This is a genomic window from Pseudonocardia sp. GCM10023141 (assembly GCF_042653605.1).
In genome coordinates, this window is record NZ_JBHSIR010000071.1 from 1 (window position 1) to 55,321 (window position 55,321).

Consider the following 55,321-nt stretch of genomic DNA (forward strand, 5'->3'; position numbering starts at 1 on the left):
CGCATTGATCACCATCGAAATAGAGCCGGTCTTGACAGCACAGCCACCGGCCTAACTGAACGGCTTTGGCCCTACCCCGGTGGCGCGCCGCAGTCCTACGTGCTGCTGCGCTGCGGGGCGCCGAAGCCGCAGCTGCCGGCCGACCTCGCCGGCGCCCCGGTGATCACCACGCCGGTGCGGAGCATCTACTCGGAGTCGACCACGCAGCTGCCGATGATCGTGGAGAGCGGTGCGCTCGACGCGCTCACGGGAGTGGCCACACCCGACTTCGTGTCCACGCCCGAGGTCGTGGCGCGGATCAAGGCCGGTGCGGTCAAGGGCTTCGAGGCCGACGGGCAGCTCAACGCCGAGAGCGTGATCACCGCAGCGCCGGACGTGCTGCTGAGCCAGGGCACCGACAACCCGGCATTCCCCGCGATCCGCTCGGCAGGCATCCCGGTGATCGGATGGGCCGACTACCTCGACTCCAGCCCGCTCGGGCAGGCGGAGTGGATCAAGGTCATGGGTGCACTCACCGGTCACGAGGAGGACGCGGCGCGCGTCTACGGCGAGATCGAGCAGCGCTACGCCGACGTCGTGGCGAAGGTCCGGTCCGCGGGCCCGGTCCCAGTGGTGGTCGGCTCGCTCTACCAGGGCACCTGGTCGGTACCGGCCGGGGGCAGCACTGCGGGGGCGCTGTTCCGCGACGCCGGGGCCACCTGGTCGGAGGCGGCGAACCCCGCGGCCGGCACGGTCTCGAAGTCGTTCGAGAGCGTGTTCGCGGGCGACGGGGCCGCGGGGATCTGGCTGGCGAACGGGCCGTTCCCGACCCGCGCGTCGATCGTCGCCGCGGACGCCCGTTACGGCGAGCTGGCGGCGGTCCGGTCCGGCCAGGTCTGGACCCGCGACAAGCGCACCGGTGCGGGTGGTGGCAACGACGTCTTCGAGCGCGGGGTGACCCATCCCGACGAGGTCCTCGCCGACCTCGCGCAGGTGGTGCATCCGCAGCTGCTGCCGGGCCGCGAGCTCGTCTACTACCGGCAGGTGGCGGCCTGATGCCGCACCTCCGGGACGTCCAGCGGGGTGACACCGCTGACGTTCGACGTCAGTGATGTCACCCCGCTGGAAGATCAACGCGGCCCACCGGCGCCTGCTGATCCCGGTACTCGTCGTACTGGCGCTGGTCGGCCTGCTGCTGGCCGTCGCGCTCGGGCCCGTCGCGGTGCCGCTGGCCGACACCGTCAAGGTGCTCGTCGGCACCGAGCCCTCCGATCCGCGGTGGACCGTGGTGATCGGCTCGGTCCGGCTCTCCCGCGCGCTCACCGCGGTGCTCGCCGGGGCGGCGCTGGGCGTGTCCGGGCTGCTGATGCAGACGCTGTTCCGCAACCCGCTCGCCGATCCCTACGTACTCGGGATCAGCTCGGGCGCGAGCCTGGGTGTGGCGCTGTTCCTCGCGACGACCACGGCCGCGGCGTTCGGCGCGACGTTCGGCGCCGGGCTCGTCGGGCTCGGCCGGGTGGGGGCCGTGGCTGCCGCGGCGCTCGGCTCGGCCGCCGTGCTGGCGCTGGTCGCGGCGTTCGCGCGGCTGGTGCGCTCGCCCGTGACGCTGCTGATCGTCGGCGTCATGGTGGGGGCGGCGACCTCGGCCGTGGTCAGCCTCGTGCTGGTGTGGACCGATCCCCGGATCGCCCAGCAGTACGTGATGTGGGGACTGGGGAGCTTCGACGCCACCAACGGTGGTGACCTGCCGACGCTCACCGTCGTGGTGGTGCTCGGGTTGGCGCTGGCCGCGGCACTGGGCAAGTCGCTCAACGCCGTGCTGCTCGGCGACGACTACGCGCGCAGCATGGGTGTGGACGTCCGCAGGCTGCGCTGGCTGATCATGGGAGCCACCGCGCTGCTGGCCGGTGGTGTCACGGCGTTCTGCGGGCCGATCGCGTTCATCGGCATCGCCATCCCGCACCTGGCCCGGCTCGTCGCCGGCACCTCGGACCACCGGGTGCTGCTGCCGGTCACGGCACTGGTCGGGATCGTCACGGCGCTCCTCTGCACGATCGTGAGCCACCCGCCGGGTACGGAGACGGTGATCCCGCTCAACGTCGTGACGTCGCTGGTGGGTGCGCCGGTGGTGATCGCGGTGCTGCTGCGCGGCAGGCGGGTGACGATGGCGGTGCTCACGTGAGCGGGCTCGCGCTGGTGGACCTCGCCGTCGGCTATCGCCAGAGCAGGCGCTCGGAGCGCGCGGTGCTGGACGGTCTTGTCGCGCGGGCCCGGCGCGGCGAGCTCACCGCTCTCGTCGGGCCCAACGGCAGCGGCAAGTCGACGCTGCTGCGCACGCTGGCAGGCCTGCAACCGGCGCTGGCGGGCGCGGTGCGCCTGGACGGGGCCGATCTGCTGGCGATGCCGCCGCCCGAGCGGGCGTTGCGGCTGGCGGTGGTGCTCACCGAACGGGTCGATGCCGGGCTGCTCACGGCGCGGGAACTCGTCGCGATCGGGCGGCACCCGCACACCGGTCCCAGTGGGGCGTTGCGCCGCGCCGACCTCGACGCCGTCGATGCGGCGCTGCTGGCCGTCGACGCGGAGCACCTCGCCGCGCGGCGGGTCGCCGAGCTCTCCGACGGCGAGCGCCAGCGCGTGCTCACCGCGCGGGCGCTCGCCCAGCAGCCCTCGGTCCTGCTGCTCGACGAGCCCAGCGCGTTCCTCGACGTGTCGTCGCGGGTCGCGCTGCTCGGGCTGCTGCGCACGCTGGCCCGCGAGCAGGACCTGTGCGTGGTGGTGTCCACCCACGACCTGGAGCTGGTGCTGCGGCTCGCCGATCACGTCTGGCTCGTCGACCGGACGGGCGGGTTGCGCACCGGACCGCCGGAGCAGCTCGTCACCGACGGCGCCATCGCGGCGGTCTTCGACACCGACGGGCTCGCCTTCGACCCGGCCAGCGGCACGTTCGCGCTGCGGGCGGCGGGAGCCGTCACGGTGCTGGTGCGGGCACCGCAGCCGGTGGCCGAGCTCGTCGGGAGGGCGCTGGCACGTCACGGGTGGAGGCCGGTCGGCGCGGGTCCGGCCGATGCGGAGATCGAGCAGACCGGGGATGGGTTCCGGGTGCACCACCGCGGCGGCTCCACCACATTGGCGGGCTGGGCGGAGCTCGCGGACTGGGGGAGGTCGAACGGTGGCGGGGAACGGCCCGACCCGTTGCAGGAAAGCCACTTTCCCGCAACGACGTTGCGGGAAAGTGGCTTTCCTGAGCCGCGGCCGCAGTAGCCGTCCGGTCCGACCCCGCACGCCACCGCGCCAACCCGGTGGCCACCGCACCAACGTCACGGCACCGGCGCCACCACGCCGTCGAGAACGTGGTTGCGGTGATAGGCAGGGCCTGTTGATCACGACAGGTACGTTCTCGACGGGTCAGCTGTCGTCCCCGTCGCGGGTGGAGACGCCCAGCACACCCTCGATCTCCGCCAGGTCCGCCACGAGCTCGTCCCGGGCGCCCTTGCCCTCGGCCCGCAGCAGGACGGACACGGGTGCGCCGCGGTCCTCGTCCATCGGTCGCGTCTCCAGATCGGCAACGACCCAGCCGCTCGTGGTGCAGGTGTTGAGGATCCGCCGCAACAGGCCGCGGCCGTCCACGTAGGTCACCTCCAGCAGCGTCGAGCCGGGCCGGGCCCGGGGGAGTCGCGAGGTGAGCATCGGGAAGGCGTAGGCCACCACGAAGTAGGCGAGTGTCGTCGCCAGTGCCAGCAGCGGCAGCCCCGCTCCCGCCGCCATCCCGACGGCCGTCGTGAGCCAGACCGCCGCTGCGGTGGTCAGGCCCCGCACGGCGTCGCGGCGCACGAAGATCAGGCCACCGCCGATGAAACCGATGCCGGACACGATCTGCGCCGCCACCCGGGACGGGTCGAGCGTGACGTGCTCGCTGAGGACATCGGTGAACCCGTACTTCGACACCAGCATCATCAGCGCCGCGGCGAACCCGATGATCGTGTGGGTGCGCAGGCCCGCCGACTTCTGCCGCAGCTCGCGCTCCAGCCCGATCGCGGCCGAGAGGACGAACGCGATCGCCAGCTCACCGAACTGCACCCAGCCCTGGCCGGTGGGCTCTCCGAACGTCAACACGGGTGCAGCCTGCGATGATCGGAGCGGGTGGGCAACTCGGCGCGCGGATCACCGGTCCCGATCGATGCGGTAGACGTGGTGCTCGGGGTCGTCGACGGGGTTGTCGGGCTCCATGTCGCCGGTGCCGACGCGGCGCATCCCGGCCTTCTCCAGCGCCCGCCACGACGCGCGGTTGGCCGCCACGACCGCCACCATGATCGTGGGGACGGCCGGGTTGTCGCGGAAGATCTCCTCGATCATCGCGCCGATCATCTGCGGTCCGAGCCCCTGGCCCACCTGCGCCGGGTCGCCGATCAGGTAGTCGATGATCATCGTGTCGCCGGGGACCGGGGCGATGGCGGTGAACGCCGCCAGCTCGTCGGGGTAGTCGGCCAGCCGGCAGCGCTGCACGAGCCCGAGCGGGCGGCCGTCGAGGAACGCGAGCAGGTCCTCCGCGGGTTCCTCGCCGCGGGCGGCGGGGCCGAAGTCGCGTTCGACGGCCTCCGGCGCGGTCTCGTGGTGCCACCAGCGGGCGACGTGGGGCTGCTCGAGCCAGCCGGTGAGCAGCGGGAAGTCGGCAAGGGTGAGGTTGCGGAACGTGATCGTCATGGGGCCTCCACGGCAGCGCAACGGCGCCTCAGCGCAACGACTCCCACGCCAGCGCGGCGGCCCCCACCAGCGGCCCGTCCTGGGCGAACCGCGCCACCGCCAGCTCCGGCGGGAACGGGACGGCGCGCTTCAGCACCGCCTCCAGCACCGGCAGCACGGCGTCGGCGGCCTCCACCATCCCGCCCGCCACGACGATCCGTTCCGGGTCGACGAGTATCGCCGCGTTGGCGACGTGGACGGCGAGCTCACCCAGCGTCGCCTCGACGAACGCGCGCGCCGCGGAATCGGTGGCGGCCAGCGCGAACACCGACGCCGCATCGCCCGTCCCGCCGACGGCCCGGCCGCGCTCGCCGACGGCCCGGCCGCCGACCCGCTCCTCCAGCGGTGCCCGACCGTCGTGGGGCCCGGCGGGCTCGTCGGCCGCCGACAGGTTGTAGCCGATCTCCCCGGCCGCGCCGTGAGCCCCGGTGAGCACCGCGCCGTCCACCACCACGCCGACCGCGATGCCCGTGCCCAGGTTCAGGTACATCCCGGTCCGCACCCCGTGCAGGTGGCCCCAGCGCGCCTCGGCGAGCGTCGCGGCCTTGACGTCGGTGGCGCACACCGCGGGAACGCCGAGCGCCTGCTCGAACCGCTCCTGCAGCCGCAGCTCCGACCAGCCGGGGACGTTGGGGGCCAGCAGCACCCGGTCGGCCAGCACGATGCCGGGACTCGCGACGCCCGCGGCACGCAGTGCGTCGCGCCCGAACCCGTCGACGAGCCGGCACGCGACCTCGAGCGTCCGCTCGACGGCCTGCTCGGCGCCGCGGTCGGCGAGGATCGCGAGCCGCGCGCTCGCGAGCACGCGCCCGTCGGGATCGGCCAGCGCGACACCGGCCTTGGTACCGCCGAAGTCGACGGCGAGGACGTAGCTCTGGCTCACTTCAGCCCGTCCGCTGCTCCGCGGCGGGCGAGCGAGTCGATCGCGACGGCGATGGCGAGCACCGCGCCGGTGACCATGAACCGCACCGACGAGTCGACGTTGAGCAGCAGCATGCCGTTGGTGATCGACTGGATGACCAGGATGCCCAGCAGTGCCGCGTAGGCGCGGCCCCGGCCACCGAACAGGCTGGTGCCGCCGATGACGGCCGCGGCGATCGCGTTGAGCAGGATGTCGCTGCCGCCGGAGCTCTGGTTGACCGCGGCGAGCCGGGACGCGGCCAGTATCCCGCCGGTGGCCGCCAGCACGGAGCACCCGACGAACACCATGATGCGCACCTTGGTGACGCTGATGCCGGCCCGTCGCGAGGCCTCGGCGTTGCCACCGACGGCGTAGATCCGCCGTCCGATCACGGTGCGGCGCAGCACCAGGTCGAGCACCACCACGAGGCCGCTGAAGATCACCAGCGTGAGCGGGACACCGCGGTCGGAGTTGAGCACGACCACGGCGATCGCCAGCACCATCGCCAGCCCGCCGGAGCGCACAGCGACCCATGCGGGAGCGGTGACCGACAGCCCGGCGCGCTGGCGCAGCGTGCGCGTGACGAGCGTCGCGATCAGGTGCCCGGCGGCCAGGAGCGCAACGATCAGCCACCCCATCCAGGGCGCCATCCAGGTGTCGGACAGCTGGGCGATCCCGCGGTCGAAGGGCAGGTTGATCGTGCCCTCGGAGCCGAGCAGGAACAGCATCAGGCCCTGCCAGCCGATGAGCCCGGCGAGCGTGACGACGAACGACGGCATGCTCAGGTAGGTGCGCATCAGCCCGTGGATCAGGCCGACCACCCCGCCCGTCACCAGCGCACCGGCCACCGCGAGCCACGGGTTCCAGCCGGCGTGCGTGTAGAGCAGCGTCATCGCGACGGCCGAGAGCCCGCTGACCGAGCCCGCCGACAGGTCGATCTCGCCGAGCAGCAGCACGAGCACGATGCCCAGCGCGATGGTGCCGGTGGCCGCCATCTGCAGTGCGAGGTTGGTGAGGTTCTCGGCGGAGAGGAAATGCGGGTTCAGCGCCGAGAACACGATGGCGATGGCCACCAGCCCCACGGCCACCGGGATCGAGCCCAGGTCGCCGCGGCGCAGCCGGTCGCGGGCTGCGTCGACGAGCCCGCCGCCCGGCCCGCCGCCACCCGGCTTGCTCAGGCTCACCGCGGCGGTGTCGCCCGCGATCTGGGTCATGACCGTCCCCCCACGATGCGGGCGCCCGTGATGGCCCCGACGATGTCTTCCTGGCTGGCGTCCGCCGTGACGAAGTCGCCGGCATTGGTGCCCAGGCGCAGCACGACCACCCGGTCGCTCACCGCGCGCACGTCGGCGAGGTTGTGCGAGATCAGCAGCACGGCCAGGCCGCGCTCGCGCAGCCGCCCGACCAGCGCGAGCACCTGCGCGGTCTGCTCGACGCCGAGTGCGGCGGTCGGCTCGTCGAGGATCACCATCTTCGGGTCGCCCAGCAGCGCCCTCGCGATCGCGACGGACTGCCGTTGCCCCCCGGAGAGCGACGCCACCGGCGTCCGCACATCCTTGATCCGGACGTCGAGCGACGCGAGCAGGTCGCGCGCGCGGCGTTCCATCCGGATCTCGCCGAGGATGCCGTAGCTGCGCGACTCGCCGCCGAGGTGCAGGTTGGCGACGACGTCGAGGTTCTCGCAGAGCGCGAGGTCCTGGAACACGGTGGTGATGCCGAGGTCCTGCGCATCCTGCGGGCGGCCGATGTGCACCGGCTCACCGGCGAACTCGATCGAGCCGGTGTCGGCCGTGATCGCCCCGGAGATGACCTTCACGAGCGTGGACTTGCCGGCACCGTTGTCGCCGACGAGCGCCACCACCTCGCCCGCGTGGACGTCGATGTCGGCGCCCGCGAGGGCCTGTACGGCGCCGTAGCGCTTGGTCGCGCCCCGGACCGAGAGAACTGGGGAAGACGTCTCGGTCCGGGACGCACGATCGGAGGGGGCCGTGCTCACTGGAGGCCGGCCTCCTTGCACGCGGCGGCGACCTCGGGTGTGCAGATCTGGGCGACGGTGTAGAAGCCGTCCTTGACGATGGTGTCCTTGATCTTGTCCTTGGTGACGGACAGCGGGTCGAGCAGCGTCGCCGGGATGTCGGCGGACTTGTTGTTGACGGTGGTCGGGGCCGTCGGCTTCTCGCCCCGGCCCAGCGCGACGGCCACCTCTGCGGCCTTCTCGGCCTGCGCGCGGATGTTGAGGTAGATCGTCATCGTCTGCTCACCGGTGAGGATCCGCTGCACGCCGGCGAGCTCAGCGTCCTGCCCCGTTATCGGAGGCGGCGTGGTGTAACCGGCGCGCTTGAGCGCGGCAATCGCGCCGCCGGCCATTCCGTCGTTGGCCGAGTAAACACCGACGATCGAGTCCCGCCCGAGCGCGGTGATGGCCTGTTCCATCTGCTGTTGGGCCTTGTCGGGGCTCCAGTCGGGGGTGTCGAACTCGCGCCCGACCTGCACCTTGCCGTCCAGCGCATTGTGGGCACCCTTCTTGTAGTCGCCGGAGCTCGGGTCCGTGGGGGCACCGTTGATCATGACGATCTGGCCCTTGGCCGTGGTGCCGCGCTTGGTCAGCTCGGCCAGGAGCGCCTGGCCCTGCACCTCGCCGACCTTGACGTTGTCGAACGAGACGAAGTAGTCGTAGCCGATGCCGGAGATCAGCCGGTCGTAGGCGATGACCGGGATGTTCTTCTGCTTGGCCTTGTTGACCAGCGGTGCGACGGCGTCGGCGTCGACCGCGTCCAGGACGATCACCTTGGCGCCCTGCGTGATGGCCGACTCGACCTGTCCCTGCTGCTTGGCGGGGTCCTGGTCGGCGTTGTTGTAGAGCACCTTGCAGTCCGCGCACAGTGCTTTGACCTTGGCCTCGAACAGCGGGCGGTCGAACGCCTCGTAGCGCGTGGTCTTCGACTCGGGCAGGAACAGCGCGATCGTCGGCGCGGGCGCCGCCGCTGCTGCGCCACCGGTCGGGGCCGTCGAACCGCCCGTGGAGACGGCGGATCCGCAGCCCGCCGCGAACAGGAGGGCGGCCCCTGCCGCCATGATGAGCCGTCCTCGACGCATGAAGTCACCCTTTGATGGGAGTTCTGGTCGCCCGGTTGAGCGTTGATAAGAAAGGTAGTTTACTGATGCGGCCGGTGTCCAGGATCTGCCGCAGGGGGGACGGCAGGACTGGGCACCGGCGTTGGAAGGTAGGGACATGAGAAGCCAGGTGGGAAACCCCCAGCTGCTGCGCACGATGAACGAGCGGCTGCTGCTCGAGCACCTGCGAGATCACGGCGCGGCCTCGCGCGGGGATCTCGCCAAGGCGGTGGGCCTGTCGAAGCCGACGGTCTCCGCGGCGCTGGCCGGGCTCGAGCAGGCCGGGTTGGTGCACATGATCGGGTCGCTCTCCGGACGGCCCGGTCCGACCACGGCGATCTACGACATGAACGCCCGCGCGGGCCTCGTCGCCGGTGTCGACATCGGACGCGACTTCATCCGGCTCGCCATCGCCGACCTGCGCGGCGAGTTCGTCGGCCGCCGCGACGTGCGCAACACGGCCCGGTCGGCCGCCGACCTCGTCCGCCGCGTCCGCGCGGTGGCGCACGAGGTGGCCGCGGAGTCGGGCCTGGACTGGGCGGCGGTCAGCTACGCCGTCATCGGCAGCCCGGGCGTGCTCAACCCGACGACCGGACGCCTGGACTTCGCCCCGAACCTGCCGGGCTGGGGCCGGCCGGGGCTGGCCGAACAGCTGCGGGCGGCGCTCGAGGTGGACTCGGCGATCGAGAACGACATCAACCTCGCCGCGGTGGGGGAGCTGACCTTCGGGGCAGGCCGGGGTGTGCAGAACTTCGTCCTCGTCTCGATCGGCACCGGCGTCGGCATGGGCATCGTCATCAACGGCGCCCTCTACAGCGGTGGCCGCGGCACGGCAGGGGAGGTCTCGTTCCTGCCCGCAGCCGACGCGGGCGTCCCGTCGCCGGACAGCCGCGAGCACGGCATGACCGAGGCGGTGACGTCCGGCTCGGGGGTGGCGCACGCCGCGCAGCAGGCCGGGCTCGGCGCGACATCCGCCAAGGAGGTGTTCGCGGCGGCGGCAGCAGGCGACCCCGTCGCGCAGGGTGTGGTGCTGGCCGAGGGGCGGCGGATCGGCGACCTGATCACGGCCGTGACGGCCGTGCTCGACCCGGATCTCGTGGTGCTCAGCGGCGGGATCGGCCGCAACGTCGACGTGCTGGGGGAGCCGATCGCGGCGCGGATGGCGGAGCTGGCGCCGTTCCGTCCCCCGATCGTGGCCAGCGCGCTGGGGGACACCGGGGTGCTCCACGGTGCCGTGGCCCGGGCGCTGGACGTGGCCCGCGACCTGCTGTTTGAGCGGCACTCGCAGGGGGCCTGACGGTCCCGCGACTCTCGACCGGTGGCGATGACTCGCCCCGACGGCACCGGGTACCTCGCACCGCGCCAACCCGGTGGCGGCCAACTGGTTGGTGCGGTGACGCGGTTTTCGACCGCGCCAACCTCGTGGCCACCGCGCCGATGTCGTGACGTCGGCGCCGAGGTCAACTGGTTGGCGCCGTCGCCCGGCCCTCGACCGCGCCAACCCCGTAGCCACCGCGCCAACGTCGTGACGTCGGCGCGGAGGTCAACCGGTTGGCGCGGTCACCGGCGGGAACGCCGGGCCACGCTGCCCGAGCGCACCCGACGCCCGCGCTGCCCCCGTTGCAGGAAGGTGGCCTTCCTGCAATCCGGTAGTCGCCGACGCAGTCGCCTACGCCGATGCGGTGTCGCGGCGGCGTCACGAGCTCGGGCGGTGATGCCCCGGCCCGCTCCGGGGTTGCAGGAAAGCCACTTTCCCGCAACGACGTTGCAGCAAAGTGGCTTTCCTGCAATCCGAACGGGCAGGGCACAGCGGCGCCCCGCCGTCGTATGCTCCGGGGGCTGTCCGCTACGGAAGGCGACGATCATGCCTCGCAGGCCCCGCCACGTCCGGCTCACCCAGCCGCTGGTCCGCGACAACGGGCAGCTGCGCCCGGCCTCCTGGGAGGAGGCGCTGGATCGCGCCGCCGCCGGGTTCGCCCCGCACCACGGCGACGCGTTCGGCATGTTCAGCTGCTCCAAGGCCACCAACGAGATGAACTACACCGCGGAGAAGTTCGCGCGTGTGGTGATGGGCAGCAACAACGTCGACTCCTGCAACCGAACTTGACACGCTCCCTCGGTCGTCGGTCTGACGGCAGTCTTCGGTGCCGGTGGCGGCACGAGCTCGTACGTCGAAGCGGAGGACGCTGATCTGCTGGTGCTCTGGGGCTCCAACGCCCGGGAGACGCACCCGATCTTCTTCCACCACGTGCTGCAGGGGCTCAAGAAGGGCGCCCGCATGTACTCCGTCGACCCGCGCCGCACGTCCACGGCGCAGTGGGCCGACGGCTGGCTCGGGCTCGACGTCGGCACCGACATCGCGCTCGCCAACACGATCGGCCGCGAGATCATCCACGCGGGCCTGGTCAACGAGGCGTTCGTGAAGCGCGCCACCACCGGTTTCGACGCCTACCGCGCCACGGTCGAGCCCTACACGCTCGAGCGCGGCGAGGAGATCACCAAGGTCCCGGCCGCGCTGATCAAGGAGTTCGCGCACGCCTACGGTCGCGCCGACCGCGCCCAGCTGTGCTGGACGCTGGGCATCACCGAGCACCACAACGCCGCCGACTACGTCTTCGCCCTGATCAACCTGGCGCTGCTCACCGGGCACGTCGGTCGCTACGGCTCGGGCCTGTGCCCGTTGCGCGGGCAGAACAACGTGCAGGGCGGCGGCGACATGGGCGCCATCCCGGCCAAGCTGCCCGGCGGCTACGACCTGGCTGACGACGTCGCGCGCGCCCGCTACGAGCGGGTCTGGGGCGCCACGATCTCGCAGAAACCGGGCATGCACCTGTCGCAGATGTTCGAGGCGATGGAGACCAAGCAGCTCAAGGCGCTGTACTGCATCGGCGAGAACCCGGCCGAGTCCGAGGCCAACGCCACCCATGCACGGCACCTGCTCGAAGGCCTCGAGCACCTCGTGGTGCAGGACATCTTCCGCACCGCGACGGCCGAGATGGCCGACGTCGTGCTCCCGGCTGCGGCTGACTGGTGCGAGTACGAGGGCACCGTCACCAACAGCGAGCGGCGCGTGCAGCGGGTGCGCAAGGCCATCGACCCGCCGGGGCTGGCCCGCCCGGACACGCACATCATCTGCGCGATCGCCGACCGGCTCGGCCACGAGTGGGGCCAACCCACCGCCGAGCAGGTGTGGGACGAGCTGCGGTCGGTGTCGCTGAACTGGCACCACGGCATGTCGTACGCCCGGCTCGAGGAGCACGGCGGCCTGCAGTGGCCGTGCCCCACCGAAGATCATCCCGGCACGCCGCTGATGCATGCGCGACTGTGGGAGCCCGATCCCGCTGATCGGGGCACCCCGGCGCCGTTCACCCCGGTCGAGCACGTCCCGCCGGTCGACACTCTGACCCCGGAGTTCCCGATCCGGCTCACCACCGTGCGGGTGCTCGACGCCTACAACTCCGGTGTCCAGACCGGCGGTTACGCCTCGCCGCTGCGGCGCCGCGAGGCGCTGCGCATCGATGCCGCCGACGCCGCCGCGCTCGGCATCGCCGACGGCGAACGGGTGCGGGTGGTGTCGCGCCGCGGTGCGGTCGAGGCGCCTGCGGCGTTCGACCCCTCGCTGCGCCCCGGGCTCGCTTCCTTCACGCCGCACTTCAGCGAGGAGGTCGACGTCAACGTCCTCACCAACGATGCGTGGGATCCCAAGTCGGGCACCTCGGAGTTCAAGGCGACCGCCGTGCGGATCGAGAAGCTCGCGACGCAGCTGCCGGTCGCGGGAGAGTAAGGAGACACGTGGATCTGCGCCTGTCGGCGGCCGTCGCCACCCCTGCCGAGCAGGAGGTCGTCGACGCCATGGTCGGCGGCGCCGGCCACGCCCACTTCGCCGACGCCGGGCACGCCGCCCGCGACCGCCGCCACCTGCTGCTGCCGGTGCTGCACGCGGTCTCCGACGCGATCGGTTGGGTCAGCGAGGGCGCGCTCAACCACGTGGCCCGGCGGCTGTCGGTGCCTCCGGCCGACGTCTACGGCGTGGCGAGCTTCTACGCGATGTTCGCGCTCGAGGAGCGCGCGCCGCGACTGGTCCACGTGTGCGACGACATCGCCTGCGGCCCGTACGGCGGCGAGGAGATCATCAGCGAGCTCGTGGCGCAGGAGTGCGCGTTCGTGCGCAGTCCCTGCCTCGGCCTGTGTGAGCGGGCACCGGCCGTGCTGCACCAGCGTGCGGGCGAACCCGACGTCAGCCAGGCGCCTGCGAGCCCCGACGCGGTCGTCAGGGCGGCGAAGGACGGCCTGACCAGCGCGGACGCCGACGCCGCCTTCACCGACACCGCGGTGAGCGTGCCGCAGACCGCGCGAGTCGGGACCGAACGCACCGCGAGTCGGGACGGAACGTCCCCCGAGTCGGGACGAGACGGCCTGCGGCTGCTGCGCCGCATCGGCGTCGTCGACCCCGAGAGCCTCGACGACTACCGCGCGGGCGGCGGCTTCGAGGCGCTGCGCCGCGCCGTCGAGCTGGGACCGACGCGGGTGATCGCCGAGGTCACCGACTCCTCGCTCACCGGCCGCGGCGGCGCCGCCTTCCCCACCGGCGTCAAGTGGAACGGGGTGGCGCAGGCCCCGGAGCGTCCGCACTACCTCGTGTGCAACGCCGACGAGTCCGAGCCCGGCACGTTCAAGGACCGCGTCCTGATGGAGAGCGACCCGTTCGGGCTCGTCGAGGCGATGACGATCGCCGGCTACGCCACCGGTTGCGAGCGCGGTTACCTCTACATCCGCGGGGAGTACCCGCTGGCCACCCGGCGCCTGGAGAACGCGGTCGCCACGGCGCGCCGGCGCGGTTACCTCGGCGACGACGTCATGGGCGAGGGATTCGCCTTCGACATCGAGCTGCGCCGCGGCGCGGGCGCCTACATCTGCGGCGAGGAGACGGCGCTGCTCAACTCGATCGAGGGGTTGCGCGGGGAGCCGCGCAACAAGCCGCCGTTCCCGTCCGTCTCGGGCCTGTTCGGCAAGCCCACCGTGATCAACAACGTGGAGACGCTCTACAACGTGCTCCAGGTCCTCGACGTGGGCGGGCCCACGTTCGCGTCGGTCGGCGGCGGGCGCTCCACCGGCTCGAAGCTGTTCTGCGTGGCGGGCGCCGTTGCTAAACCGGGCGTCTACGAGGTGGCGTTCGGCACCACCCTGCGGGAGCTGTTGACGCTGGCAGGCGGCGTCCGCGGGGAGCTGCGCGCGATCCTGCTCGGCGGCGCGGCAGGCGGGTTCGTCCTGCCCGATCAGCTCGACGTCGTGCTGACGCTGGAGGGCACCCGGGAGATCGGTGCCTCGCTGGGCTCCGGGGTGGTGCTCGCGTTCGACACGTCCGCCGACCTGACGTCCACGTTGCGCCGGATCGCGGCGTTCTTCCGCGACGAGTCGTGCGGGCAGTGCGTGCCGTGCCGCGTCGGTACCGTCCGGCAGGAGGAGGCGCTCGCCCGGCTCGCCCGCGGCGCGCCGCTCGGTTCCCGCGAGACCGAGCTCGCGCTGATCGAGGACCTCGCCAGGGTCATGCAGGACGCGTCGATCTGCGGGCTCGGGCAGACCGCACCGTCGGCCGTGCGGTCGGCGCTGGCGCTGGGACTGCTCGATCCACCGGCTTCACGGAACGGGAAGGTGCACCGATGACCGTCATGCTGGGCCGGATCAGCCGCATGGTCACGCTCACGGTCGACGAAGCCGAGGTCCGGGTGCCCGAGGGCGCCACCATCCTCGAGGCCATCCCGGACCACGACACCCCGACGCTGTGCTGGGCGCCGAACATGAACCCCATCAACGCCTGCCGGGTGTGCGTGGTGGAGGTCGAGAACTCGCGGGTGCTCGTCCCGTCGTGCGCGCGCAAGGTCGAGGACGGCATGGTCGTGCGCACCGACTCGGAGAAGGTGCGCCACAGCCGCCGGATGGTGCTGGAGCTGCTCGCGTCCTCGGCCGACATGTCGCAGGCGAGCGGCGACGTGCAGCGCTGGATGGACGACTACGGCGTGGATCCCGCGCGCTACGGCCAGCCCGCCGAGCCGGCCGCAGCGGGGGAGCGCGACCGGCGCCATGCCGGCCACCACCAGGCGCCCGACGGCACTACGGCCGCCACCGTCGCGCAGCCCGTGAAGATCGACAACGACCTCTACGTGCGCGACTACTCGCGCTGCATCATGTGCTACAAGTGCGTCAAGGCCTGCGGCACAGACGCCCAGTTCACGTTCGCGATCACGGCGGCGGGCCGCGGTTTCGACGCCCGCATCGCCACCGAGTACGACAACGCGCTGCCCAACTCGGCCTGCGTGTACTGCGGCAACTGCATCGGCGTCTGCCCCACCGGGGCGCTGAAGTCGGTGAGCGAGCACGACCTGCGCGAGGCGGGGGAGTGGGACGCGGAGAACGAGACCGTGGCCACCACCATCTGCTCGTTCTGCGGGGTGGGCTGCAACCTGGAACTGCACGTGCAGCAGGGCAAGATCGTGAACGTCACCTCGCCCGCCGACCACAGCGTCACCCACGGGCACCTGTGCATCAAGGGACGCTTCGGCTTCCAGCACGTGCAGAACCTGCCGCCGGGGGAGTAGCGCCAGCCCGACCCCGTTGCAGGAAAGCCACTTTCCTGCAACGACGTTGCAGGAAAGTGGCTTTCCTGCAACCCGAGACCCTGTCGCACCGCAGCGCCCCACGCCAGGCCCGCACGGCCGGCCCGATTCCTAAGGGACTGTAAGGACAACGCGGACAACCTTGTCCCCACCACACCCCCTGCCGCACGGTGCTTGCAATCACGACGGCAACCCGGGTGTGGAGGCATGCACATGGCCGTGCAGGGAGTGAAGAACACGAGAGCCCAGGAACGTCGGGTCATCAGCAACATCACGAAAGGCTCCATCGGCAACCTGATCGAGTGGTACGACTGGTACGCCTACGCGGCCTTCACGATCTACTTCGCCGCCACGTTCTTCCCGTCGGGCAACCAGACCGCGCAGCTGCTCAACACCGCGGCCGTGTTCGCCGTCGGGTTCCTGATGCGGCCCATCGGGGGCTGGCTGCTGGGCCGTTTCGCCGACCGGTTCGGCAGGCGTCGCGCGCTGACCGTGTCGGTGACGCTCATGGCGTTCGGTTCGCTGATGATCGCCGTGACCCCCGGGTACGCGACGATCGGCGTCGCGGCCCCGATCATCCTGGTGCTCGCCCGGCTGCTGCAGGGGCTCTCGGTCGGCGGTGAGTACGCGACGTCGGCCACGTACCTGTCGGAGATGGCGTCGAGTGGCCGACGCGGCTTCTACTCGAGCTTCCAGTACGTGACGCTGACGGCCGGGCAGCTGCTGGCGCTGGGCCTGCAGATCATCCTGCAGTCGATCCTCACCAACGAGCAGCTCACCAGCTGGGGCTGGCGCATCGCGTTCGGCGTCGGCGCGTGCGGCGCGATCGTGGTGATGTGGCTGCGACGCTCGATGGACGAGTCCACGAGCTTCGAGCGGGCCGCCACCTCCGAGGGTGGCGCGTCGGCGGCCCCGCGCGGCAGCGTGCGTGGCCTGCTGCAGCACCCCAAGGCCGTGCTCACGGTGGTCGGGCTGACGCTCGGCGGCACGGTGGCGTTCTACACGTACACCACCTACCTGCAGAAGTTCATGATCAACACGAGCGGTATCGAGAAGACCGCCGTGGCCTGGATCAACTTCATCGCCCTGCTGGTGTTCGTCGTGCTGCAGCCCATCGCCGGAGCGATCTCGGACCGGGTCGGCCGCCGCCCGCTGCTGCTCGGGTTCGGCATCCTCGGCACGCTCTGCACCGTTCCGCTGCTGACGATACTGAGCACCACCAAGAACCCCATCGCGGCGTTCGGGCTGATGATGGTGGCACTGGTCATCGTGACGCTCTACACGTCGATCAACGCGGTGGTGAAGGCGGAGCTGTTCCCGACGCACATCCGCGCGCTCGGGGTCGGCCTGCCCTACGCGCTGACCGTGGCGATCTTCGGTGGCACCGCGGAGTACATCGCGCTGTGGCTCAAGGACGCCAAGATGGAGCCGGTCTTCTTCTGGTACGTCGCCGGCTGCATCCTGGTGTCGCTGGTCGTCTACTTCTTCATGGGGGAGACCTCCAAGGGCTCGCCGCTGGAGAAGGAAGCCGCGGAAGCCGCCGCGGAGGACGCGCGCCGCCGCGACCTCGAGTCCGCCTGACGCGTTCCGTCGAGAACGACGTTGCCGTGATCAACAGGGCCTGTCGATCATGACAACGTCGTTCTCGACGGTCCGGGGGTGAGGGTGACGCCGGCCGCCAGTGCGTCGACGGTCGGCCGGTCGCGTTCGGCGTCGGTGCTGGACAGGCCCAGCACGAACATCGCCGGACCGCGGGGGGCGAAGAACTCCCAGCTGGTGCGCGTCGGCCGGTCGGGCCCGGCGTAGCGGAACTGCATGCAGGCACCCTCGACGCCCGCGAACGGCAGACCGGCGATGGTGAAGTCGGTGTAGCCGTGCTTCTCCAGCGTGGTCTGCGTCCCCGCGGCGTAGGCCACGGCGCTGCGGCCGTGGGACCGCAGCTTGAACACGATGAGCTGCAGCCCGGCGCCACCGGTGGCCCGCAGCACCTCCTGCCCGTTGGCGGGCACCGGTGGGAGGGTCTCCCAGTCGGGTGGGAGCAGCAGGCTCGCGCCGTAGAGCCGCAGGTCCACCGCCTGCCAGCCGGCGGTGTCGATCGCGGTCGTCGTCATGGGCATCCCTTCGTGGCGTGTCGCAGGGACTGATACCGCGCGCACCGGCGAGTGCGCGCGGTATCACTGCGGTGTGGGATCCCGGGAGGAGCTGCTGGCCGACGCGATCGACGTCGTCGCGGCCGAGGCGTCCCGCTACCGCACCTGGCGGATGCAGCGTGCGGACCTGCATCAGGCCGGGGTGCTCGGACTGATCATCGCCGCCGATCGGTTCGACCCGGTCCACGGCGTGCCGTTCCGGGCGTTCGCCCGGCTCTGGGTGCGCAAGGAGATCCAGCGGGCGATCGCCGCGCAGGAGTACGCGACGGCCATCCCCGCCGAGCTCACCGGCCCGATCGTCGCGCTGCGCGGGATCCTCGACGGGCGGCCCGGGGACCTCGGGTTCGCCGCCGCCGCGCTGGGCATCTCGACGGCCACCGTCGCGGCCCTGAACCGGCAGCTGGCCGTCACCGCGGTGATCGTCGACGACACGGGCGACGACGAGCTCGACCTCACCCTCCCCAACCCCGCCTTCGAGGACCCCGAGGAGGCTGCGGTGGCATGGTCGCTGACGGCTGCGGCACGCCGGGCCCTCGCCGCGATGGACCCGCGCGCGGCCAGTGCACTGGTGCTGCACTACGGCCTCGACGGCGCGGGGGAGCGCTCACTGCGCGAGGTGGGCAGGCAGCTGGGCTGCTCCGGGCACACCGCCCGCGCGCTGGTGGACGAGGCGCAGCGGCGGCTCCGCGCGATCCTCGACTAGCGGCGGCGGTCGCTATCCGGCGCGGATCGCCCCCGACGGGCACACCTTGGCCGCCTCCCGCACGCCCGCTTCGTGATCGGGTGTGGGCGTGACCTCGAGCAGCACGACCAGGCCGTCGTCGGCGTCCTGGTCGAACACCGCGGGTTCGGTGAGGACGCACATCCCGGCACCGATGCAGCGCTCGCGGTCGACCTCGAGTTCCATGATCAGCTCACATCCCAGGTGACGGGGAGTTCGTGCACGCCGTAGATCAGCATATCGTCGCGGGTCCGGACGGCGCCGGGTGCGACGTCGAGGCGCAGCGTCGGGAACCGGGCGAAGAGCGCAGGCAGCGCCACCGTCATCTCGATGCGCGCCAGCTGCTGGCCGAGGCACTGGTGGATGCCGTGCCCGAACGCGACGTGCCCGGCGGTGCGGCGGTGCAGGTCCAGCACGTCGGGGTCGGCGAAGTGCAACGGGTCGCGGTTGGCGGCCGGGATCGAGACGGTGACGGTCTCGCCCGCCCCGATCAGCTCCCCGCCCAGCTCCAGGTCCTCCAGCGCCGTGCGCACCGTGCACGGGATGATGCTCAGGTACCGCAGCAGCTCCTCGACGGCGCCGGGCACGAGCGCCGGCTCGGCCGTCAGGGCGGCGAGCTGGTCGGGGTGCTCGAGCAGGGCGAAGACGCCCAGCGCGAGCATGTTGGCGGTGGTGTCGTTGCCCGCGCCGAGCAGCGTGAAGCCGATGTTGGTGAGTTCGATGTCGGTGAGGTTGCCGTCGGGGAGATCGCTGTCGAGCAGGCCGCTGAGCAGGTCATCGGTGGGCGCTGCGCGCTTGGCCGCCACCAGCTCTGCCATGTAGGCGGTGAGCCCCATGTAGGCGGCGATCTTGTCCTCGGTCGTGGACGTCATGCTCATCAGCGCGATCGACCGGTTCAGGAACTGGTCGCGCTCGGCGTAGGGCACGCCGAGCAGCTCGCAGATCACGAGTGACGGGATCGGCTGCGTGTAGGTCTGCACCAGGTCTGCCGGCGGGCCGGCCTTCTCCATGGCGTCGAGGTGTTCGGCGGCGATCTCGGTGATCCGGTTCTCGAGCTGCCGCATCCGCCGCACCGTGAACTGTCCGGTGAGCACGTGCCGGTAGCGGGTGTGCTCGGGCGGGTCGGTCTGGGTGAAGACGCCGGGAGGCGCCGGCCGGGCGGGGCCCTGCGCGGCCGAGCCGGGCAGCGGGAAGTGCTGCAGCTCCGCACGGGCGCTGAACCGCGGGTCGGCCAGCACCGCGCGCACGAGCTCGTGGCTGGTGACGAGCCGGCCGTGGTGGCCATCGGGGAACAGCATCGGGCTCACCGGGTGCTCGGCACGCAGTCGTCCGAGCTCGGGCGGCGGGTCGAACGGGCACCCCGGAGCTCCGCGGTTGCGCCACGAGCGCTACGCGATCGGCGCGGACATCTGGTACCGCGCCTGCGCCAGCCAGGTGCGCACGTGTGAGCTCTGGGCGGCGGCCGCGCGGGACGGGGTCGATGCCGTCGGAGCCGGCACCCCGGCAGGGGAGCGGCTCGACAACATGGGCCGGTTCTTCGGGTTCGTCGGACGCGACATGGCGCGGGCCGCCGAGCACTGGCGCCACGTGTTCGCGTCCGAGGTCGTGACCGGCCCGGGGTGAACGTCACCCCGGGAGAGCGGGCGTCACATGGCCTTCACGCGCACATAGTCGATCTGGAGCTGCTGCGGGAAGTCGCTCTCCTCGACGTGGCCGCCGCCGTCGCCGCCCATCGCGTTGTTCATGATGAGGAACATCGGCTTGGTCGGCACCGCGTCGGTCTGCGTGCAGGTGGTCTTGCCGTCGACCTGCCAGATCAGCGAGTTGGCGCGCCAGGTCAGGCCGTAGACGTGCCAGTTCTGGCTCGCGTCCGACACCGTTGGCTTGCAGGTCTTGAACCCGCTGTCGCCCGAGATGACGTTCTGCCAGTTCACGGTGCTGCCGTCGGTCTTGAACTCGGCGATGTCGATCTCGTCGGAGCCGGGGTGCGGCCAGTTGCAGCCGAAGGAGTTCTCCTCCGTGGTCATGTTGGCCTGCTGGCAGTCGGACCCGAGCAGCCACTGCGCGGGCCACGACCCGGTGCCGCCGGACTGCTTGGCCCTGATCTCGATGCTGCCGTAGTGGAACTTGAACGTCTTCCACTGCACCATGCCGGAGGTGTATTTGTAGCCCTTGCACGATGAGTCGACCAGCGACTTGATCGTGAGAGAGCCGCCGGTCTCGGCCACGTTGCTCGGCTTGTAGCACTGCGCCTCGTTGTTGCTGGCGTCGCCGCCGCGATTGAGCACGCCCCACGCATTCTGGTCCACGACGTTGTCGTCGAACTCGTCGTCGAACAGGTAGGTGCTGTTGGGTCCGACGGCCGGCACGTTTCCGGGATGCGCGCCGCTGGTGGGCGGCGCGGCGGTCTTCGGCGTGGCCGTGGCCGGTCCGGGTGCCGCGCTGGGAGCCGCGGCGGTGGTCGGGACCGCGGAAGGGGGTGGCGTCGGCACTGGTTTGGCACTGTCCACGAGCGTCACCCGGGAAGCCACTGTGGATGGTTGCACCACGGCGGCCTGGCTGACACCGGCCAGCAGAACGCCGGCGGCGACGATGGTGAACAGTGGGCGGACGGCTGCGGAACGGCGCACAGGGATACCCCTTTGCTGATTTCCGGAATCGGAAGGGGGTGTGTTCGACCAGCTATCGAAGATTGGTCGAAAGGGGAGCCCGAAGGTTTCGGGATGATTCATGGATCGTTGTCGGAAACGGAAATCGGTAACCAGATCAATGGACTGTTGCCGACGAGGTTAAGTCACCGTCGCAAGATCGGCAACGCACGATCGGGTGGCGCGGGCCCCGTTGGCCGGACTGGACACCATCGTGTTCGCACGCAGGGTGAACACGCGCGCCCCGTGTGAGGGGTGCTTGACACAAGAGAAGGCCGGGCCGGTCGTCGGATCGACGACCGGCCCGGCCGGGTGGAACGAGGGCTCAGGACGAGAGCATCGCCTGGCTGTCGACCGTGGTGGCGATCGTCTCGTCGCCGTAGATCTCGCTGTCGAGCAGGCGGGTCATCGCCGTTGCCTTGACCCGGGTCTCCTCGAACTCCGCGTCGGGGTCCGAGAGCGCGATGATCGCGCCGCCGACGCCGAAGCGCACCTCGCCGCCGCCCACGACCGCTGTGCGGATGACGATGCTGAGGTCGGCGGCACCGGTGAGCGACAGGTAGCCCAGCGCGCCGGAGTAGATGCCGCGCGGGCCGGCCTCGAGGTCGTCGATGATCTGCATGGTGCGGATCTTCGGCGCCCCGGTCATCGAACCGCCGGGGAACGCGGACCGGATGCAGTCGACGGCGGTGACGTCGTCGCGCAGCTGCGCCCGCACCGTGCTGACGAGCTGGTGCACCGTGGCGTAGGTCTCGACATCGAAGATCTTCGGCACCTCGACGGAGCCGGAGCGCGCGCAGATGCTCAGGTCGTTGCGCACCAGATCGACGATCATGAGGTTCTCGGCGCGGTCCTTCTCGCTGAGCGCCAGGTCGTCACGCAGCGCCTGGTCCTCCGCGGGGGTGGCACCGCGGGGCCGCGTGCCCTTGATCGGCTTCGACTCGACGGCGCCGTCCTTCGAGACCGACAGGAACCGCTCGGGGGAGGTGCTCAGCACCGACAGCTCGCCGAACTTCAGGTATGCGGCGAACGGGGCCGGGCTGGAGCGGCGCAGGTACCGGTAGGCCTGCCACGGGTCGAGGGTGCCCTTGCCGGTGACCATGTTGGTGAGGCAGACCTCGTAGGTCTCGCCGGCGAGGATGGCGCGCTGGCAGTCCTCGATCAGATCCAGGTAGCGCCCGCGGTCGTGGCGCAGGACGAGCTCGCCGACCCCGGCGCTGATGTCGGAACCACTGCGCTCGTCGACCGCCTCGGCGGGGAGGACGGCCAGCCGCTCCCAGGTCTCGCGCAGCCAGCGCCGCGCCCCGTCGTCGTCGCCCGGCTCGGCGAGTGCGAGCAGGTGGACGACGCCCTCGGCGTGGTCGACGACGAGCGCGCGGTCGGCGAAGACCATCGCGGCGTCCGGGTCGTTGGAGCGGTGTGCACGGGAGCCGCCGGTCTCGGCCTTGAGCTCGTAGCCGAGGTAGCCGACCCAGCCGAGTGCGAACGGGAACGGCAGCTCGGGGACGTCGACGGCGAGCGATCGCATGTCGGCGTCGAGCCAGTCGTAGAACGGGCTCCGGTGCACGGTGCGCCCGGTGGCGTCGTCGACCGTGACCTCGCCCGTCCACACGTCGGCCTTGGCGACGCGGGCCAGCGGGCCCGCGGAGTCGCCCATGATCGAGAAACGGCCGAGCGTGGGGTCCTGCCGGCTGCTGTCGAGCCAGAACGCGTTGTCGGACGCTCCGAACAGCTCGTGGAACGCAGTCTCGGGCGGCAGCACCAGCGACCGCTGCTCGGCGATGACCCGCAACGTCCGGGCCGCGGCCGTCACCCGCTCGCGAACCGGCAGCTCCGGGGCCGATGCGGTGGCGGAGCGGGGGTTGTCGCGGCGCCACTCCCTGGAGAGCTCCGTGAAGTTGCGCAGCAGCTCCATGCCCTGCTCGGTCTGGATCGACTCGGGGTGGAACTGCACGCCCCAGGCCGGTCGGGTGCGGTGCCGGACGCCCATCACGATGCCGCTGGCGGTCCACGCCGTGACCTCGAGGTCGGCGGGCACCTTCGTGACCGTCAACGAGTGGTAGCGGACGACCCGCAGCGGAGAGGGCAACCCGGCGAACAGGTCGCTGCCGTCGTGCTCGACGTCGGACTCGCGGCCGTGGTAGGGCTCCGGCGCGAGGTCGACCTCGCCGCCGTGCAGCAGCGAGAGGCCCTGGTGGCCCAGGCAGACACCGAGCAGCGGGATGGGCGAGTGCAGGACGGCCTCGCGGCTGAAGCCGAAGTCCGCCTCGCGACCGGGATGTCCCGGCCCGGGGGAGACGACCACGTTGTCGAAGGCGTGGAGATCCTCGACGGTCCACCCCGGCTCGTCGTTGTGCACGACGACCGGCTCGCATCCGTTGATCTCGGCGAAGTAGTGCGCGAGGTTGTAGGTGAACGAGTCGTAGTTGTCGATGATCAGGGTGCGCATGCCGTCCCCTCCACAGGAGCTCGGTGTACCGGTCGTGTAGTACCGCCGGGGCCTGGGCGGTGGTCGGAAGCCGGGTGCCGGCGGGGGGAGTCCGTCGGACGCTGCCGGTGGTCGTCGTGAGCAGGCGGGGGAGGGCAGTCGACGGCCGGACCCGCGGCCAGCTCGACATGCGTTCCTGCGGGGTGGTGACTGTTGCCGAGGTGCATCGGCGGCCACCGGGGTGCGGACGACGTCGACCGCTGTGGATCTCCCGGCAACGCTGCCGGGCAGGGGGCATCTGGGGAGAGGCGGCACACTATCGGCCGCGGCGACCCGGCCCTGCCGCGGGGGCGGCCCGACGGATCCCGGCCGGTAGGCACCCGCGAGGCCGGGACGGGTGGGGTGCCCGTGCCGTGTATAGATGTGGCGCACACATCCCTGCAGGGTCAACGCCGGTCGGAGGCACAGGTGTCGGATGAGGGCGTGTTCGTCTGGGACGGTGCACAGCTGCGACCGGCCCCGGCGGGCAGCGAGATGCTGGTGGCCGACTCCTGGCTGGTGACCGACGGTGCAGTGGGCGGGTTCGGCCACCACCGCGACCGGTTCACCGCCGCGTGCGCCGCCGCCGGGGTGCCCGCCGACCGCACCACCGCGTTCCTGGACGCCGTGCCCGCGTTGCTGCCCGTGGCGGGCCGCTGGTTCCCGCGCATCGAGTGCGGTCCCGGCGCCGGAGGAAGCGGACCGGGAGGCCCCGAGCTGCGCCTGCGGGTGCGGCAGGCGCCGCCCACCACGGCCACGCTGGTGCTCGCCCCGCATCCGGAGCCCGACCCGCGCCGAGCCCCCCGCACGAAGGGCCCGGACCTCGTCATGCTGGGCGAGGTGCGCAACCAGGCCATCGCGCTGGGTGCCGGGGAGGCGGTGCTCTGCGCCGCTGACGGCACGCTGCTCGAAGGTGCCTACAGCGCCGTGGTGTGGTGGCGAGGGGAGGAGCTCTGCCTGCCCGACCCCGAGCTGCCGGTGCTCGACAGCGTGACCCGGCGCCGGGTCGTCGAGGAGGCCGGTCGGCGCGGCGTGGCCGTGCGGTACGAGCGCGTGACCCCCGCGGCTCTGGACGGGCTCGAGACCTGGTCGCTCAGCGCGCTGCACGGCATCCGCGCCGTCTCCGGATGGCGCGGCTGCGACGTGCGCGCCGGCGCGGCCCGGCGAGCGCCGGAGTGGCGCGCGCAGCTGGGCGCTGACGTCACCATGCTGGCGCCGACCACGGTCTCCGCTCGCGGGGGCGTCGGTCGCTGACGAACCGGATGCTCGCGTGGCGTCACGCACCGTCGTCGATGGCGGCGACCACGAGCGCGGCGACTTCCGCGGCGTGGGGCTCGCGCATGAGCGAGCTGTGCTCGGCCTGGATCTCCACGATCCGGTTCGGTCCGGTCAGCAGCGGCGCCCAGGCGTGCGCACCGTCGGGGTTGTTGTCGCCCAGCACCAGCAGCACCGGTGTGGTGAGCGGGCGCAGCCGGTAGCGGCGGGCGACGAGCCCGGTGTGGTCGAAGAAGGCATCGAACTGGCGCTGGCCGGCGAACGGGACGACGCCCGCCAGCCGGGCCCGGACGCGGTCGCCGACCTGGTGCAGCTCGGGCAGGCCGTCGGGCAGCACCGACTCGAGCCGGGCGCTGATCCGGTCGGCGCCCTTGCGTAGCAATGCCGACAGCGGGGTGTCCGGCCGGGCCATCGGCGCCCGGCCGGCGGGCTGGGGTGCCGAGGACGCCTGCGGCGCGAGCCGGACGTCGGAGTGGCGCGGCTGGTAGGTGTCGAGCAGCGTGACGTGCTTGACCGTCTCGCCCGCCTGCTCGAGCTGCTGCGCGATCTCGATGGCCACCAGGCCACCGAAGGAGTGGCCGACCATCACGTACGGACCCTGCGGCTGGATCACGCGCATGAGCTGCAGCGCGCGTACCGCGGCGGCCTCGACGGTGCGGTCCGGCCGGCCGCGCTGCTCCAGGCCGTGTGCCTGGAACGCGTAGACCGGGCGGTCGCCGAGGTGCCGCGCGATGGGCAGGAAGGTCAGCGCGAGCGAGCCGCCCCCGACGAAGCAGAAGACCGGGGTGCCGCTCCCGCCGGTGCGCAGCGGCACGACGTCGGGGTGGCTGGGCAGTGACGCGGACCCGACCAGCACGCGCTGGGTGAAGCTGCGCAGGGTCGGCGCCTCGATGAGGTCGGACGAGAGCAGCGTGACGCCGAGCCGCTGGGCGACGAGCGTCAACATCTCCTCCGCGGTGAGCGAATCGCCGCCGAGCTCCATGAAGTCGTCGTCGAGCCCGACGGAGTCCAGGCCGAGCACCTCGCCCCAGAGATCCGACAGCACGATCTCCCACTGGGTGCCGGGCGGCTCGGTGAGCCGGCGCGTGTCGGCGGGCGGCAGTGACTGCCGGTCGACCTTGCCCCGCTCGTTGCGCGGCAGCGCGGTGAGCTGCACGATCGCCGAGGGCACCATGTACTCCGGCAGGCGCTCGCGCAGCCTGCGGCGGATCATTGCGGGCGAGTCGCTGCGGAAGCGGGTGTCGGCGGCGACGTAGGCCACCAGGTGGCTCGGCGCGGGCGGCTGCACGACGGCGATGACCGCGGCCTCGCTGACGGACTCGGAGTCCAGCAGCGCGGCCTCGACCTCGCTGGGGTCCACGAGGTATCCGCGGATCTTGACAGCGGCGTCGGTGCGTCCGGCGAAGGTCAGCACGCCGTCCTCGACGCGGCCCATGTCGCCGGGCCTGCAGAGCCGCAGACCGTCGTCGTCGCGGCCGAACTTGGTGGCCTCGGCCTCGGGGTTGCGCCAGTAGCCGCTCGCCATGAAGTGCGACGCGACGACGAGCTCGCCGACGTCACCGGGGCTGACGGGCGTGCCGTCCTCCCGCAGCACCCGCAGCTCCTTGTTGGGGGCCAGCCGCCCGGCCGCGACGGCACCGTCCTGGGTGGGGGCACCGTGGGGGATCTCGTGGAAGGACAGGTTGCCGACCTCCGACGAGCCCGTCCAGTTGAAGAACGAGGCGCCGGGCCGCAGGTGCGGGCGCAGCCCCTCGTAGTCGCGACCGTGAACGGCCTCGCCGACGGTGGCCACGAGCCGCACGGTGGGCAGGACCTGGTCGGCGGCCAGCGCGCCGGTCAACGAGCGCAGCAGGTGGGGGGTGCAGTGCAGCGTGGTGAGCCGCTCTCCGGTGATCCAGGGCTCCAGGCCGCGGACGCCGTGGTCGCGGGGGTCGTAGCACCAGATGCCGGCCCCGTTGAGCAGGCCCATCATCATCATCGTGAACCCGGCCGCGAACGACAGCGGCAGCACCTGCGTCAGGCGGTCCGTCGGGCCGATGCCGAAGCACTCCGCGCCGGCGTAGGAGTCGTTGAGCGTGTAGCCGTGGGTGGTGATGACACCCTTGGGCACGCCCGTGGAGCCGGACGTGAAGACGATGGTCAGTGGGTCCTCGAGCCGGGCGGCCGGTACCTCGGCGAGCCGGGCCGCGTCGGCGGCGTCGGGCGCGCCGGAGCGCAGCTCCTCGAGCCGCAGGACGGTGCCGATGCCCAGCCGGGCCGCCAGCTCGGCGTGGTTGGCGTCGGTGACGCACGTGGTGGCGCCTGCCAGCTCGACGATCTGGCGCAGGCGCTCGGCGGGCAGGTGCGCGTCGAGCGCGACGAGGATGCGCCCGGCCTTCATCACCGACCACAGCCCCGTGACGCCGTCGGCGTCGTGGTCGAGCACGGTGATCACCGGGGTGCCGTCGTCGGCCGCAGCGGCGAGCAGCCGGGCGGCGACGGTGTCGGACGTGGCGTCCACCTGGGCAAACGTGTAGCTCTTGCCCTGTGAGCTCAGCGCCGGGCTGCTGCCGAGCGACTCTGCAACCAGCCGCCAGCGCTCGATGACGGAGTGCACGTCACCGGGAACGGTGAGCTGCGGCAACCCCAAGGTGGTCGTGGCGATCGTCATGCTCTGGGTCCCCCAGATTCTGGATCAGCAATACCGCGATTGTTACGTTCCTGCTACGTGCGGCCGGAGCGGGACTCGTAAACACGCGGTTGTTCGGCGGGTTGGCAACAATGCGCCTCCGTCGGGGGAGCGGGCCGCGGTGCTGCCGTTGTCAAGGTAAAGCTTCGTGCCAAAGCGTGGTGCTCGTGCGAAAGCATATCCATCGCCATTGGCAGCCCCTGCGTTGGGTTGGTAGCTGCCTCCGGCGGGGGAGGTGGGACAGGCGTGCACGTTCTCGGGCGATGCAGAACCGTGCAGAACCGTAAGGGTCGTATGCGCCTATCGAAGATCGGACTCGCCTCGTTACACCGAGTCCGCGAACCCGTGCGCGCAGTGATCATTACGCCCGATTAAGTGGCAATAAGCGGATTGTCGAACACTGGTTGTCACGGTTTCGCGACATAGTGTCACCGATCGTGACGGGCGCTGGCGGTGGCCCGCGGGGACGGTGCTCACGATCTTCACTCCTGCCCCACCCGACCCGAACGGGACGAATCTCGCCGCTCGCGGTGCGGTGACCCTGCATCCTCAGCGTGCCCTCAGCGGATCGCCTTTAGGGTGGTCCTCCGGACCCGGTCGCGCGCCTGGGGGGCGACCGATCGGTGAATCTCGCCGCACCATGTGGCGACGCTCGAAACATGTTTGGGGGCTCTGTGCGCGCATGCATCTGTCGCGAGCGCCGGCGTTCTCCACGGCTTTCCGCGGCCGCCCGCCCGGTGCCGGCCGGTATCCGGGCGGCACCCGCGGCGATCTCCTTGCGTGGAGAACTACCAGGCCGCCGGGACGGGGTCGGTTCCATGATGGACCGTTATGGGCGCGGTCTCGCGAGCGATGTTTCCGGCGCCGCATCGAGTGGCCAGGAAAGGGAAATCAACGACCTCGGCGGTGCTTTCCGGGTGGTGCTCGGCGGAAACATCGCCCGTCGCGGTGATCATTGCACCTGTCGCTCGATGTCCGACCCTGCCTGGTACTGCCCTCGGCCGCCGCGGCGCGCTGCATCCGGTGCAGTGCCTTCGCGCCGCGCCGCAAACGACGCCGGCTCCCGTTCCCGTACCGGCCGTGGTGGCCGTGATCGTCATTGCGGTGCTGCGGGCATCGTTGCGACTCCGGCTCCGAACAGGTGCCACCCATTCCCGCTGTCGAAACCGGAGCATCCCTGATGTCAGGTCCCGAGGACCGCTCGATCCGCACCGCGGAGGCGGCCCGCGAAACGCGCGACGATCAATTGCCGATGCTGCGCAGCGATGTGCTGGGGCGCTGGACACTGGGTGTGATCGGATTCGTCGTCGCAGCCTCGGTGGTGCGCGCTGTCGTCCCGATGAACTACCTCGGTGGAATTTGGCGCCCGGCCGACACGGCCACGATTGCCCACAATTTCTTCATCAACGGGATGCAGCTGTTCTACCCGCAGATCAACTGGGGCGGCGCGGGGCCGGGGTACGTCGAGGCCGAGCTGCAGCTGCTGCCGTGGGTGTCGGCGGCGCTGTTCCACGTCTTCGGGGAGCATGCATGGGTCGGCCGGCTGGTGTCGCTCGGCTTCATGCTCGTGGGCACCGCGGCCTTCTGGGGCCTGGCCAGGCGGCTGCTGCCGGGCCGGGCCGCCCACTGGGCGCTGATCGCGTTCGTCGTCTCGCCCGCGTTCATGACCTGGGGCAACGCGTTCATGCCGGACGCCACGGTGCTCGCGTTCTACCTGCTGACGCTGCTGGCCTTCCAGCGCTGGATCGCGGAGGACCGCCCGATCTGGCTGGTGGCGACGGCCGCGGGCGCGGCGATGGCGGCGCTGGCCAAGCCCACGTCGCTGCACATCGGGCTGATCCTGCTGATCTGGCTGCTGGTGTCCGCCCGCAGCAGGCTGCGCAGGCCGTCGCTCTACGTCGCCGCGGTCGCCGCGCTGATCCCACCGGCGCTGTGGCTGTGGCAGGCGCACGAGCTCTACGTCCACTACGGCAACACGTTCGGCGTGATCTCCGGCGGCGACAGCAAGTTCGGCAGCCTCACCTACTGGCTGTCGGCCCAGTTCTACATCGGCAACCTCAGCATCGAGGCCACCTACATCTTCGGCGTGGTCGGCGTGCCGCTGGCAGCGCTCGGAGCGTGGCGGGCCTGGCGGTTGCGGGCCCCCGTGTACCTCGTGGCGGCCGTGCCCTCGCTGGTGTTCTTCTACTTCGCGGTGGCCCGCTACAGCGAAGGCCTGGGTGTCCAGTACCACATCTTCTCCCTGCCGGTCGCCGCCGTGCTGACCGGCCTCGGGCTCGATGCGGTGGCGCAGTGGCTGCGCCCGCGTCTCCCCGTGGCCGGGCGGGCCGCGCTGGGGGCGGCCGTCGTCGCCGCGCTGTTCGTCCAGAGCGCCGTCATCGTCGTGCAGTCGTTCGACGACCAGAGCGGTGTCTACGGGGTGTGTGCCGCCGACCTCGACCAGGTGTCCGCGCCGAGCGACCTCGTGGTGGTCAGCACGACGAGCCTGACCGTCGACCGGGGCACGGCCAACAACTTCCAGGAACCGACGATCTTCTACCTCGCCGACCGGCGAGGGTGGAGCCTCGCCGCCGACCAGCACCAGCCCTCGTTCCTGGCCGACTACGCCCGGCAGGGGGCCAAGTACTTCGTGGTCTACGACCCGACGCTGGTGCCTGCCGGTGGCGAGCTCGCGCAGTGGCTCGCCGGCAACGCCAAGCACCTGCGGACGGCGGCGACCGACGGGTGCGACGTCTGGTCGCTGAGCGGGCGGCACTGACCGGACCCGCGCCCCGGTCCGCCCGCTTTGCAGCATGGTGGCCATCCAAGCGTCAGATCGCAGGATGGCCACCATGCTGCGATCCGGCGGACGGGCGGAGCGTGACCGCGCCAACGCAGTGGCCACCGCGCCGATGTCGAGACGTTGGCGTGGTGGCTGGGTGGTCGGCGCCGTCGCGCGGGTGGTGACGTGGGCGCAGCGCCCCGGGCCCGGCGGTGCGCCGGGCGGGTGTGTCAGCGGGCAGCGAGTGTCAGCGGCGCAGCAGGCGCTGGGAGAGCCCGCGCGGCTGGTGATCACGCCGTTCGCTGTAGGCCTCGACGCAGTGCGGGCACGGCTTGCCGTCGGGCTCGACCATCGGGGCCGGCGTGACCATGTGTCCGCAGACGGCGCGGTAATAGCCGCCGCCGCGTGAGGAACTGCCGGCGAGTTCGGCGTCGAACACGGCGTGGGCCCGGCCGTCGTTGAGACAGGTGACGGAGACGGTGGTGCCGTCGGGCTCGGGCACGCATGCGGGCGCGCCGATATCGCGATGGGCGACCCTCGAATCCGCAGGTTCTGGTACCAGCATCCCGCCCCGACCTGTGCCCATCACCACGCTCCCCCCGGCTGCTCACCATCTTGCCGATCTCGGCTTGCATACGCAACCTCGTCTGCAACATCATCTGCAAGAACGTTCGCAAGCACATCCGCAATCGCGAGGTGAGGTTGCATCTCACGCGCGTCAGATCGGTCGGAGACCCGACATGAGCAGAACCGACGGGCGGCGACCCGCCGACCTGAGCGTCAAAGCCGAGGCTCTCGGGCCCGTGGCGTGGCGCAAGAGCACCGCGAGCAACCCGAACGGGGACTGCGTGGAGCTGGCCGGGCTGAGCGAGGGGGAGGTGGCGATGCGCAACTCCCGCGACCCGCGCGGGCCGGCGCTCATCTACACCCGTGCCGAGATCTCCGCGTTCATCCGCGGCGCCAAGGACGGGGAGTTCGACGACCTGATCGCCTGAGGCAGCGCGAGCCGGTTCCGCTGTCGGCCGGCAGGGCTATGCTCGTCGTGGCCAGTACACGTCCGTCGTGGGGGATGAACTGTGACACCAGTGCCGCCGAACTCGGGGCGAGGGCAGGCCAATGCGGGGCCCACGGTCACGCGGATCGTGCTGGGCACCCAGCTGCGGCGGCTGCGGGAAGCGGCCGGCATCACCCCGCAGGCCGCCGGCACGGCCATCCGCGCGTCACACGCGAAGATCAGCCGGCTGGAGCTGGGCCGCGTCGGTTTCAAGGAACGCGACATCGAGGACCTGCTGACGCTCTACGGCGTCACCGACGAGCAGGAGCGCGCAGGCTACCTCGGCCTCATCGAGCGGGCCAACGCCCGCGGGTGGTGGCAGCAGGACGGCGACCTGCTGCCGGGCTGGTTCGAGATGTACCTGCGCCTCGAGCAGGAGGCCAGCTTCATCCGCACCTTCCAGGTCCAGTTCGTGCCCGGCCTGCTGCAGTGCGAGGAGTACGCGCGCAACGTCATCCGGGCCGGTCACGGCACCGAGTCGGCCTACGAGGTCGATCGGCGGGTGCAGCTGCGGATGGCGCGCCAGAAGATGCTCACCGAGCCGGGCGCGCCGCAGATGTGGGCTGTCGTCGACGAGGCGGCGCTGAGCAGGCCCTTCGGCTCCCCGCACGTGATGCGGGCGCAGTTCGAGCACCTGCTCGAGATGACGGCGCTGCCCAACGTCACGCTGCAGGTGCTGCCGTTCCGGGTGGGCAGCCACGCCGCGGCGGGCGGGCCGTTCACGATCCTGCGCTTCGCCGAGCCCGACCTGCCCGACATCGTCTACCTCGAGCAGCTCAACAGCGCCGTCTACCTCGACAAGCGCTCCGACATCGAGGATTACCTCGGCGTCATGGAGCAGGTCAGCGTCCAGGCCGACACGCCGGTGCGCACGAAGGCCTACCTGCGCACCCTGCTCGCCAAGGCGTAGCGGCGGAGGTTCAGCTGGGCTTGCGTGCCACCCCGGCGGCGTAGAGCGTGTGGGTGGGGCTGTCGGTGGGCGTGAGGTCGTCGGGGTGCCAGTCGTTGGCGTACACCAGGCCCGGCTCCACGAGCTCCAGTCCCTCGAAGAACCGCTGCTGCTCCGACCACGTGCGGAAGCGCCCGGTGCCGAGGCCGCCCTCGAGGAACGCCCGTTCCAGCGCCTTCGCGCGCGGCTCGTCGTCGTCGAGGAAGTTGCTCATCAGGATGTACGAGCCGGGGGTGAGCCTGCTCTTGATCGCCTCGGCCGCGGCGTAGGCCTCCGCGTCGGTGAAGTGGTGCAGGATGCTGGCGGCGATCACCGCGAACGGCTTGTCGAAGTCGATGAGCGCGTGCGTGGCCGGGTTGTCGAAGATCGCCGCGGCGTCGCGGACGTCCGCGGTGATCACGGTGGTGGTGGTCTCGTTGCCCAGCAGTGCCCGGCCGTGGGCCAGCACGATCGGATCGATGTCCACGTAGACCACGTGGACGTCCGGGTCGATCTCGTGCGCCACCTCGTGCACGTTGCCGACGGTGGGCAGGCCCGAGCCGAGGTCGATGATCTGCGTGATGCCCGACTCCACCAGGAACCGCACGGCGCGCCGCAGGTGGTTGCGGTTGTCCTTGGCGAGCTGGCTCGTCTCCGGCACGGCCTTGAACAGCGCCTCGCTGACCCTGCGGTCGATCTCGAAGTGCTCCTTGCCGCCGAGCACGTAGTCGTAGACGCGAGCGATCGACGGGACGTTGAGGTTGATCTCCGGCGGCACCGCGGTGCCGTCCAGTCCGTCCTCGGCCTGCTGCTCGTCCGCCACGTGCTCCCCCTCGACCGCTCGGTGCCCGGGGACGATCCCGCGCACCCTTCCGTGCTCCCGTCGAGCCTAGCCGGGCCTGCCGGGGGCCCTGCGGGGAGCCACGCGGCGGTTCAGGACCCGATGGGGGACACGGGTCCGAGCAGTGCCCAGCTGCGGTCGTCGCCCCAGATCGAGGCGGTGTCCACAAAGGGCCGCAGCAGTGCGGTCAGTACCGGATCGCCCCTCCCGTTGAGCTCGTCGGACGCGGCCTTGCGGACGGCGCCGGCCAGCACGTCGGCGATCTGCAGCCGGGGATCCGCCTGCGAGGCGACCAGGCGCAGGCCCGCCAGCCGGCCATGGGGCACGTAGCCCAGCAGGCCGGGCGCCGGATCGGTGAACAGCCCCGCCAGCTGCGCGATGCGCTGCTCCGACAGGGTCGTCTGGCGATCGTGGACGATCGACACCGGGGTGATGCCCTGTCCCCATGCCTCCACTGCGGAGACGAGTGCCGGGATCAGGGGGTCGAGCGCGGACAGGGCGACCGGCTCGTCGACGAGCGATTCGCGGAAGGCGTCGGCGTGGCGCCGCGTCCCCTGCAGCAGTGCCAGCACCTCGTCGACGGCGCTCGGCGGATCGGTCGAGCGCAGGATCTCGACCATCCGGAAGAACGAGTCGACCGACGTGCGCATCCCGCGCCGGTTCCGCAGGCGCATGAGGTTGTTGGACGCCAACAGGAAGGCCTCCCACGGTTCGCGGGCGAACACGCGACGGCCCTCCCGGTAGAGGGTGAGCGTCATCGAGCGGGCGTGCGGGCTCTGCCGCAACCCGATCCACGCGGAGCCGCCGGGACCGTCCAGGAGGAGGTCGACGACCTTGCCGACCACCAGGAAGGCCTTGTCGGCGAGGTAGACGCGGGTGTGCCCGGCGAGCGGCCCGCCGGCCCCGAGCATCCACTCGAGCGCGGCCCGGTTCTTCTCGCGCAGGATGTGGTTGGCCTTGTAGAGCTGCGCAGGCGTCGGGGCGCGGCGCCGGATCTCCTGCATGCACCGGGTGGCGGTCGGGAGGTCGAACCCGACGCTCGCATGGGCGAAGACGTCGGTGGTGGCGCCGATGAGCTTCTCGCCCTCGGAACCGGACTCGTCGCAGGCGATCTCGATCGCGGGCCCCCGGTCGCGATCACCCATGCGCCGACCCTACGGCTGTGCCGCGCCGGATGCCTGCGGTTATGGGCACGGCGGGGTACCCGTGCGACGGCGAGGGGTGAACCTGTCCGGTCGGACGGTTGTGGTGCAAGTAATTGCACATTCGTTGCGATTGCCCCAGCTGGGCGTCTAGCGTGGCGAAGCCCGGTTCGAGTGCCCCAGTGGGAGGTTCCGCGTGGTTGTCGCCATGCACATGAGCGACGGGTTGGTGAACATCCCGACGGCTGCGATCTTCGGTGCGATCGCGGTGATCGGGCTCGCTGTCGCGATCTCCCGCGCCCGCGCGGACCTCGACGACCGCACCGCACCCATGGCCGGGCTGGTGACGGCGTTCGTCTTCGCCGTTCAGATGATCAACTTCCCGATCCTGCCGGGCGCCAGCGGACACCTGCTGGGCGGCGCGCTGGTCGCGATCCTCGTCGGTCCGTGGGTCGGGTCGCTCTGCATCGCGATCGTGCTCGTCGTCCAGGCGCTGCTGTTCGCCGACGGCGGGCTCACCACCCTCGGCGCGAACATCACGAACATGGCGCTGATCAGCGTCTTCGCCGGTTACGGGGTGGCGCTGGCGCTGCGCGGGCTCGCGCGCCGCAGCCGTGGCGGCCTGGCGGTCACGGCCTTCGTCTCGGCGTTGCTCGGCACCGTCTGCGCGTCGCTCGGCTTCGTGGTCGAGTACCTGGTCGGCGGTGCGGCGGGAGCCTCGCTGGGCACGGTGTTCACGTTGATGGTCGGCCTGCACGCGCTGATCGGCATCGGTGAGGGGCTCATCACCGCAGCCACCGTCGGCGCGGTCGCGGCGATCCGGCCCGATCTCGTCTACTTCCTGCGCGGCACCGCCGCCCCGCTCGAGCTGAGGGGGAGTGCGGCGTGAACGCACCCGTCACCCAACGCCGGACGGCCGGGTTCTTCCTCGGCTTCCTGGTGATCGCGCTGCTCATCGCGGGTGGCCTCTCCTACTTCGCGAGCTCCGACCCCGATGGGCTCGACAGCGTCACGCTGCACGGCTGCCAGGTCTCCGAGGTCGACGGCCAGGAGCAGCTCGCCGGATCGTGCCTCGCGCAGAACGCCCGCGACAGCGCGACGGCAGGCAGCCCGCTCGCCGACTACGCCGTCGGCGGCGGTGGGGGCACCACCGGTCTGGCCGGCGTGATCGGTGTCGTCGTCTCGCTCGTGGTCGCAGGCGGCCTGTTCTGGGTGCTGCGCCGCCGCGCGCCCAGTAGCGAGGAGTAGGTGGGCGCGGGGCACGCCCACCCGCTCTACCTGCCGGGCACGTCGGCGGTGCACTGCCTGCCCGCCGAGGTCAAGATCGTGGCCGCGTTCCTCGGCGTGGTCTGCGTCGTGGCCACGCCGCGGGAGGCCTTCCCCGTGTTCGGCGGCTACCTGCTGCTGCTCGTCGCGGTGTGGGTCGCGGCCGGCATCCCGGTGGGCTGGATCGCCCGGCGCTCGCTGATCGAGGCGCCGTTCGTGGTGCTGGCCGTGCTGCTGCCGTTCACCGGTGGCGAGCCGCGCATCGAACTGCTCGGGATGTCGCTGTCGGAACCCGGGCTGCTGGGCGCGTGGAACATCCTGATCAAGGGCACGCTCGGCGTGCTGACGTCGCTGACACTCGCCGGCACCACCCCGCTGCGCGAGCTGCTGCTGGGCCTGCAGCGGCTGCGCGCTCCGGCGCTGGTCATGACGATCGCCACGCTGATGCTGCGCTACATCGACGTGATCGCGGGCGAGGCCAGGCGGATGCGCGTCGCGCGGATCTCCCGCGGGCACGACCCGCGGTTCCTCTGGCAGGCCGGGGCCACCGCCCGCGGGGTCGGCGCCCTGTTCGTCCGCTCGTACGAGCGCGGAGAGCGGGTGCACCTCGCGATGCTGGCGCGGGGCTGGACCGGTGTGATGCCGCAACTGGACGACACGGCCGTCACCTGGCGGCACTGGGCACGGGGCCTGGCGCCGGTGGCCGCGGCCGTCGCGCTCGCCGCCACGGGGTGGGTGATCGCGTGAGTCCGGCGCGGCCGCAGGGCAGTATCGCCACCGTGCCCGTCCCCGATGCGCCACCGTCGCTCGACGTCGCAGGCCTCGCGTTCGCCTACCCGGACGGGCACCAGGCCCTCTACGGCGTGGACCTGCGGATCGCCCGCGGTGAGCGGGTGGCGCTGCTGGGCCCCAACGGTGCCGGCAAGACCACGCTGGTGCTGCACCTCAACGGCATCCTGACGGCCGGGCGCGGCTCGGTGGCCGTCGGCGGGCTGCCGGTGGGCCGGGCGAACCTGCGGGAGATCCGCCGCCGGGTCGGCATCGTCTTCCAGGACACCGACGACCAGCTGTTCATGCCCAGCGTGGGCGAGGACGTCGCGTTCGGCCCGGCCAACTTCGGGCTCTCGGGCGCCGAGCTGGCGGCCCGCGTCGACGCGGCGCTGCAGACGGTGGGCATGGCCGAGCACCGCGACCGGTCCCCGCTGCACCTGTCCGGCGGCCAGCGCAGGCGGGTCGCGCTGGCCACGGTGCTGGCCTGCGAGCCGGAGATACTCGTGCTCGACGAGCCGTCGTCCAACCTCGACCCGGTGGCCCGCCGCGAGCTGGCCGAGGTGCTGCTGGGGCTCGGCACGACGATGCTCATGGTCACCCACGACCTGCCCTACGCGCTGCAGCTGTGCCCGCGCAGCGTCGTCATCGACGACGGGGTGGTGGTGGCCGACGGGCCGACGCGCGAGCTGCTCGCCGACACCGAGCTGCTGCGCCGCCACCGCCTCGAGCTGCCCTTCGGTTTCACACTGACCTGATCCACAAGGCCACCGGCGGCGTGCTGCGGGCCGCGGGAGACAAGGACCCGCCGCGGCTGCTGGACTTCCTCGACGAGCACGCGGCGACGATGCCGCGCACCATGCTGCGTTACGCGATCGAGCACCTGGAGCCGGCCCGGCGCGCCCACTACCGCAGCCTCTCGTGAGGGTGGGCCGAGCGCCGAGCGTCCGGTTGCAGGAAAGCCACTTTCCTGCAACGACGTTGCGGGAAAGTGGCTTTCCTGCAATGTGAGGGCCTGGCGCGCCCTACAACGCCGCCAGCCCCGTGATCGCCTCCGGCAGCCGCACCAGCACCCGGGGTAGCGCACCGGCCTCCGGTCCCTCGGGCAGCGGCACCACCCAGATGTGCCCACCGAGGTCGGAGACGTAGGCCCGGCCGGCCGCGGGGTCCACGGCCAGCCCGATCGCCTCGGCGAAGCCGCCGCCGAGGATCTGCGGCTCGGCCCCGCGCCCCGCGGGCGCGGGCAGCGGCGCCCGGTTGAGGGTGTTGCCGGCGGGCGGGGCCCCGCGGTCGGTCCAGTACAACCAGCCGACGTCGAGGTGCAGGTCGATCGGCTCGGGCAGCCCGTCCCAGAGCACCTCGACGTCCGACCTGGTCGCAGCGGTCTCTCCGGCGGGGACCTCCAGTCCCACCCGGAGGATCCGGCCCTGCCCGCCCTTGCTCGGCCCCTTCTGGGACCAGTACAGGTGCCCGGCCGCCCGATCCACCGCGACGCCGACGCATTCGGCCAGCTCGCCTGCGCCGGTGTTCACCACGAGATCGGCGAGGCCGCTGCCGTCGATGTGGGCCCTGCTGACCCGGCGGCCCTCCCGGTCACCCCAGTACAGGACACCCGTGTCGTCGCAGGTCAGCTGCTTGCCGGTGGTGATCGTGCCCGGGGCGACGACGTCGCGGCGCCCCGTGCCGTCCAGACCGATCGCGTGCACGCCACCGTCGCGGCGGTGATACAGCCGGTTGGCCTCGCCCTCGCCGACGACCTCCGGCACACCCATCGTCGTCCAGTAGACGATGCCGTCGTGCACGACGACCCCGTCCGGGATCGGACCGGCGTCGTCGAGGAAGGTCTCCACCTCCCCGTCGGGCAGGCTCACCCGCAGCATCCGCCCCGATCGGACGGCCAGCGCCAGCAACGCGTCCACGACAGCTCTACTCCTGCTCGTCCAGCGCGGTCACCACGGCACGGGTCTTGCGATCCCGCTGCTCGGTGCGCCGCCGGTAGCTCTCGTCGCCGATGCCGTAGACCTGCTCGACACGGTCGATCACCGGCCCGTTCGCCGCGGGGTCGGGGCTGCCGATGTCGAAGCTCATCTGCGAGCCGACGTGCTCGAGCAGGTGCCGGATGCCGGCGGGCCCGCCGCCGAGGTGCCTGCTCTCGAACGGCCCGATCGTGGCCCAGCGCAGCCCGAGCGAGGCCGTCACCAGCTCGTCGAGGTCCTCCGGCTCGATGACGCCCTGCTGGACCAGGTACATGGCCTGGTCGTTGAACACCTTCTGCAGCCGGTTGCCGACGAACCCGGGGATCTCCTTCTTCAGTGTGATCGGGAGCTTGCCCAGGCCCCGATACACCGCCACGGCCCGACCGACGGCCGCGCGGGAGGTGGCCGCCCCCGGCACGACCTCGACCAGCGGCATCAGCTCCGGCGGGTTGAACGGGTGGCCGATGAGGATCCGGTCGGCAGCCGCGTTGCCCTCCGCGATGACCGAGGGCAGCAGCGACGACGAGGACGACGCCAGCACGACGTCGTCGCGGGTGTGCGCAGCGAGGGTCGCGAACATCTGGTGCTTGATGTCGAGACGTCCGGTCCCGCCTCCTGCACGTGATCCGTGCCGTCGGCCGAGGCCGCGAGATCGGGCTCCGCCCGCACCTGCACGCCTGCCGGTGATCCGGTGACGATCTCCGCGACGATCCCGGCCAGGTCCGGTCGCGGATCGCTCACCCGCACCTCCCAGCCGGCCCGGGCGAACAGCCGCGCCCACGACACCCCGATCACTCCCGCACCGACGATCGTCACCACCGCCACGGTGGCCTCCCTTCGTCCGTCCCGGCTTCCCGATCTTGCCCGGCCGGCCACTCCGGAGCGAGCCGGACATAGCGCCGGGCCCGACACCCGTGGATACGATGGGCCCGGATCCGACAGGGCGCAGGGAAGGGGTGGGCATGGCCGACCGGTCGCTGTTGCGCCAGATCTACGACGGTGCCGAGCGCCGCATCACCCCGCCCATCGAGGAGTTCGTCCGCACCGGCACCTATGCCGACCTCACCGCCACGTTGGGACAGGTGCAGGGGGCCGTGACGGGCGGGATCCGGGGCGCGACCACCTGGTTCTGGCACCTGGTGAACCTGCCGGCGGGCACCGACGTCCAGGGCCTGCGACGCCAGATCGGTGCGCTCGACCGGGAGGTGCGGCGCCTGACGTTGCAGCTGGAGCTGCAGGAAGCCCAGATCAGGACGCAGGCAGAGCCGCCGGCACCCGCGCCGGTCGAGAACCCGGTCGCGAAGGTGGACGAGGATGCCGACCCCCAGGATTTCGGCACTGCCCAGCCCGTCCGGCGTGCTCGACCGCGTGCGCCGCGAGGTGGAGCGCAACACCCTCCGCGCGCGTAACGGCATCAAGCTCGTCTCCGGTCTCTCCCCGGCCAACGTCGGGCAGTCGCCGAAGGACGTGGTGTGGGAGCACGGCCGCACCACGCTCTACCACTACCGCGGCGACGACGTGCGGATCTCCCCGCCGTTGCTGCTGGTGTTCAGTCTGATCAGCCGCAGCTACGTGCTCGACCTGAGCCCCGGCAACAGCTTCGTCGAGCACCTGAAGCAGGCCGGGTTCGACGTCTACCTGCTCGACTGGGGCGAGCCCGACGAGCGCGACGCGGCCAACCGGCTCGAGGACTACACCGACGACTACCTCCCGGCCGCCATCGAACGGGTCCGCAACCTCAGCGGCGCCGACACGATCAGCCTGCTCGGGTACTGCTTCGGCGGCGTGCTCACCCTGCTCCACGCCGCACACCACCCGTCCAGCCCGATCCGCAGCCACACCGTGATGGCCACCCCGGTGGACTTCTCGCAGGTCGGGCCCATGACCAACATCATGTCCAGCGGGTTGGACGTGGCGAACCTCGTCGGGCCGGACGGCAACATCGCGCCGAGCGTGATGCTGCAGAGCTTCCGCAGCCTCACCCCGACCGCGGAGATCACCACGTACGTGAACCTGCTCGAGAAGCTCTGGAACGACGACTACGTGGCCGCCCACCAGGCGATGAGCACCTGGGGCAACGACCACGTCCCGTTCCCGGGCACGGTCGCGCGGCAGGTGGCCGACATGCTCGTTCGCGACAACGGGATGATGACCGACCGGCTGACGCTCGGCGGCGACCGCGTGCACCTGGCCGACGTCACCACGCCGTTCCTCGCGGTGCTCGCCACCCGCGACCACATCATCCCGGAAGCGGCCGCGGAACCGGTCGTCGAGCTGGTCGGCTCCACCGACAAGCACCTGCTCCGCCTCAACGGCGGGCACATCGGACTGGTGGTCGGCAAGACCGCCGCCCGCACCACGATCCCCACCGTCATCGAGTTCCTGCAGCGCCAGAGCGAGGTGTCCCGATGATCACGGCGATGACGGCGGGCGAGGTCGACGCGGTGGTCGCGTTCTTCCGGTCCGTACCGGAGGGCGACCTGACCTTCGTCAAGGAGGACGTCGACCGCGCGTCGATCGCGGGCTGGGTCGACCGGCCCGGGCAGCGGTGGCTATCGCTCGACGACGGCGGCGCGGTCACCGGGTTCGCGGCGGTGCTGCCGTTCACCGGATGGTCCGACCACGTCGGTGACGTGCGGCTGATCGTGGCACCGCTTCAGCGGGGCACCGGGGTGGGCACGGCGCTGGCCCGGCACGCGCTGACCGAGGCGGTGCGGTCCGGTCTGAAGAAGCTCGTGGTGGAGCTGCCCGCCGACCAGGTGCACACGATCGAGATGTTCTCCCGCCTCGGCTTCACCGGAGAGGCCCTGCTGCGTGACCACATCCGGGACCGCGCAGGGCAGCTGCGCGATCTCGTCATGCTGGCCCACCTGGTGGACGACGGCTGGGCGAACCTGACCACCGTCGGCATCGCCGACGAGCCCGCGAACTGAGGAGACTGACCTGTGACGGTTCTGGACCTGTTCCGCATCGACGGCCGGGTGGCGGTCGTGACCGGCGCCTCGAGCGGCCTCGGGGTGGCGTTCGCCAAGGCGCTGGCCGAGGCCGGTGCCGACGTCGCGCTCGGGGCCCGTCGCGAGGACCGGCTGGCTGACACCCGCAAGCTGGTGGAGGCCACCGGCCGCCGCGCGCTCGCCGTGCGCACCGACGTCACGAAGCCGGAGGACTGCCAGGCATTGGTCGACGCGGCCATGGCGGAGTTCGGCCGTGTCGACATCCTGGTCAACAACGCCGGGGTGGGCACGGTCGTGCCGGCGACCCGGGAGACGCCCGAGCAGTTCCGCTCGGTGATCGAGCTCAACCTCAACGCCTGCTACTGGATGGCGCAGGCCTGCGCGAAGGTGATGCAGCCGGGCAGCTCCATCATCAACATCGCCAGCGTGCTCGGCCTCACCAGCGGCGCGCTGCCGCAGGCGGCCTACTCCGCGAGCAAGGCCGGTCTGATCGGGCTGACGCGAGACCTCGCGCAGCAGTGGACCGGTCGGAAGGGGATCCGGGTCAACGCGATCGCCCCGGGGTTCTTCGCCTCGGAGATGACCGACCAGTTCGAGGACGACTACATCGCCCAGAAGATCCTCCCGCGGCTCTACGTGCAGCGGCTCGGCAACAGCGAGGAGCTGGCCGCGGCGCTGCTCTTCCTGGCCAGCGACGCGGGCGGCTACGTCACCGGCCAGACGATCCCGGTGGAGGGCGGCATGCTGATCGGCTCCTGATCGGCTCCGGAACGCTGCCGCACCCGCCAGCGCCTACGCGAGCCCGGCCGCAGGCCCGGCTTCCGCCCGGGCGGTGTGCTCCTCGATGAACCGGCCGACCTGCTCGATCGCCGACACCGCCTCGGGGAGGACGACCAGAAGACGTGGAAGTCGTGCGTGGCCACCGGGAAGATCGTGATCCGGGCATCCACGCCGGCGGCGCGAGCGCGTTCCACGAGGACCTGGGCCTCCTGCAGCACCGAGTCGCCCGATGCGGCGTGCACGAGCGGGGGCGGCAGTACTCCCGTCCGGTCGGTCGGGGTCGGCGGCGCGGATCGACGTCGTCAGCGCCGTGCAGAGCCTCGGGGCGGTGCTGGGCTTCGGCTACGCGCTCAAGACGATCGTGAACGACGGTCCGGGCGCGACGGTGTGGATCGAGCTGGCCGCCGGGGCCGCACTGGCGTACGCCGCAGATCGTGATGATGATCGGCGCGTCCAACCTGGGACCGTGGCTGCACCGCAGGCTGGCGGCCGCCACGGTGGTGACGGCGATGCTGGTGGTGATGGCGGCGGGCTTCGCGCTGTACGCGACGGCACCGGCGTCGTGGGCGGGCCGCCCGATGATCGCCGCGGGTGCTGCGCTGGCCGCGTTCGGCATCGGGGCGGCGTACCCGCTGCTCATGGACGCCGTCATCCGGACGTCGCCGCCCGAGCGCGCCGGAGCCGGTGCGGCGCTGGCCCAGCTGAGCAACGAGCTCGGCATCGCCCTCGGCTTCACAGTGCTGGGGTCGCTGGGCACGCTGGTCTACCGCGGCGTGCTGGGCGCGACCGGTTCGCCGGCGTCGGTGAGCGTGGTGGCCGGGTCGACGAGGCCACCGCGCACGGTGACGGGCCGCTCCTGCAGGCGGTGCGCGCCGCGTTCACCGGCTCCTTCAACGTGATCGGTGTGGTCGGCGTCGGCGTCGTGTTGATCGTGCTGTGGACGGTCGGCAGGAGCCGGACCACGGTGTGAGGAGGGCCGCGGATCAGTCGATGAGGCGGTTGACGAGGTCGAACGTGGGGTAGGGCTGGTCGTGGTCGCCGAAGTGGCCTTCGTCGCGGACGATCTGGGTGCCGCCGAGGCGGTCGAACAGGGCGCGGCCCTGCTGGTCGTCGCAGCCGTAGGGGTCGTTGCGGGAGTTGATGAAGTAGATGTCCCGGACATGCGCGCGGATCGCGGCCCAGTCGTACTCGTCCTGCAGCACGGGTTCGTCGTCGGTGTTGGGCTTGGTGCCGTAGCCGGCGACGAGGATGGCCTGATCGACCGCCGTGTCGATGTGCTGGAGGATCGCGAGCAGCGCGGCGGCCCCGCCGGAGTGGCCGACCAGCACGGTGTTCTCGTCGAAGGTGTGGTTGGCCAGCACCTTCGGCAGGAAGGTCGCGATCGGTTCGGCGTTGAGGGTGGGGTAGTGCGGCGCCTCGACGGTGTAGCCGCGCTCGGTCAACTGCTCGCGGAGCCAGGGCAGCCACACGACGTCGGGGTTGGCGCCGGTTCCGTGGAAGATGATCGCCTTGCGGTTCATGCGGCCCACCTTTCCAGGCAGGGTCCGGTTGCACAGGATTCGGCCTGTGGTCGAAGGTGGCGTCGTGCACGGACTGGCTGTCGACACCAACGTCGCGATGACCACCCGCGACGGTGTCACGTTGCGGGCCGATCTCTACCGCCCCGCGTGGCCCGATCCGTACCCGGCCCTGCTGCTGCGCACGCCGTACGACCGCACCGACCCGACGCTCGTGTCGGCGATCGTCGCCGACCCCGTCCGGCTGGCGAGGCAGGGCTACGCCGTGGTCGTGCAGGACGTGCGGGGCCGGTTCGGCTCCGGCGGCGACATGGCGTTCTTCCACCAGGAACAGGCCGACGGCTACGACGCCGTCGAGTGGGCGGCCACCCAGCCGTGGTGCGACGGCCGCGTCGGGATCTACGGCTCGTCCTACCACGGGATGTCCGCCTACCAGGCCGTCGCGGCCCAACCGCCGCACCTGCGGGCCGCCGTCGCGATGGTCGGGGCCACCGACCTCGCTGCGACGACGCATCCGGGTGGGCTGTTCGAGCTGGGCTTCCTGACCCTCTACGGGCTCGGCCACTGCGTGGCGGCGGTGGCCCGGCTCGACGTCCCGGACGAGGCGAAGGCCGAGCTGCTGGGCCGCATCGGGGCGGCCTTCGCCGACCCGCTCGCCACGGTCTCCACGCTCCCGCTCGACGACGTGCCGGTGCTCGGCGAGTTCGACTTCTGGCGCGACTGGCTCGACGGCGCGGCCGGGCCACCGACGCTGCGAGCGCGTCCCGATCTCGTCGAGGTGCCGTTGTTGCAGGTCGTCGCGATGCGCGACTTCATGGCGCCGACCATGCTGGAGCTGGCCGCGACGCTGCGCGGTCCGCACCGCACGGTGCTCGGGCCGTGGGCGCACGGCGGCACCTACACCGGGCACGTCGGGTCGCGGGTCCACCAGGGCGCCACCGGCGGTGTCGGCACCTGGGGCCCGCTGATCGCAGCCTGGTTCGACCGGCACGTCCGGGGCCGCAGCGAGATCGAGCCGGGCCCGGCGACGCGCCGGCTGCTCGGCGAGCCCGACGGCGCTCCCGTCGCCTGCTACGTGACGGGTGAGGACCGGTGGACCGAGCAGCCGTCGTGGCCGCCACCGGGCGAAACGCTCGCCCTGTACCTGGCCGGCGACGCCGTCCTGGCCACCGCGTTGCCGCCCGACGACGAGCCGCTGACCTACCGCAGCGACCCCCGCGACCCCTTCCCGACCTGCGGCGGAGCTTCCAGCGGCGCGGCGCTGGGCCCGGACGGGGTGCAGGACCGACGAGGGGTCGAGTCCCGAGCCGACCTGTTGGTCTACACCTCGGCGCCGCTGTCGGAGCCGTTGCGGGTAGCCGGGCCGGTCGCGCTCGTGGTGCACCTGGCGTCCACCGCCGTCGACGTCGACGTGTGCGCCACGCTCGTGGACGTCGAGCCCGACGGGTTCGCCGTGGGCATCAGCGAGGGCGCGCAGCGGGCGCGCCACCGCGCGGGCACCGGCGACGCGTTCCTCGAACCCGACACGATCACCGAGATCACCGTGCGCTGCCACGACACCGCGCACACCTTCCACGCCGGTCACCGGGTGCGTGTCGAGGTGGCGGGCGCCAACTTCCCGCGCCTGTCCCGCAACCTCCACACCCGCACCGTCCCCGAGCACGGCCTGCTCGCCGAGGCGCTGGTCGCCGAGCAGGTGGTGCATCACGGCGCCGCATACCCGTCGCGGTTGGAGCTGCTCCGGATCGGCTGATCCCGGCGGTGCGATCAGAAATCCGCCGCCACGTCGTCAGTACTGGTAGCCCCTCGCACCGGTGGAAGGATTGACGACCATGACCGACGCCAGACTCCAGGGCGGCGATGAGGCCACGTTCATCGCGGCGGCCCGCACGGACGACACCGCGCTGTTCGCGCTCCTGACCGAGCGCCATCGGCGTGCGTTGCAGGTGCACTGCTACCGGATGCTCGCGAACTACGACGACGCCCAGGACCTGACGCAGGAGACGTTCCTGCGAGCGTGGAACAAGCGGGAGTCCTTCGATGGCCGCGCTGCATTGCGGACCTGGCTGTACCGGATCGCGACGAACGCCTGCCTCGACTTCCTGGAGAAGCGCAACCATCGCACGCCCCTGCCCGCCGAGCTGCCGGGCGCCGGCTCGGAGGTGCGGTACCTGCAGCCCTACCCGGACCGCATGCTTCCCGACGACCCGTACGAGTCGGCGGTGGCGCGGGAGACGATCGAGTTGGCGTTCATCGTCGCCGTCCAGCACCTGCCGCCGCGCCAGCGGGCGGCGCTGATCCTGCGTGACGTACTGGGCTGGCCGGCAGCGACGGCCGCCGACGCGCTCGAACTCAGCGTCGCCTCCGTGACCAGCGCCCTGCAGCGGGCACGCGTGACGATGCGCGAGCAGTTGCCCGACCGTCGACTCGACTGGCGCACCCCCGCCACGCACGACCTGTCGGACGACGAACGTGCCACGGTGAAGGCGTGGGTGGACGCCCACGAGCGCAACGACCTCGACGGGCTACTGGCCCTCATGCGCGAGGACCTGCGCTTCGCGATGCCTCCGGACCCCGGCGTCTGGGTCACTGCAAGGTCCGCGTTGGACGCCTGGGTCTCGGGCGGGTTCGGCGGGCCCGGATACGACGACTGGCGGTGCATCGTCACGACCGTCAACCGCATGCCGGCGGTCGTGGAGTACCTGCGTACCCCCGACCACCCCGAGTACCTGCTGTTCGCCATCGATGTCCTGCACATCGTCGACGGGAAGGTCGCCGAGGTCACCGGATTCCTCGCCGCCGACAAGCCATGGCTGGGCCTGCCACCGACGCTGTGATCAGGCGGTCGTGCTCATCGCCTCGTCTCGTACCGGGTGAGGACCACGCCGCTCGGAAACGTCCGCGTCTCCAGCAGGTTCAGGTTCACCCAGCCGTCCAGCGCGGTGAAGAACGGCGTACCACCGCCGCCCAGTACCGGATGAGTGCGGACACCTCGGGTCGCTCCCGGGCTCCTCGCGTCGCCCCAGATCGTCCCCGGTGGGGCGACGTGATATTTGATCTTGAAGCTTCTTTCGCCAGGCGCTGCGATAGACACCCTGCCCGTGATGACTGGCGCGGAGGTGCCCCGGTGCGGGTCTACGGTGCGGCCACATTTCTCTCCCTGCCTGATGCCGTTGTGGACGTCGCCCGCGAGTTCGGCCAGAAGCGCGGCGCCCCGCACTTCCACGCCGCGATCCGCGGTTCCATCTCCCGCGCCGAGCTGCGCGCGATCGCCGCCGCGACGTATCACCAGGTGTGGTGGCCTGCGCATGACCACCAGCTCTACAGCGGCACGCGGATGCCGCGGTGGGACGACCGCACGAAAGGCTTCGTCGACCCCGAGACCCGCGAACCGCTGCCGACCTGGGATGAGGCCACCGACCCCGACACGCTGTTGATGCCCGCGCACACGGTGATGTTCGGGGCCCAGGTGCACGTGAAAGGCATCCTCGGCGGCACCGAAGAAGCCGGACGGCACGTCGGGTACCTCACCAAGTACCTGACCAAGAGCGTCGGGCAAGCCGCCGGGCTCACCGACGACGCCACCAGTCGGCAGCGTGAGCATGCCCGCCGGCTCACCGCCGAACTCGCCATCACCCCGTGCTCACCGACGTGTGGGGTGTGGCTGCTCTACGGGATCCAGCCCAAGGGTGCGCGACTGTCCACGACACCGGGGCAGTGCAAGGGCAAGGCGCACAAGCCCGAGCACCTCGGCATCGCCGGACGCCGGGTGTTGGTGTCGCGGAAGTGGTCGAACAAGACCCTCGACGACCACCGCGCGGAGCGGGCGGCGTTCGTTCGGCAACTGCTCGACAAGGCCGGAGTCCGTCCCGGCTATGCCGTCGATGACGGCCCGTTCGAGTGGGAACGCACCCAAGCCGGAGATCCCGACGTCCCCACTCGGCCCGTGCTGCTCCTGCACGCCATCTCGGAACGACAGCGCTGGAAGGCCGACTACGAGGCAGCCGTGGCGCAGGTGGACGAACAACCGGAACGGGATTCGGCAACTGACGATCAAGCAGCGTGAGGGGAGAGCCATGCAGGTGAAGCCGAGGTTGTGGACCGTTCAGGACGTCGCCGAGTACCTGGGGGTGCCGGTCCGGACGCTCTACGAGTGGCGAGGGAAGGGCTACGGGCCACAGGCGCGGAAAGTCGGGAAGTACCTGCGCTACGACGCCGCCCTGGTGCAGCGCTGGTTCGACGAGCTGTCCGACGGTGCGGCGTAGGAGACGGCGATGGGACGTCCACCGCTATCGGTCGGTACCTACGGGAAGATCACGATCTATCAGCTCGGGCCTGCGACCTTCAGGGCTCGGGCACGATACCGGGACTACGACGGTGTGACGCGTCCAGTCGAGCGGGTTGGTGCCTCACGATCTGGCGCAGCGACCAGGCTCAAGGAAGCACTACGCGACCGCGGGCGGGCTGCTCTGGATGGTGACCTCACCGCGGACACGAGGGTCTCGGTGGTTGCTGAGCTGTGGCTGCGCGACATTGACGATTCCGATCGCGCGTTGCGCACCAAGATCACGTATCGGGAGAATTGGCAGCGGTACCTCAAGTCGGTGGTGGGGGAGCTGCGGCTTCGCGACATGCGTGTGTCGAGGGTGGACCGAATCGTGCGGGATCTGCGGGAGCACTCCGGCAGTGGCACGGCGACGCACGCCAAGGTGGTGTTGTCGGGCATCCTCGGACTTGCAGTGCGGCATGATGCGCTGGAGGCGAACCCGGTGCGTGAGCTGACGCGGGATCGGCGCGGTGGCTCCGCGAAGAAGACAAAGATCAACCTCGCGGAGGAGAGCTTCAGTCGCCTGCACCAGCACCTTCGAGCGTCTCCGGACGCACTGAAATACGACATGGTGGATCTGGTCGACGTGCTCTCAGGGCTCGGATGCCGGATCGGCGAGCTGTTGGCGCTGGACTGGACGAAGATCGACGACACGGCCGGGACGGTGGCGATCGAGGGCACCGTGATCCGCGTACCTGGGGAGGGCTTGATCGTGCAGTCGCACACGAAGTCCTCGGCCGGGATGAGGACGATCGCCGTGGCGGACTGGGTCATGGCGATCTTCGTTCGGAGGCATGCGACAGCCGAAGGACAGGGGGTTTTCCCGTCAACGCGTGGCACGCTCCGGGATCCCGACAACACCCGATCACAGCTTCGAACTGTCCTGGCGGGCACCGAGTGGGTAGGCCTGCACCCGCACGCGTTCCGACGCCGTGTGGCGACGCAGCTCGACGTAAAGGGACTGTCGGCACGTGAGATCGCTGACTACCTCGGTCACGAGCGGGTGTCGATGACGCAGGACGTCTACATGTCTCGCCGGATCACCGGGACCGGCGCGGCAGACGCGCTCAACGGGCTCAACGGGCTCGACGAAAGCGTGGGGTAAACCGTGGATGGATCAACCGCGCCGACGATGGCGACGCGCTGACCTGGTGGTATGTGCCCCCGGCAGGATTCGAACCTGCGACCTAGAGATTAGAAGGCTCTTGCTCTATCCAGCTGAGCTACGAGGGCCGGAGCGGTCAGGGACCACCCATCCGTGAGCCTAGCGGTCGCACTTGCGCCGATTGCACCCCTCCTGAGGTTCGCCTGGACGACTGACCGACCGGTTAGAAAAGCTACCGATGGTTCAGTTCGAGGGGAGAGATGATCGGTGCGCGCGGGCTCACCCAGCGCTATGGAGGCGTGGTCGCCGTCGATGACCTGCCGTTCGAACTGGCCGTCCACGGGTTGGCCGCCGATCGGATCGGACGGCTCGCCCTCGAGCACGGCATCGCCCTGCGCGAGCTGGCGCTGCACACCAGCGGCCTGGAGGAGTCCTTCCTGGCCCTCACCGGAACGGGGGAGCGGCGATGGCCGCCACCACCACGACCACCGCCGTGCGCGCCGAGACCACGAAGTTCTTCTCGGTGCGGTCACTGCCGTGGCTCGCCGCGATCGCCGTCGGGGCGTCGACGGTGATGGCGGTGCTGTTCATCGTCAGCCTGCCGAGCACGCAGGGGAGTTCGCTCGTCGACATGCCCGCAGCCAAGGTCGTCGGGGCGGCGCTGGTCGGCATCGACGTGGCAGCGATCGTGCTCATGGTCCTCGGCGCATCGTTCGCGGGGTCGGAGTACTCCACCGGCCTCGCCCAGCCGACGTTCGTGCTCACCCCGCACCGCGGCCGGGTCGTGGTCGCGAAGGCGGCCGTCACTGCGGGCGTCGCCGCTGTGGACGCGCTGGCCGCGGCCGTGCTCTGCACGCTGGTCGGCGAGCTGCTCCTGCTCTCCTCGGGTGTCGCGCCGGCGCCGGTGGACGGTCCGCTGGTGCGCCTCGCCCTCGGTTCGGCCCTGGGCCCGGTGTTCTACGCGCTCATCGCGCTGGCTGGGGCACTGGTCTTCCGCAGCACCGGTGGTGGCGTCGTCACGGCGCTGGTGGTGCTGGTGCTGCCGACCGTCACGGCATGGATCCCGGGCCTGGCGGGTCTCGCCTGGCTGCTGCCCGGTGCGGCCCTGCACGGGAGGTCGGGTGCCTCCGTTGCGGGGACGGCCGAGTGCCTCGCCCCGGGGGTCGCGGCGCTGTCGATCGTGGGATGGACGATGCTCGCCGGGGCGGCCGCGCTGTGGGGGGTCCGCAGCCGTGACGTCTGATCCAGGAGGAAGCTCGATGCCCGACGACGCCCGGCCGCTCACGTTCACCGAGGAGGCGCGGCGGCGGCAGATCGTCGACTGCACGATCACGCTCCTCGCGGAGCGCGGCCCCGCCGGTGCCTCCCTGTCGGCGATCGCCGGTGCCGCGGGGATCTCGAAGGCGGCCGTGCTCTACCACTTCACGTCGAAGGACAACGTGGTGATCGCGGCGTTCCGGCACGTGCTCGAGCACTACGTGGCCGCGGTGGGCGCGCGGGTTGGTGCCGCGCCGGACCCGGAGGGGATGCTCGTCGCCTACATCCGCGGCGCGATCAGCTACCTGGGGGAGCATCCGACGCACGTCCGGGTGCTCACCGACGGCCTCGAACGCAGCGGGGTCGCGGTGCCGGGCAGCCCCGGCGCCGCCAGCCGCTGGCAGTCGGTGGCGGGCATCCTCGACGCCGGGCAGCAGGCCGGGCAGTTCCGGGCCTTCGACAGCCGGGTGCTGGCGTTGGCGATCGGCGGTGCGCTCGACGGGGTGGTGGGCGAGTGGATCGCCGACCCGGCGTTCGACCTCGATGCGGCGGCCGCGGAGCTGGTGGGGTCGGTGTTGCGGGCGATCCGGGCGTAACCACAGCCCTGCTGCGGTCATTGCGGACTGCGCGCAATCGAGCCGGGTAACCCATCGCGTCCTGCAAGAAGGGGGCCGTTCGCCTCTCAGTCACCCTTCACGTTCAGGATCTGGCGCAGCGTGTGCTCGATCCGGACGAGGTCGGCGGCGTCCACCATGATCTGGTCGATGTCCTTGTACGCGCCGGGGATCTCGTCCACGAACGCCTCGGCGTTGGCGGCGCGCCACTCGATCCCCTGCATCGCCTCGGCCAGCTCCGCTGTGGTGAACCGCTTGCGCGCCTCGGTGCGGGAGAAGTTGCGGCCCGCTCCGTGCGGCGCGGAGTGGAAGGACGCCTTGTTGCCCTTGCCGGTGACGACGTAGGAGCGGGTGCCCATACTGCCCGGGATCAGACCCCAGCGGCCTTCTTCGGCGTTGATCGCGCCCTTGCGGGTGAGCCACACGTCCCGGCTGAAATGGCGCTCCTGCTCGGTGTAGTTGTGGTGGCAGTTCACGATCTCCGCCGCGTCGATGGCGACACCCGCCCACTCGCCCAGGCAGGCGACGACCTGGTCCACCATCTCCGCCCGGTTCGCGGCGGCGAAGGCCTGCGCCCACCGCAGGTCGCGCAGGTAGGCCCAGAACTCGTCGGTGCCCTGCGGCAGGTAGGCGAGGTCCTCGTGCGGCAGCGGTACGTACCAGAGCGCGCACAGCTTCTGCGCGATGCCGACGTGGTGCTTCGCGATGCGGTTGCCGACGCCGCGGGACCCGGAGTGCAGGAACACCCAGACCCGGTCCTGCTCATCGAGGCAGACCTCGATGAAGTGGTTGCCGGAACCCAGCGTGCCCAACTGCAGCCGCCAGTTGGCGGCGTAGGAGTCGGGGTCGACGTCCTGCTTGCTCGCGTGCTCCTCCAGCGCGGGGATGCGCGGCAGCGCGGTGGTGCTCGGCACCTCGCGGTACTGGCCCATCGACACCGGGACCTCGCGCTCGATCGCCTCGCGCAGCGGTGTGAGGGAGCCGATGCGCTCGACGTCGGCCGCCGTGAGCTGGGTGCGGACCGCGGCCATGCCGCAGCCGATGTCCACCCCGACGGCGGCGGGCATGACGACGCGCTCGGTGGGGATGACGGAGCCGACCGTCGAGCCCATGCCCCAGTGCGCGTCGGGCATCAGCGCCACGTGCGGGTGGATGAAGGGCAGCGTCGACGTGGCTATGGCCTGGTCACGGGCCTGTTCCTCCAGGATCGAGGCCCAGGACAGGAGCTTCTTGTTGATCTGTTCCATGATGGGGGTTCGGGTGTGGTCAGGGGTTCACCCGCTGATGACGGTAGCGGGCGACCGGTCCGCAGGCGCGAGAGTTTGTCGAGGGGAGACGTCATGACGACTGTTGCGGAGGATCTTGTCCTGCTGCTGCTCGACCTGCAGAACGGGCGACCGATCGTGGACCGGGTGTCGCTGGACCGCGCGATCGGCGGTGCGTTGCTGCTGGACCTGTCGGTGCGGGGCCGGGTCAGCGCAGACGGCGACGGGGCCCGCGCGAAGCTCGCGGTCGTCGAGGGCAAGCCGATCGGGGACGCGCTGCTCGATGATGCGCTCAGCCGCGTTGGCAGCGGAGCGGTGCGTGCCCAACGGGCGGTCGAGCGGTTGTCGAGGCGCACCCGGGAACCGGTGTTCGAGCGGCTCGTCGCGCGTGGCGTGATCGCGCGGAGCAGCGGTCGCATGCTCGGGCTGTTCCCGGTCACGACGTGGACGGTTCTCGACCCCGCACCGCGGGAGGCGTTGCGTGCGCAGCTCGCGCAGGCGCTGCTCAAGGGTGTGGAGCCCGATCAGCACATCGCCTGCCTGGTGTCGCTGCTGCATGCCGTGAAGGCCGAGCACAAGGTCGTCGAGGGCACCCGCCGGGAGCTGCGGGCCCGCGCCGAGGAGATCGCGGACGGTGACTGGGCGGGCGCCGCGGTGCGCAGGGCCGTGCAGAGCGTGCAGATCGCGGTGGCAGCCGCGGCCTCGGCGGGTGCGGCCAGCGGCGCATCCGGTTCCTGACCGCCTCAGGCGCCCGCGGGGAAGGTGGCCGCGATACGGGCCGCCTGCTTCGCGAGGGCGACGTACTCCGCTGCGAGCTCGGCCGGTCCGATGATCGTCAGCTCGGCATCGAGCAGGAGCATCCAGCGGGCGACGTCGGTAAGGGACTTGGAGCCGCTGTGCACGATGCACGCGGTGTCGTCGATCGGTTCGATCCAGCCGAACGCCGGGTCGATCCACGGCGTGACCCGGGCCGCGGGGGCCGCTACCCGCACCGACGCCCGATGCTGCTGGATCTGCCGTCCGAGGTGCTGCACGACGTAGTCCTCGAGGTCCTCGCTCGGTGGTTCCCGGTGCGTCGCGGGACGGTCGGTGGCGGTGAAGCCCACGAGCTGGTCCAGCCGGAGCGTGCGCCAGCCGGCGGCGGTGACGTCCCACGCCACCAGGTACCAGCGCTGCCCGGCGCGCACGAGGCTGAGCGGGTCGAGCACGAGCTGCACGCCGTCGTGGGACGTGGTGGACCGGCGCCGATCGCGGCAGGCGAGCGCCGCGGCCACCAGCGTGTCCATGTCGACGGGCGCGCGCTGCTGCCCGCGGATCGTGCCGGCATCGGTCTGGCGGACCCCGGAGACCAGCGCCTCGACGCGGCTGCGCAGGCGCCGCGGCATCACGCCCACGAGCTTGACGAGGGCGCGCAACGCGCTGCCGTCGCTCGGTTCGTCACCGCTGGCGCTGAACGCCTGCAGCGCCAGCACCGTGGACACCGCCTCGTCGGCGTCGAACATCAGCGGCGGGAGGTTGGCGCCCGGCACGAGGTGGTAGCCACCGTCGGCGCCGTAGCGGGCCTCGACGGGGTAGCCGATGGCGCGCAGCCGGTCGACGTCGCGACGGATCGTGCGCGTCGACACCCCGAGCCGCTCCGCCAGTTCGGCGGCGCCCCACTCGCGCCGCTGCTGGAGGAGCTCGAGCACGCGCAGCAGCCGTCCGGGGGTGTCCCACATCTGTCCGAACCTACGCGGACATGGCGGACAACTTCTGTCCGCCATGGCTCGTAACGTTCCTCCCATGACAACAACAGCGCACCGGGTGACTCTCTCCACCTACCGCAACGGCACCGAGCCCGCCGCGGATATGACCACTGTGGACAAGATCGACCTGGCCTCGCCCGCCGCCGGCCAGGTGCTCGTGCGCACGACGTTCGTGCAGATCACGGCCGTGCTCGCCGACCTGATGCGCGAGGACCCCGGCCTGCCGATGCCGGGCTACGCGCTCGGCGAGCCGGTCTGGGCACCCGCGGTCGGCACGGTGATCGAGTCGGGGGACGCGGCGATGCCGGTGGGCACGGACGTGGCCTTCCGCGCCGGCGGCCAGGACCACGCCCTGCTGTCGGCGAGCGAGGTGTACCCGCTGCCCACCGGCCTGCCGGAGCCGTACTACGCCCTCAACCAGGGCGTCACGGCGTTTCACGGCATCGTCGACATCGCCGAGGTCGGCCCTGACGACGTCGTGTTCGTCTCGGGCGCGGCCGGTGGTGTCGGCTCGCTGGCCGGGCAGATCGCCAAGGCGCGTGGCGCCCGGATGGTGATCGGGTCGGCGGGCAGCGCCGCGAAGGTCGACTACCTCGTGGACGAGCTCGGCTTCGACGCCGCGATCAACTACCGCGACGGTGACATCGCCGGACAGCTCGCGGCGCTCGCGCCCGAGGGCATCACGGCGTTCTTCGACACCGTCGGCGGGACGACGTTCGAGGCGGCGGTGGTCGCGGCGGCGCACGGCGCGCGGTTCGCGCTGTGCGGCGCGCTGGCCGGGCAGCTCGACGACGGTGTCGGCGCGCATCCGCGGCTCGACGTCATGACCGCGATCGTCAAGGAGCTCGTGATCAAGCCGTTCAGCACCTACCACACCCCGGAGCAGATCCAGGCGTGGAACAGCCACTACGGCCAGTGGCTCGCTGAGGGCCGGATCGTCTACCCGCGGACGGTGGTGGAGGGCGGCATCGACGCCCTGCCCGGGGCGCTGGACGAGCTGCTGGCCGGGGTGCACCGGGGGAACCTGATCCTGCGCATCGCGGGCTGATCCCGTTGCCGGAATGCCCGTCATGGCCTGCGGCCGCCAGGGAAGTTGAGACCGGGACGTCGGGTGCGGTTGGGGAGAGTGCCCGGCGCTACTGCGCCCTCGCCGGGCCGGCAGATCAACAGGAGGGCACAACAACCACCCGGCGCGCGAGCAGCACCCCACGGTCCGCGCGACGGCGCTGTGGCGCGTTTCGTGCGGATCATGCTCGCCGAGGCGCACCGCAGGGCCCGGCGTGGGGCCGAGAGGCGCGGTTGATCACCGCGTTCGCCGCGAGCGCGCAGTGGCTCATGATTCAACCGGAACCTGTGGGCGTTGATCACCCGCCCGGCGTCCGGAGAACGCGCGCCTTGCACTCAACCCCGGTTGCGGCGCGAGCCTCCAGCCATGGACACACTCGCCCCGACCCGGCGCCGCCACCAGCGGTGGATGCTCGCGCTGGCCTGCGTCGGCTCCTTCATCGCGATCATGGATGCGACGACCGTGTCGGTGGCGCTGCCCGCCATCGGTGCCGATCTCGGGTTCAGCGCCACCGCGCTGGCGTGGGTCGTCAACGCCTACACGCTGACGTTCGCCGGGTTCCTGCTGCTCGGCGGTCGCTGCTCCGCTGTGTTCGGGCAGCGTGCGGTCTTCGTCGCCGGGATGGCGCTGATCGCGGTGTTCCTGCTGCACCAGGCGCGGTGGGCCCGCGAGCCGCTG

General features: G+C 71.4%; 53 protein-coding genes, 1 tRNA gene and 3 pseudogenes. 34 read left to right on the forward strand and 23 right to left on the reverse strand.

The genetic code is table 11. The features are described from left to right. The 3 genes from ACFPFQ_RS41315 to ACFPFQ_RS41325 form a co-directional block, all read left to right on the forward strand. Positions 1-1,035, forward strand: a 1,035-nt coding sequence (locus ACFPFQ_RS41315) for an ABC transporter substrate-binding protein (RefSeq protein WP_379628729.1), incomplete at its 5' end; no start/stop codon positions are given. A gap of 55 nt (positions 1,036-1,090) precedes the next feature. After that, positions 1,091-2,161 carry a FecCD family ABC transporter permease gene (locus ACFPFQ_RS41320; protein WP_379628798.1) on the forward strand — a complete coding sequence of 357 codons (1,071 nt, stop codon included), beginning with the start codon at positions 1,091-1,093 and terminating at the stop codon, positions 2,159-2,161. Then, complete coding sequence (locus tag ACFPFQ_RS41325) at positions 2,158-3,240, forward strand: ABC transporter ATP-binding protein (RefSeq protein ID WP_379628730.1); 1,083 nt, start codon at positions 2,158-2,160, stop codon at positions 3,238-3,240. Before ACFPFQ_RS41320 ends, ACFPFQ_RS41325 begins: the two co-directional genes overlap by 4 nt. Before the next feature lie 144 nt (positions 3,241-3,384). Here ACFPFQ_RS41325 and ACFPFQ_RS41330 read toward each other — a convergent pair whose 3' ends face one another. The 6 genes from ACFPFQ_RS41330 to ACFPFQ_RS41355 are packed head-to-tail and all read right to left on the reverse strand — an operon-like array spanning position 3,385 to position 8,716. After that, the gene (locus ACFPFQ_RS41330; RefSeq protein WP_379628799.1) at positions 3,385-4,089 is read right to left on the reverse strand and encodes an MgtC/SapB family protein; all 705 of its coding nucleotides are present in this window, start codon (positions 4,087-4,089) and stop codon (positions 3,385-3,387) included. A 51-nt stretch (positions 4,090-4,140) separates the two neighbouring features. Further along, entirely contained in the window at positions 4,141-4,680 is a 540-nt protein-coding gene (locus tag ACFPFQ_RS41335) for a GNAT family N-acetyltransferase (RefSeq protein WP_379628731.1), read from the reverse strand. A gap of 28 nt (positions 4,681-4,708) precedes the next feature. After that, positions 4,709-5,602: an ROK family protein gene (locus ACFPFQ_RS41340; RefSeq protein ID WP_379628732.1), complete on the reverse strand. Its 894-nt coding sequence runs from the start codon at positions 5,600-5,602 to the stop codon at positions 4,709-4,711. Continuing rightward, the gene (locus ACFPFQ_RS41345) at positions 5,599-6,834 is read right to left on the reverse strand and encodes a sugar ABC transporter permease (RefSeq protein ID WP_379628733.1); all 1,236 of its coding nucleotides are present in this window, start codon (positions 6,832-6,834) and stop codon (positions 5,599-5,601) included. Before ACFPFQ_RS41345 ends, ACFPFQ_RS41340 begins: the two co-directional genes overlap by 4 nt. Continuing rightward, a complete protein-coding gene (locus ACFPFQ_RS41350) occupies positions 6,831-7,616 on the reverse strand; it encodes an ATP-binding cassette domain-containing protein (protein WP_379628734.1) in 786 nt (261 codons plus the stop codon). Before ACFPFQ_RS41350 ends, ACFPFQ_RS41345 begins: the two co-directional genes overlap by 4 nt. After that, positions 7,613-8,716 (reverse strand): sugar ABC transporter substrate-binding protein, encoded by a 1,104-nt coding sequence (locus tag ACFPFQ_RS41355; protein ID WP_379628735.1) that lies wholly within the window; start codon positions 8,714-8,716, stop codon positions 7,613-7,615. Before ACFPFQ_RS41355 ends, ACFPFQ_RS41350 begins: the two co-directional genes overlap by 4 nt. A gap of 136 nt (positions 8,717-8,852) precedes the next feature. On the opposite strand from ACFPFQ_RS41355, the gene ACFPFQ_RS41360 reads away from it, so the two are divergent. From ACFPFQ_RS41360 to ACFPFQ_RS41380, 5 genes are all read left to right on the forward strand, one after another. Beyond that, entirely contained in the window at positions 8,853-10,031 is a 1,179-nt protein-coding gene (locus tag ACFPFQ_RS41360) for an ROK family transcriptional regulator (protein WP_379628736.1), read from the forward strand. Positions 10,032-10,598: 567 nt separating this feature from the next. After that, positions 10,599-12,518, forward strand: a complete 1,920-nt coding sequence (locus ACFPFQ_RS41365; protein WP_379628737.1) for a molybdopterin oxidoreductase family protein — start codon at positions 10,599-10,601, stop codon at positions 12,516-12,518. 8 nt (positions 12,519-12,526) lie between these two features. Next, on the forward strand, positions 12,527-14,398 hold the full coding sequence (locus ACFPFQ_RS41370; protein ID WP_379628738.1) for an NADH-ubiquinone oxidoreductase-F iron-sulfur binding region domain-containing protein: 1,872 nt from the start codon (positions 12,527-12,529) through the stop codon (positions 14,396-14,398). After that, positions 14,395-15,330: a 2Fe-2S iron-sulfur cluster-binding protein gene (locus tag ACFPFQ_RS41375; protein WP_379628739.1), complete on the forward strand. Its 936-nt coding sequence runs from the start codon at positions 14,395-14,397 to the stop codon at positions 15,328-15,330. Before ACFPFQ_RS41370 ends, ACFPFQ_RS41375 begins: the two co-directional genes overlap by 4 nt. 225 nt (positions 15,331-15,555) lie before the next feature. Beyond that, positions 15,556-16,929 carry an MFS transporter gene (locus ACFPFQ_RS41380; RefSeq protein ID WP_379628740.1) on the forward strand — a complete coding sequence of 458 codons (1,374 nt, stop codon included), beginning with the start codon at positions 15,556-15,558 and terminating at the stop codon, positions 16,927-16,929. Positions 16,930-16,976: 47 nt separating this feature from the next. On the opposite strand, the gene ACFPFQ_RS41385 is transcribed toward ACFPFQ_RS41380, so the two are convergent. After that, entirely contained in the window at positions 16,977-17,459 is a 483-nt protein-coding gene (locus ACFPFQ_RS41385) for a hypothetical protein (protein ID WP_379628741.1), read from the reverse strand. Positions 17,460-17,532: 73 nt separating this feature from the next. Between ACFPFQ_RS41385 and ACFPFQ_RS41390 the strand changes: the two genes are divergently transcribed. Continuing rightward, positions 17,533-18,201: a sigma-70 family RNA polymerase sigma factor gene (locus tag ACFPFQ_RS41390; RefSeq protein WP_379628742.1), complete on the forward strand. Its 669-nt coding sequence runs from the start codon at positions 17,533-17,535 to the stop codon at positions 18,199-18,201. Positions 18,202-18,213: 12 nt separating this feature from the next. Here ACFPFQ_RS41390 and ACFPFQ_RS41395 read toward each other — a convergent pair whose 3' ends face one another. Together ACFPFQ_RS41395 and ACFPFQ_RS41400 are read right to left on the reverse strand one after the other, a co-directional pair. Beyond that, positions 18,214-18,405: a ferredoxin gene (locus tag ACFPFQ_RS41395; RefSeq protein ID WP_379628743.1), complete on the reverse strand. Its 192-nt coding sequence runs from the start codon at positions 18,403-18,405 to the stop codon at positions 18,214-18,216. A gap of 2 nt (positions 18,406-18,407) precedes the next feature. Beyond that, positions 18,408-19,517 (reverse strand): cytochrome P450, encoded by a 1,110-nt coding sequence (locus tag ACFPFQ_RS41400; RefSeq protein ID WP_379628744.1) that lies wholly within the window; start codon positions 19,515-19,517, stop codon positions 18,408-18,410. Between the two features lie 76 nt (positions 19,518-19,593). Here ACFPFQ_RS41400 and ACFPFQ_RS41405 point away from each other — a divergent pair, with 76 nt between their 5' ends. Beyond that, positions 19,594-19,842, forward strand: coding sequence for a hypothetical protein (locus ACFPFQ_RS41405; protein ID WP_379628745.1), 249 nt, complete (start codon positions 19,594-19,596; stop codon positions 19,840-19,842). A 23-nt stretch (positions 19,843-19,865) separates the two neighbouring features. On the opposite strand, the gene ACFPFQ_RS41410 is transcribed toward ACFPFQ_RS41405, so the two are convergent. Both ACFPFQ_RS41410 and pabB read right to left on the reverse strand, forming a co-directional pair. Next, entirely contained in the window at positions 19,866-20,849 is a 984-nt protein-coding gene (locus ACFPFQ_RS41410) for a glycoside hydrolase family 16 protein (RefSeq protein ID WP_379628746.1), read from the reverse strand. A gap of 343 nt (positions 20,850-21,192) precedes the next feature. Then, a complete protein-coding gene (gene pabB, locus ACFPFQ_RS41415) occupies positions 21,193-23,316 on the reverse strand; it encodes an aminodeoxychorismate synthase component I (RefSeq protein ID WP_379628747.1) in 2,124 nt (707 codons plus the stop codon). Between the two features lie 447 nt (positions 23,317-23,763). Here pabB and ACFPFQ_RS41420 point away from each other — a divergent pair, with 447 nt between their 5' ends. Next, positions 23,764-24,588 carry an aminotransferase class IV gene (locus tag ACFPFQ_RS41420; RefSeq protein WP_379628748.1) on the forward strand — a complete coding sequence of 275 codons (825 nt, stop codon included), beginning with the start codon at positions 23,764-23,766 and terminating at the stop codon, positions 24,586-24,588. A gap of 22 nt (positions 24,589-24,610) precedes the next feature. Here ACFPFQ_RS41420 and ACFPFQ_RS41425 read toward each other — a convergent pair whose 3' ends face one another. Further along, complete coding sequence (locus ACFPFQ_RS41425) at positions 24,611-27,259, reverse strand: alpha/beta fold hydrolase (RefSeq protein ID WP_379628749.1); 2,649 nt, start codon at positions 27,257-27,259, stop codon at positions 24,611-24,613. A gap of 1,198 nt (positions 27,260-28,457) precedes the next feature. Between ACFPFQ_RS41425 and ACFPFQ_RS41430 the strand changes: the two genes are divergently transcribed. Further along, entirely contained in the window at positions 28,458-30,035 is a 1,578-nt protein-coding gene (locus ACFPFQ_RS41430) for an ArnT family glycosyltransferase (RefSeq protein ID WP_379628750.1), read from the forward strand. 250 nt (positions 30,036-30,285) lie between these two features. Here the strand turns inward: ACFPFQ_RS41430 and ACFPFQ_RS41435 are convergent, their stop codons facing one another. After that, positions 30,286-30,540 (reverse strand): hypothetical protein, encoded by a 255-nt coding sequence (locus ACFPFQ_RS41435; protein WP_379628751.1) that lies wholly within the window; start codon positions 30,538-30,540, stop codon positions 30,286-30,288. 238 nt (positions 30,541-30,778) lie between these two features. Between ACFPFQ_RS41435 and ACFPFQ_RS41440 the strand changes: the two genes are divergently transcribed. Next, positions 30,779-31,033 (forward strand): DUF397 domain-containing protein, encoded by a 255-nt coding sequence (locus tag ACFPFQ_RS41440; protein WP_379628752.1) that lies wholly within the window; start codon positions 30,779-30,781, stop codon positions 31,031-31,033. A gap of 81 nt (positions 31,034-31,114) precedes the next feature. After that, positions 31,115-32,002, forward strand: coding sequence for a helix-turn-helix domain-containing protein (locus ACFPFQ_RS41445; protein ID WP_379628753.1), 888 nt, complete (start codon positions 31,115-31,117; stop codon positions 32,000-32,002). Positions 32,003-32,012: 10 nt separating this feature from the next. Here ACFPFQ_RS41445 and ACFPFQ_RS41450 read toward each other — a convergent pair whose 3' ends face one another. Together ACFPFQ_RS41450 and ACFPFQ_RS41455 are read right to left on the reverse strand one after the other, a co-directional pair. Continuing rightward, positions 32,013-32,888 carry an SAM-dependent methyltransferase gene (locus ACFPFQ_RS41450; protein ID WP_379628754.1) on the reverse strand — a complete coding sequence of 292 codons (876 nt, stop codon included), beginning with the start codon at positions 32,886-32,888 and terminating at the stop codon, positions 32,013-32,015. Between the two features lie 65 nt (positions 32,889-32,953). Then, on the reverse strand, positions 32,954-34,006 hold the full coding sequence (locus tag ACFPFQ_RS41455) for a hypothetical protein (RefSeq protein ID WP_379628755.1): 1,053 nt from the start codon (positions 34,004-34,006) through the stop codon (positions 32,954-32,956). A gap of 205 nt (positions 34,007-34,211) precedes the next feature. Here ACFPFQ_RS41455 and ACFPFQ_RS41460 point away from each other — a divergent pair, with 205 nt between their 5' ends. The 5 genes from ACFPFQ_RS41460 to ACFPFQ_RS41480 are packed head-to-tail and all read left to right on the forward strand — an operon-like array spanning position 34,212 to position 36,962. Continuing rightward, positions 34,212-34,892 carry an energy-coupling factor ABC transporter permease gene (locus ACFPFQ_RS41460; RefSeq protein ID WP_379628756.1) on the forward strand — a complete coding sequence of 227 codons (681 nt, stop codon included), beginning with the start codon at positions 34,212-34,214 and terminating at the stop codon, positions 34,890-34,892. Continuing rightward, complete coding sequence (locus tag ACFPFQ_RS41465) at positions 34,889-35,251, forward strand: PDGLE domain-containing protein (protein WP_379628757.1); 363 nt, start codon at positions 34,889-34,891, stop codon at positions 35,249-35,251. The genes ACFPFQ_RS41460 and ACFPFQ_RS41465 overlap by 4 nt, the downstream gene beginning before the upstream one ends. Then, positions 35,252-36,016, forward strand: coding sequence for a cobalt ECF transporter T component CbiQ (gene cbiQ, locus ACFPFQ_RS41470; RefSeq protein ID WP_379628758.1), 765 nt, complete (start codon positions 35,252-35,254; stop codon positions 36,014-36,016). It abuts the gene before it with no gap. Positions 36,017-36,039: 23 nt separating this feature from the next. Then, entirely contained in the window at positions 36,040-36,795 is a 756-nt protein-coding gene (locus ACFPFQ_RS41475) for an energy-coupling factor ABC transporter ATP-binding protein (RefSeq protein ID WP_379628800.1), read from the forward strand. Positions 36,796-36,815: 20 nt separating this feature from the next. Then, positions 36,816-36,962 (forward strand): DNA alkylation repair protein, encoded by a 147-nt coding sequence (locus ACFPFQ_RS41480; RefSeq protein WP_379628759.1) that lies wholly within the window; start codon positions 36,816-36,818, stop codon positions 36,960-36,962. Positions 36,963-37,062: 100 nt separating this feature from the next. Here the strand turns inward: ACFPFQ_RS41480 and ACFPFQ_RS41485 are convergent, their stop codons facing one another. From ACFPFQ_RS41485 to ACFPFQ_RS41495, 3 genes and pseudogenes are all read right to left on the reverse strand, one after another. After that, entirely contained in the window at positions 37,063-37,956 is an 894-nt protein-coding gene (locus tag ACFPFQ_RS41485) for a hypothetical protein (RefSeq protein WP_379628760.1), read from the reverse strand. Between the two features lie 7 nt (positions 37,957-37,963). Then, positions 37,964-38,593, reverse strand: a complete 630-nt coding sequence (locus ACFPFQ_RS41490) for a 3-hydroxyacyl-CoA dehydrogenase NAD-binding domain-containing protein (RefSeq protein WP_379628761.1) — start codon at positions 38,591-38,593, stop codon at positions 37,964-37,966. Between the two features lie 179 nt (positions 38,594-38,772). After that, positions 38,773-38,925 (reverse strand): annotated as a pseudogene (locus ACFPFQ_RS41495) (hypothetical protein); the annotation flags it as partial. 50 nt (positions 38,926-38,975) lie between these two features. Between ACFPFQ_RS41495 and ACFPFQ_RS41500 the strand changes: the two are divergent. From ACFPFQ_RS41500 to ACFPFQ_RS41520, 5 genes are all read left to right on the forward strand, one after another. After that, positions 38,976-39,422, forward strand: coding sequence for a hypothetical protein (locus ACFPFQ_RS41500; RefSeq protein WP_379628762.1), 447 nt, complete (start codon positions 38,976-38,978; stop codon positions 39,420-39,422). Then, on the forward strand, positions 39,328-40,425 hold the full coding sequence (locus ACFPFQ_RS41505) for an alpha/beta fold hydrolase (RefSeq protein WP_379628763.1): 1,098 nt from the start codon (positions 39,328-39,330) through the stop codon (positions 40,423-40,425). Before ACFPFQ_RS41500 ends, ACFPFQ_RS41505 begins: the two co-directional genes overlap by 95 nt. After that, positions 40,422-40,946 carry a GNAT family N-acetyltransferase gene (locus tag ACFPFQ_RS41510; protein WP_379628764.1) on the forward strand — a complete coding sequence of 175 codons (525 nt, stop codon included), beginning with the start codon at positions 40,422-40,424 and terminating at the stop codon, positions 40,944-40,946. Before ACFPFQ_RS41505 ends, ACFPFQ_RS41510 begins: the two co-directional genes overlap by 4 nt. A 12-nt stretch (positions 40,947-40,958) precedes the next feature. Further along, positions 40,959-41,726: an SDR family NAD(P)-dependent oxidoreductase gene (locus ACFPFQ_RS41515; protein ID WP_379628765.1), complete on the forward strand. Its 768-nt coding sequence runs from the start codon at positions 40,959-40,961 to the stop codon at positions 41,724-41,726. Positions 41,727-42,181: 455 nt separating this feature from the next. Next, on the forward strand, positions 42,182-42,646 hold the full coding sequence (locus ACFPFQ_RS41520; protein WP_379628766.1) for a hypothetical protein: 465 nt from the start codon (positions 42,182-42,184) through the stop codon (positions 42,644-42,646). 84 nt (positions 42,647-42,730) lie between these two features. On the opposite strand, the gene ACFPFQ_RS41525 is transcribed toward ACFPFQ_RS41520, so the two are convergent. After that, complete coding sequence (locus ACFPFQ_RS41525) at positions 42,731-43,267, reverse strand: RBBP9/YdeN family alpha/beta hydrolase (RefSeq protein WP_379628767.1); 537 nt, start codon at positions 43,265-43,267, stop codon at positions 42,731-42,733. Positions 43,268-43,331: 64 nt separating this feature from the next. On the opposite strand from ACFPFQ_RS41525, the gene ACFPFQ_RS41530 reads away from it, so the two are divergent. Both ACFPFQ_RS41530 and ACFPFQ_RS41535 read left to right on the forward strand, forming a co-directional pair. Next, positions 43,332-45,017, forward strand: coding sequence for a CocE/NonD family hydrolase (locus ACFPFQ_RS41530; protein ID WP_379628768.1), 1,686 nt, complete (start codon positions 43,332-43,334; stop codon positions 45,015-45,017). Positions 45,018-45,096: 79 nt separating this feature from the next. Beyond that, positions 45,097-46,101: an RNA polymerase subunit sigma-70 gene (locus ACFPFQ_RS41535; RefSeq protein ID WP_379628769.1), complete on the forward strand. Its 1,005-nt coding sequence runs from the start codon at positions 45,097-45,099 to the stop codon at positions 46,099-46,101. 14 nt (positions 46,102-46,115) lie between these two features. Here the strand turns inward: ACFPFQ_RS41535 and ACFPFQ_RS41540 are convergent. After that, a pseudogene (locus ACFPFQ_RS41540) lies at positions 46,116-46,247 on the reverse strand (dihydrofolate reductase); the annotation flags it as partial. Positions 46,248-46,310: 63 nt separating this feature from the next. On the opposite strand from ACFPFQ_RS41540, the gene ACFPFQ_RS41545 reads away from it, so the two are divergent. The 3 genes from ACFPFQ_RS41545 (at position 46,311) to ACFPFQ_RS41555 (ending at position 48,696) form a co-directional block, all read left to right on the forward strand. Further along, entirely contained in the window at positions 46,311-47,330 is a 1,020-nt protein-coding gene (locus ACFPFQ_RS41545) for a replication initiator (RefSeq protein ID WP_379628770.1), read from the forward strand. Between the two features lie 10 nt (positions 47,331-47,340). Beyond that, positions 47,341-47,529 carry a helix-turn-helix transcriptional regulator gene (locus ACFPFQ_RS41550; RefSeq protein ID WP_379628771.1) on the forward strand — a complete coding sequence of 63 codons (189 nt, stop codon included), beginning with the start codon at positions 47,341-47,343 and terminating at the stop codon, positions 47,527-47,529. 240 nt (positions 47,530-47,769) lie between these two features. Beyond that, positions 47,770-48,696 carry a site-specific integrase gene (locus ACFPFQ_RS41555; protein ID WP_379628772.1) on the forward strand — a complete coding sequence of 309 codons (927 nt, stop codon included), beginning with the start codon at positions 47,770-47,772 and terminating at the stop codon, positions 48,694-48,696. Between the two features lie 54 nt (positions 48,697-48,750). On the opposite strand, the gene ACFPFQ_RS41560 is transcribed toward ACFPFQ_RS41555, so the two are convergent. After that, a tRNA-Arg gene (locus tag ACFPFQ_RS41560) sits at positions 48,751-48,824 on the reverse strand. A gap of 338 nt (positions 48,825-49,162) precedes the next feature. Between ACFPFQ_RS41560 and ACFPFQ_RS41565 the strand changes: the two genes are divergently transcribed. Both ACFPFQ_RS41565 and ACFPFQ_RS41570 read left to right on the forward strand, forming a co-directional pair. Beyond that, positions 49,163-49,939, forward strand: a complete 777-nt coding sequence (locus tag ACFPFQ_RS41565) for a hypothetical protein (protein WP_379628773.1) — start codon at positions 49,163-49,165, stop codon at positions 49,937-49,939. Between the two features lie 16 nt (positions 49,940-49,955). Beyond that, complete coding sequence (locus tag ACFPFQ_RS41570) at positions 49,956-50,549, forward strand: TetR/AcrR family transcriptional regulator (protein ID WP_379628774.1); 594 nt, start codon at positions 49,956-49,958, stop codon at positions 50,547-50,549. Positions 50,550-50,635: 86 nt separating this feature from the next. Here the strand turns inward: ACFPFQ_RS41570 and ACFPFQ_RS41575 are convergent, their stop codons facing one another. Continuing rightward, on the reverse strand, positions 50,636-51,814 hold the full coding sequence (locus tag ACFPFQ_RS41575; protein WP_379628775.1) for an RtcB family protein: 1,179 nt from the start codon (positions 51,812-51,814) through the stop codon (positions 50,636-50,638). Between the two features lie 93 nt (positions 51,815-51,907). Between ACFPFQ_RS41575 and ACFPFQ_RS41580 the strand changes: the two genes are divergently transcribed. After that, the gene (locus ACFPFQ_RS41580; protein WP_379628776.1) at positions 51,908-52,570 is read left to right on the forward strand and encodes a GOLPH3/VPS74 family protein; all 663 of its coding nucleotides are present in this window, start codon (positions 51,908-51,910) and stop codon (positions 52,568-52,570) included. Between the two features lie 5 nt (positions 52,571-52,575). On the opposite strand, the gene ACFPFQ_RS41585 is transcribed toward ACFPFQ_RS41580, so the two are convergent. Continuing rightward, positions 52,576-53,550: a helix-turn-helix transcriptional regulator gene (locus tag ACFPFQ_RS41585; protein WP_379628777.1), complete on the reverse strand. Its 975-nt coding sequence runs from the start codon at positions 53,548-53,550 to the stop codon at positions 52,576-52,578. A 64-nt stretch (positions 53,551-53,614) separates the two neighbouring features. Here ACFPFQ_RS41585 and ACFPFQ_RS41590 point away from each other — a divergent pair, with 64 nt between their 5' ends. Next, a complete protein-coding gene (locus ACFPFQ_RS41590) occupies positions 53,615-54,625 on the forward strand; it encodes a zinc-binding dehydrogenase (protein WP_379628778.1) in 1,011 nt (336 codons plus the stop codon). A 465-nt stretch (positions 54,626-55,090) separates the two neighbouring features. Further along, positions 55,091-55,234 (forward strand): annotated as a pseudogene (locus ACFPFQ_RS41595) (MFS transporter); the annotation flags it as partial. Between the last annotated feature and the right edge of the window lie 87 nt (positions 55,235-55,321).

What these genes read in the sequence shown, in the direction of transcription:
- ACFPFQ_RS41320 (WP_379628798.1), top strand. Translation starts at nt 1,091, where the DNA reads ATGTCACCCCGCTGGAAGATCAACGCGGCCCACCGGCGCCTGCTGATC.
- ACFPFQ_RS41375 (WP_379628739.1), top strand. Translation starts at nt 14,395, where the DNA reads ATGACCGTCATGCTGGGCCGGATCAGCCGCATGGTCACGCTCACGGTC.
- ACFPFQ_RS41395 (WP_379628743.1), bottom strand. Translation starts at nt 18,405, where the DNA reads ATGGAACTCGAGGTCGACCGCGAGCGCTGCATCGGTGCCGGGATGTGC.
- ACFPFQ_RS41535 (WP_379628769.1), top strand. Translation starts at nt 45,097, where the DNA reads ATGACCGACGCCAGACTCCAGGGCGGCGATGAGGCCACGTTCATCGCG.
- ACFPFQ_RS41430 (WP_379628750.1), top strand. Translation starts at nt 28,458, where the DNA reads ATGTCAGGTCCCGAGGACCGCTCGATCCGCACCGCGGAGGCGGCCCGC.
- pabB (WP_379628747.1), bottom strand. Translation starts at nt 23,316, where the DNA reads ATGCGCACCCTGATCATCGACAACTACGACTCGTTCACCTACAACCTC.
- ACFPFQ_RS41570 (WP_379628774.1), top strand. Translation starts at nt 49,956, where the DNA reads ATGCCCGACGACGCCCGGCCGCTCACGTTCACCGAGGAGGCGCGGCGG.
- ACFPFQ_RS41550 (WP_379628771.1), top strand. Translation starts at nt 47,341, where the DNA reads ATGCAGGTGAAGCCGAGGTTGTGGACCGTTCAGGACGTCGCCGAGTAC.
- ACFPFQ_RS41565 (WP_379628773.1), top strand. Translation starts at nt 49,163, where the DNA reads ATGGCCGCCACCACCACGACCACCGCCGTGCGCGCCGAGACCACGAAG.
- ACFPFQ_RS41400 (WP_379628744.1), bottom strand. Translation starts at nt 19,517, where the DNA reads ATGCTGTTCCCCGATGGCCACCACGGCCGGCTCGTCACCAGCCACGAG.
- ACFPFQ_RS41525 (WP_379628767.1), bottom strand. Translation starts at nt 43,267, where the DNA reads ATGAACCGCAAGGCGATCATCTTCCACGGAACCGGCGCCAACCCCGAC.
- ACFPFQ_RS41355 (WP_379628735.1), bottom strand. Translation starts at nt 8,716, where the DNA reads ATGCGTCGAGGACGGCTCATCATGGCGGCAGGGGCCGCCCTCCTGTTC.
- ACFPFQ_RS41360 (WP_379628736.1), top strand. Translation starts at nt 8,853, where the DNA reads ATGAGAAGCCAGGTGGGAAACCCCCAGCTGCTGCGCACGATGAACGAG.
- ACFPFQ_RS41575 (WP_379628775.1), bottom strand. Translation starts at nt 51,814, where the DNA reads ATGGAACAGATCAACAAGAAGCTCCTGTCCTGGGCCTCGATCCTGGAG.
- ACFPFQ_RS41585 (WP_379628777.1), bottom strand. Translation starts at nt 53,550, where the DNA reads ATGTGGGACACCCCCGGACGGCTGCTGCGCGTGCTCGAGCTCCTCCAG.
- ACFPFQ_RS41510 (WP_379628764.1), top strand. Translation starts at nt 40,422, where the DNA reads ATGATCACGGCGATGACGGCGGGCGAGGTCGACGCGGTGGTCGCGTTC.
- ACFPFQ_RS41380 (WP_379628740.1), top strand. Translation starts at nt 15,556, where the DNA reads ATGCACATGGCCGTGCAGGGAGTGAAGAACACGAGAGCCCAGGAACGT.
- ACFPFQ_RS41455 (WP_379628755.1), bottom strand. Translation starts at nt 34,006, where the DNA reads ATGGGTGATCGCGACCGGGGGCCCGCGATCGAGATCGCCTGCGACGAG.
- ACFPFQ_RS41500 (WP_379628762.1), top strand. Translation starts at nt 38,976, where the DNA reads ATGGCCGACCGGTCGCTGTTGCGCCAGATCTACGACGGTGCCGAGCGC.
- ACFPFQ_RS41425 (WP_379628749.1), bottom strand. Translation starts at nt 27,259, where the DNA reads ATGACGATCGCCACGACCACCTTGGGGTTGCCGCAGCTCACCGTTCCC.
- ACFPFQ_RS41460 (WP_379628756.1), top strand. Translation starts at nt 34,212, where the DNA reads ATGCACATGAGCGACGGGTTGGTGAACATCCCGACGGCTGCGATCTTC.
- ACFPFQ_RS41385 (WP_379628741.1), bottom strand. Translation starts at nt 17,459, where the DNA reads ATGACGACGACCGCGATCGACACCGCCGGCTGGCAGGCGGTGGACCTG.
- ACFPFQ_RS41440 (WP_379628752.1), top strand. Translation starts at nt 30,779, where the DNA reads ATGAGCAGAACCGACGGGCGGCGACCCGCCGACCTGAGCGTCAAAGCC.
- ACFPFQ_RS41345 (WP_379628733.1), bottom strand. Translation starts at nt 6,834, where the DNA reads ATGACCCAGATCGCGGGCGACACCGCCGCGGTGAGCCTGAGCAAGCCG.
- ACFPFQ_RS41590 (WP_379628778.1), top strand. Translation starts at nt 53,615, where the DNA reads ATGACAACAACAGCGCACCGGGTGACTCTCTCCACCTACCGCAACGGC.
- ACFPFQ_RS41490 (WP_379628761.1), bottom strand. Translation starts at nt 38,593, where the DNA reads ATGTTCGCGACCCTCGCTGCGCACACCCGCGACGACGTCGTGCTGGCG.
- ACFPFQ_RS41505 (WP_379628763.1), top strand. Translation starts at nt 39,328, where the DNA reads ATGCCGACCCCCAGGATTTCGGCACTGCCCAGCCCGTCCGGCGTGCTC.
- ACFPFQ_RS41580 (WP_379628776.1), top strand. Translation starts at nt 51,908, where the DNA reads ATGACGACTGTTGCGGAGGATCTTGTCCTGCTGCTGCTCGACCTGCAG.
- ACFPFQ_RS41335 (WP_379628731.1), bottom strand. Translation starts at nt 4,680, where the DNA reads ATGACGATCACGTTCCGCAACCTCACCCTTGCCGACTTCCCGCTGCTC.